Consider the following 57,671-nt stretch of genomic DNA (forward strand, 5'->3'; position numbering starts at 1 on the left):
CTGATCTGCTGCCGATCGGTCGGCGGGTGGCGTACTGGCGTGGGCGGCGCAAGCTGTCGCAGCAGGTGTTAGCCGATCGGCTGGGCAAGTCGAAGAGTTGGGTGGACAAGGTCGAGCGGGGTGTCCGGTCGCTGGACAAGGTGTCCACCCTCCGGGACATTGCCGCCGTCCTGCGGATCGACACGGCGGTGCTGCTCGGCCGGGATGACCGGCCGGCCGACGTGGCCGAGCGGGTCGAGGGTGTCGAGCGGGTCCGGGCGGCGCTGTCGACGTATGACATTGCTCTGGGTCGGTCGGTGGCGCGCTGTCCCGCGTTGCCGGCTGACCGGCTGGCGCGGGATGTCGCGCACGCGTGGATCACGTTCCAGCACGCCCGGTACCCGCTGGTGATCGAGCTGGTGCCGGATCTGTTGGCCGGTGCGCAGCGCACCTACGCCGTTGATCCCGTGGCGGGGCGGGTGCCGTTGGTGGGGGCGTATCGGGTGGCCGCATCGCTGCTGGTGAAGCTCGGTGAGGCCGAGTTGGGTTGGTTGGCCGCTGATCGGGCGATGGCTACCGCGACCGGCGATCCCGTGTTGGTGGCCGCCGCCACGGTGCAACTCGGCCAGGTGCTCCGGGCCTCGGGGCGGGCGCGGGCGGCCCTGTCGGCGGCGCTGGCCGCCGCGTACCGGATCGCCCCGCCGAACTCCGACGGCACGCGAGCAGCGGAACTGTCGTTGTGTGGGACGTTGCTCGTCCAGGCCGCCCTGGCGGCAGCCCGCGATGGGGACGACCGGGCCACCGCCGAGCTGATCGACGAGGCGGCAGGCATGGCCCGGCGTGTCGGGGACGGCCACGACCATCACCACACCGCGTTCGGGCCGACAGCGGTCGACCTGGCCCGGGTCGCCGCAGCCGTCGAGCTGGGCGACGCGAACGAGGCCGTCGCCTGGCACGAGAAGACGACCAAGCGGGACGCCTGGCGGTGGCTACCCGCCGAACACCGCGCCGCACACCTACTCGACGCCGCCCGCGCCTACCTCCACACCGACGACCCGACCAACGCCGGCCGGGCCCTGATCGAGGCCGACCGCACGGCACCGGCCGAGGTACGCCAGCGACCCGCCGCCCGGTCGGTGCTCGCCCAGGTCGCCCGCGACCCGTACGCCCCAGCGACGATCATCCAGCTCGCCGCCGCCCTCGGGGTGACCTGACCATGACCGCGCCGTTCCTGTCTCTGGCCCAGATCCGCAACCGGCTTATCCTCACCGCCCGAGCGATCCTCCGCGACCACGAACCCGAAGCCGACGCCCGCTGCCCGATCTGCCGGACACCGGACTGCCCGGTGGCCACCGCCGCCCGCAATGTCATCGACGCCGCCGAGGAAGTACAGCAGCGAAGTACAGCAACCCAACCAACCGAACCCGACCGAGAGGACCCCCAGCAGGCCGAATGACCTCGAACGACGCCCAATCCAACCGCCTCGCCGAGAGTTCACACCGAAGAGGCCACTGTCACCGGATCAGCCATGCCGACCCACCCTAGTGATGAGTTGTCGCGCCCGCACCCGTCACACCTACGACGGGACACGACGAGGCGGAAGGATGACGTGATGAGCGCGGACACGCGGCTGGAGGAACTGGGCGTGAGCGGCCTGGGCGAGGTCGACGAGCCGGCGTTCTCGGGGCTGGCGGAGCGGCACCGGCGGGAGCTGCACGTGCACTGCTACCGGATGCTCGGGTCGTTCGAGGACGCCGAGGACACCGTGCAGGAGACGTTCCTGCGTGCCTGGCGGCGGCGGGAGACCTTCGAGGGGCGGTCGACGTTCCGGGCCTGGCTGTACCGGATCGCCACCAACGCCTGCCTGGACCTGCTCGCCAAGTGCCGCCCGGAGCCTGCGACCGGCGGCGAGGTGCTGTGGCTGCAGCCCTACCCGGACCGGCTGCTCGACGAGCTGCCCGCGGGCGACGCGGACGAGCCGGAGACCGTCGCCGTCGCGCGGGAGACGATCGAGCTGGCGTACCTGGTCGCAGTCCAGCATCTCGCGCCGCGCCCGCGGGCCGTGCTGATCCTGCGGGACGTGCTCGGCTGGCCGGCGAAGGACGTCGCGGAGCTCCTCGGGGACTCCGTCAACTCCGTGAACAGCGCACTGCAGCGGGCCCGCGCCGGCATGCGGGAGCACCTGCCCGCCGAGCGGCAGGACTGGACCGGCGGTGAGGAGGACGCCGGGACGCGCGAGCTGGTGCGCCGCTTCACCGACGCCAGCGTGGCCACGGACATCGACGCGCTCGCCGCAATGCTGCGGGACGACGTCCGCTGCTCGATGCCGCCCGCGCCAGGCCTGGACGTCGGCCGCGACGCGGTGGTGAACAGCTGGGTCGAGGATGGATTCGATGGCATGAAGGGCCTGCGCGCGGTCCCCACCTCGGTGAACCGGCAGCCGGCCGTCGCCTTCTACCTGTGGCGGAAGCGGGAGGGCGCGTACCTGCCGCTGACGATCGACGTCCTGCGCGTCACCGGCGGCGCGATCACCGAGATCGTCATCTTCCACGACGACCAGTTCCCGCGGCTCGGGCTGCCGGAGCGACTGCCGGCCGACGGCACGGAGTAGTCCTGGTGTGGACGCTCGCGCTGCGCGGTGGCGCGGGTGTCGCGGTGGTCGCGGCCCAGCGGTGCGACGCGTTCGGCGTCGTCACCCGCGGGCGGGTGCAGCTGGAGTAGCGCGACGGCGAGCCCGGGCCGGTCCTCGGACGCGACGCCGGGTTCTGGCACACCCCCGTACGCCAGTTACCGAATGACGGAGGAACGACATGAACAGCACGAATGACACCGGGGTTGTCGCAGGCCCGGCATCGGGCCGGACCAGCCACACCCGCCGATTCCGCAGGCTCGCCGGCACCGGCTTCATCGCCACGCTCGCAGCGATGGTGGCCACCACCCTCGCCGCCGCGCTTGCCCAGGCCGTTGGCGTCGACTTCGAGATCCCCGACGGTGGCGAGACGATCCCGTTGTCCGGGTTCGCCGTGGTGACCGGCTTCTTCTCGGTCGTGGGCATCGTCATTGCCGTCGCTCTTCTTCGTTGGAGCGCTCGCCCTGCCGCACGATTCGGGTGGACGGCAGTGTCGCTGACCGCGATCTCGTTGGTCCCGCCCCTCCTCTCCGGGGCAAACACCGCCACCACCGCCGCCCTCCTCGGGCTACACCTCGTCCCTGCCACGGTGATGATCCCCACCCTGGCGCGGAGCCTCCGCACCCGGACCGATTGACGATCCCGCAACGGGACAACGCGCGGCGCAAGGGCGTGCGCGAAGAAGCACAGGGCACCGTGCGGGATGAAGACCGAACGCCATCCGCTTCGGCCGGGGCGCACCGTGTACCTACGCCTGCGGGGGGTTGCCACGCCGTAGCCGGCGGGGCAGGGAGCGCTGTTTGTGACGGGGGAGGTTGGAAAAGGCTCAGTACTTCATGACGCAGTAGACGACAGTCGGGTTCGTGAACCGGTACCAGCGATTCCATCTGCGGTCCCGCGTGCACCTGTTTCCGTTGGAGGCGCCGGGGACTATGTCAATGATGTGGACGGTGCCCTTGGCTTTGCATTTCGTCGCACCGACGACCCAGCCACTGCCCTTCGGGAACTTGTAACAGTAGTAGCGCACCAGGTGAAGTTCCAGACACAGCCGATAGCCGGCTTCGGTGATGTAGGCGGAATCAGGGTCAGCGCATTCGCCTTGGGAGTAGTCCATCGAGACCACCCGGTAGGTGCCACGGGTGCCGTTGCAGTTGCCGATGCCCTGAAAGCTGCCAGCCTCGCTGACTACGACGCACTGCCCGATCTTTGCCGGCGGCGGTGGTGGGGCCGCCTCGGTCGTGGGGACGATCTGGGGCGGCGAGTCCGTCGGCTCAACCTGCGGAAGTGCCCCAGTCGTCGCTATCGGCCAGGGCGAGGATCTGGCCGCGGACTGGCCCTGCGGGCCGCTCCTGGACTTGAAGATGGACACCCCGACCACTGCGGCCCCGCAGACTCCGAGCAGGCACAGTGCCAGCGCTGCGGCGACCACACCGATGATGAGAGGCGTGTTGCTCTTCGCTGGCGTCGGTGGTGGTGGTGCTGGCGGCTGCGGCGGTGCCGCCCCGGGGTTTGGTGGAGTCGCACCCGGTTGGTCGGGCATGCTCGGCGGCGGAGGCAACGTCACTAGCAGAGTGTCACATAGATCGGTTTCGGGTTTCCTCACGGATGTCTCAAGTAGTGGGTGACCTCGGTCGGCGGGGGCTTGGACGTCATGGAGGTGCTGCTGCGCGCCGCGGGGATCAGGGTGCTCCACCGGTCCGGGTCTGCCGCGCCGCTGCTGTCGGTCGCGGTGCCGTCGCGTGACGTCACGCCCGTGCCGCTGCCCGGCGAGTCGCTGCCACCGTGCCGCTCGCCTGCTCGTGCTCGCCCGCCAACTCCTCGACGCGGCCTCCCCGGTAGCTGGCATCAGGGCTAGACCAGTATGAGCAACCCGGCGGCTGGCCCTGCATGATGCTTGTGATCAGCGGAAATATGGTGATGATCGAGATGTCTGCCAGGTTCGAGGTGTGGCCTCGACGGCCCGCACTTGGCCGGTGAGGTCTTGACGTAGCCAGGGGCAGGATGGATTCTCGTTACTGGCATAGACCAATCCTCAGACCCGACCCGACCCGACCCGACCCGGGCTCCGGCCCCGATGGCCCGCTCCGCTCCCTGTCGACCCGGCGGACCGGCGGACCCTGTGCCGGTCAGCCCCTGCATGCCACACCATCGCGCTCCGAGCCGGCGCACGCCGGCACCAGCTACCGACCTGGACCAACAAGTGGAGGTCGCGTGTTCCTTTCACGCTCATCCCGCGGCTGTCGCCGCGCTGTCACATACGCCGCATCGGTCACGCTTGCCGTGGGCGTGCTGGCCCCCCTGCCCGCCAGCGCCGAGCGGCAGGCTCCTAGCCCCGCGGCTCGAGTCCTTCCGGTGCCGCAGCAGATCGACTCGCGGCCGGGAGCCGTGGTGCTACCCGACAACATCGATGTCGTCGTGGGCGAGGCCGCCGACCCGGCGGCACAGACGGCACTCGTGGAGTTGCTCTCCGCGCACGGCGTCACCGCCCGGCTCGTGCGGCACAGTGACCTGGCGGCACGCGCACCGATGATCATCCTGGGCGGACCGCGCGAGACGCCGGCGAGCATCGATGCGCTACGCGCCCTCGATGTCGCGGGTCCGGAGTCGCTGCCCGGCCAGGGGTACGTGTTGGCGGCCGGCCGCGACGATCATGGCCGGTCGCGGATCGTTCTCTCGGGTGTGGATGGCGCCGGCACCTTCTACGCGGTCCAGTCGCTCCGCCAACTGCTCGTACCCAAGGGCTCCCGGGTGTCCGTCGGCGGCGTGCAGATCCGCGACTGGCCGGGGTATCAGGTCCGTGGCGGTATGGAGTCCTTCTACGGACCGGTCTGGTCGCAGGACGACCGGCGCTCGCAGGTCGAGTTCCTGGCGCGGCACAAGATGAACCAGTTCTTCTACGGACCGGCGAACGACCTGCGCACCGGTTCGAACTGGGACTCGTTGTACGACGCGGCGGAACTGGCCCTGATGAGGGAGATCGTCGACCTGGCGAGGTCGCGTCATGTCGACTTCGTGTACCGGATCTCGCCGGAGGCGCCGATGGCGCCCAGTAGGGGGATCTGTCACGTGCGCGAAACCGATCGGGCCAAGCTGCTGGCGCGCTTCGAGCAGATGTGGGAGATCGGTGTCCGAAGCTACGTCATCGCCTGGGACGACGTGTCGGGCGACTTCGCCTGCCAGGAGGACCGGGACGCCTACCGTGGCGACCGGTCACCGCTCGCGGTAGCCCAGTCCGAGGTCACCAACTTCGTGCAGAAGGAGTTCATCGAGAAGCATCCCGGCGCCAGCCGCATGGTGACCGTGCCGACGGAGTACTGGGGCATGACGAAGACCCCGTACACGGACCGCTTCGACGAGTTGCTGAGCACCGAGGTCGACCTCTACTGGACCGGGCCGGCGGTGGTCTCGCCGAATATCACCGAAGCGGACCTCCAGGCTGCCCAGGACGTGTGGTCGCGGCACCGGATCATGATCTGGGACAACTACCCGGTCAACGACTACGCCACCAACCGGCTGCTGCTGGGCCCGCTGAAGAACCGCGCCGCCGGCATGGCGGACAAGACGATCGGCATCTCGTTCAACGAACTCGTCGGTTTCCAGGACGCCTCGCAGTTCGCCCTCGGCACCCAGGCCGACTACGCCTGGAACCCGGGGGCCTACGACGCGGAACGCTCATGGACACACACCCTGCGGATTCTCGGCGGCGACGCGTACGAGGAGCTGAGGCTCTTCGCCGAGAACAACCGGGCCAGCGTCCTGGACGCCACCGCCCGGCCGGAGTTCGCGGCGCTCATCAAGTCTCTCATCGCTGACTACCGGGCCGGCCGACCCGTGAACGCCCAGCTCGACCGGGTCGACCGTGAGCTGCGCCGCCTTGAGGAGCTTCCCGCCTCGCTACGGGCAAAGCTCGACAACCCGGTTCTGCTCAAGCAGATCGGGCCCTGGCTGGACCGCGTCGGCGTGACCGGCCAGGCGGGCCGGGCGGCCCTGCGAATTCTCCGGGCCCAGGACAAGGGCTCCAGCGAAGCCGCCTGGCTGGCCCGACGGGACCAGTCGAGCGCCCGCCTCGTCCTCGACCGCACCTGGCACCAGATCAGTCCCGGTCCGGTCGACGATCTTCTGAGCTTCGCGGCGTCCGAGAGTGACGCCTACATCGGTGACCACTGGTACGGGGACCTCGGGGCCCCCTCCGGTGCGCCGGCCGCCGCACCGGGTTCCGGGTTGGGCAATCTGACCGACCGGCGCGACGACACGGCCTACGTGGCCGCCGGCGAACCACAGGCCGGTGACGCGATCACGGTCCCGATCACCAAGCCGCACCGGCTGTCGGCGGTGACCGTGGTGCAGGACGCGACCGCGCCCGCGGACGGCATGATCCAGGCGCTCGTCGACGGCACCTGGGTGGACCTCGGACAACTCGCCGACGGATTCACCAAGGTGCGGGCCAAGGACCTCGCGGCCAGCGCGGTACGGATCCGGTGGACTCCTGGTAGCGTCGCGCCGCGCGTCTACGAGATCGTCCCGCACTACTCCGACGTGCTGCGCGGTCGAGTCTCGGTCGAACCGTCGGGCGCGCTCATCGCACCCGGGACGACCAGACGGTTCCAGGTCGCTCTCGAGGTGTTCGCCGAGGACCGGGTGCGGGGACGTGTCGTCGCCAGCGGCCCGGACGGCTGGACCGTCACCCCGGCGACGCAGGATCTCCGCGTGCGACCGGATGGTCGGACCATCGTCACGAGCGTGCCGGTTGCCGTTACCGTCCCGGCCGACGCGGCCCGGGGCCAGCACCAGGTGACGGTGACGTTCCACGACGACGCCGCGGCACCGGTGAGCCTGCCGCTGCCGATCATCGTGGGGGAGGGCAGCTATCCGGATTTCGTGACCCGGGCCAACCCGTCCGGCTACTGGAGGCTGGGCGACGCCGCCGATTCCAGGACAGCCGTCGACAGCTCCACCAGCGGGCAGAACGGAACCTATCTCGGCGCTTCGCCGGGTGCCGAGGGTGTGCTTGCCGGCGACGGCGCGGCCGACCTCTCGACCGGCTACGTCGACGTGCCGCGCGCCCCGCGTACGAACCTGACCGGCCCGTTCACGTTGGAAGCGTGGGTCAAGCTCGACACGCTCGTTCCGACGCCCGGACAGGCGATCATCGAGAGCTACACCGGGCCGGCCGTCAACGGGTTCGCGTTGAGGGCGAGCAACGGTGTCCTGGAGGCGTGGTCGCTCGGCGCTCCGGGGAAGGGGTACGGCGTCGTGTCCGGCCGCACCCGGCTGACGCCGAACAAGTGGCACCATGTCGCTGCCGTGTTCGACGGATCGCGGCTGACCGTGTACCTCGACGGCCTCGCGGACAACAGTGTCGCGACGACGGTGGCCCCGGGCAGCGGCACGGCGAGCGTCAAGCTCGGTGGCCGGGGCGACGACACGTCCCAGCGGCTGCAGGGCGACCTCGACGAGGCGGCGATCTATGACCGCGCGCTGACGGCGGCCGAGATCCAGGAGCACTACTTCGCCGGAAACGGGTAGCCAGACCCTCCGGATGCGCGTCAGCCGCCCTGCGGCGGGGGGCTGACGCGCATCTGGATGGCGTAGCGGTCCCCGCGGTAGAGCGACCGCCCGAACTCCACGACCTTGCCCATGTTGTCGACGGAAATGCGCTCTATCAGGAACGCCGGGCTGTCCTCGGCGACTTCGAGTCGCTTCGCCTCGGTGGCGGTCAGCCGCGCGATGGTGACGACCTGCCGGGCCGATTCGAGTCGCACACCGAAGGCGCGACCCAGGAGGTCGTAGAGCGAGTCGTCGCGCCCCAACACGTCGAGCAGGGTGGGGAACCGCGCTGCGGCGAGATTGGTCCGCTCCAATGCCATCGGGATTCCGTCCGCGGTACGGATCCGCTCGATGTAGTGGGTCGGCTCGCCCGGAGCGATGTCGAGGTTGGCGGCGACGGTGCGGGTGGCCGGGCGGGTACGACCGCGGTAGCTCTTGGCGCCCGGCGTCATGCCGCGCATTCGCATGTCCTCGCTGAAGGAGCGGAATATCTCCGAATGGGTCAGGGTCGGATGCTGCACGAAGGTGCCGCGTCCAGGGACCCGCCGGACCATTCCCTTCGTCTCCAGCGCGTCGATGGCGCCCCGGACGGTCATCCGAGCCACTCCGAACCGCTCGGCGAGGACCCGCTCGGAGGGGAGCAGCGCACCATCTCGTGAGTCCAGGACCAAGGCGGTGAGCACGTCGACGATGTGCTTGCCCTTGCCGCGGTTCTGCTCCGCCAGTAGCGACTCAAGCGCTCCGTCGCTCGGCTCGTGTCGCGTCCTTGGCACGAGTTCGTCTCCTTCCTGCGCGATTGACGCCATCGTACGGGCAACCGCGCCCACTTCGGGTGCGGTCGGCCTACCCGTTGACCGTTGGTCTATACCAGTATTACAGTCGAGCTCTCCGCCGGTCGGGTGGGGTGGCGACAACAACGATCGGAGATGTGGATGCCCAGGAAGTACGGTGTGTTGGGAGCGGCGGCGATGCTCGCCGTCACCCTCGCCGGGTGCGCACCAGACAGCGGCGACAGCGGCGGCGACGCCGTCAACCTGAAGGTCTGGGGATGGCGGCAGGAGGATGTCGCGGCCTACAACAAGATCTTCCAGAGCTATGAGGACGCCCACCCCGGTGTCACCGTGGAGTACGTCCCCTACAAGAACACCGAATACGACACAATTCTCAAGACAGGGCTCACCGACGCCAACGGCCCTGACGTGGCACAGCTCCGTTCCTATGGCCTCCTTCAGCCGCTGGTCGCCGCCAGCGGTCTGGTGCCCCTCGACGATCAGGTCAAGGAGTTGGCCGACTTTCCGAAACCGGTCCTCGACGGTGCCCGGGGCGAGAACGACGGAAAGGTCTACGGGGTGCCGTTCGCACTCCAGACCCTGCACGTGATCTACAACGAGAAGCTGTTCGCCGATCACGGCATCACGGCCCCCACCACCTGGGCGGACATGATCGCGGCGTTCGAGAAGCTCAAGGGCGCCAACGTCATCCCGCTGGCGAGCACGGTCACCGACACCTGGATGCTGCCGATCCAGCACGAGATCTTCGGGGCCACGACGTACGGCGGTACCGACTACCTGAACAAGATGCTCACCGGCGGGGCGAAGTTCACCGACGGCCCCTGGGTGAAGTCGCTCGAGACCTGGAAGGGCACCAACAAGTACTGGCCACCGCAGTCGTCCGGGGTGAGCTACGCCGACGCACAGGCACTCTTCACCTCCGGCCGCGCCGCGATGTTCCCCGGCGGGATCTGGGAGCTCGGCGTGTTCGAGAAGGCCAACCCCGACCTGAAGATGGGCATCTTCAACGTGCCGCCCGCGCCCGGCGCGGCGGTCGACAAGACGCTCGTTCCCGGCTACGTCGACGGTTCGTTCGGGGTCTCGGCGAAGTCCCCCAAGCGGGAGGCCGCGCTCAGCCTGGTGCGGTGGATGGCGTCGGAGGAGTTCGGCCGGGCGTACTCCAACGAACTGCGTCAGATCTCCGCCGTACCCAATGTCCAGCCCCAGGACAACCTCCTGGCCCAGGCTCTGCGGGCGTACCAGGAGAACCCGAGCCCGTACGTCACCTACGCGTACTTCTCCGGTGGGTCACCCACGGGCTGGGACCTCGCCTCGGCGGCCTTCTCCGACTATCTGCTCGGGCGACGTGACGCCGCTGGCGCGGCCGGACACATCCAGCGAGGGGTCGATCAGTGGTTCCGGCCCAAGAACTGACTGTCCGTCCTGCCCGGCGGCGACGCCGCCAGGCAGGACGGACCTCACCGGGGTGGATCACGGCATTCTGCCTACCGGCGTTCGCTCTCTACGGCCTCTTCGTCGTGGTACCCCTGGTCACCGCCTTCTACTACGGGCTGTTCCGCTGGGAGGGCACCCGCCAGGCGGGCTTCGTCGGGTTCGGCAACTACCGGGAGATCCTCACCCGCTATCCGTTGAGCGAGGAGATAACCGCCGCGCTGGGGCACAACGTGCTCTTCTTCGTCGGCACCATGGCGATCCAGAACACCATCGGGCTGGGCCTGGCCGTACTCCTCCATCGAAACCCGTGGGGAAAGCGGTTGTTCCAGACCCTCTTCTCGCTTCCCTACCTGATCAGCCCGCTGATCGTCGGCTATATCTGGTCGCTCCTGCTGAGCCCCACCTTCGGCCCGATCAACCACGTGCTCAGAGCTGTCGGCCTGGACTCATGGGCCCGCCCGTGGCTCGGTGAGCCGGACGTCGCGCTGCCGGTACTGATCCTGGTCAACGCCTGGCAGTGGATCGGGGGGCCGCTGCTCATCTTCGGCGCCGCCCTGGCCGGTGTCCCCCGCGAGTTGGAGGAGGCGGCCGCCATCGACGGCGCGTCAGCCGCCCGGACCTTCTGGAGCGTCCGGTTCCCCCTTCTGATTCCGGCTGTCGGGGTGATCACCGTGTTGACGTTCATCGGGTGCTTCAACATCTTCGACCTCGTCTACGCGCTGGGCGGATCCGACGGCGGACCCGGAGGCGCCATGGACGTGCTGGGCCTGCTCTACTACCGGACCGCCTTCCAGGGCGGCAGCAACGCGATCGGAGAGTCCTCGGCGTTGGCCATGCTGATCTTCGTGCTCATCTTCGGGATCTCCGTCGCCCTGGAACGGGCGCTGCGCCGCCGGGAGGTCGCCTAGATGAACGCCCTGACGACCACCCCCCGTACGACGCCGGGAACCGCCAGCCGGTCCTCGGGACCGGACGGTGCCCGCCAGCGTTCGCTCCCCCGCGGAATCGGTGTCCAGGTCATTCTGTGGGCGTACGCCGGAATCGCCTTCGGCCCGCTGCTGCTGGTGCTGATCGGTTCGTTCCGTTCCAACTCGGAGATCCTTCGCGCTCCGGTCGGGTTGCCCGGTTCGCTTGACATGAGCAACTACATCCGCGCCTGGGAGACCGCGTCGATCTCGACGTACCTGATCAACTCCCTGGCGGTGACGGGCGCTTCGGTGGTGCTGTGTGTCGGCGTGTCGGCGCTGGCCGCCTACGCCCTGGCCAGGTGGAGATTCCGGGGACGCGCTCTGCTGGCGGCGTTCTTCCTGTCGGGTCTGATGATTCCCGCGAAGCTCGGCCTGCTGCCGGTGTTCTACATGTTCCAGTCGATGGGCCTGATCGACAGCCGGATCGGGCTGGTGCTGCTCTACGCGGCGAGCGGCGTCCCGTTCTCCGTCTTCGTGATCATGGGCTTCATGCGGGGGTTCCCGGGGGAACTGGAGGAGGCCGCGAGGATCGACGGAGCACACGAGGGACGCCTGTTCGTGTCGATCGTGCTGCCGCTGATGCGTCCGGCGCTCGCGGTGGTCACCGTCTTCCAGTTCGCGCCGACCTGGAACGACTTCTTCTATCCGCTGGTTCTGATGCGCAGCGGCGACAAGTACACCATCCCCGTCGGGCTGACCCGGTTCTTCGGTGAGTTCGCCGCCGATCGCGGCACCCTGTTCGCCGGGCTCGTGATCGCTCTGGTCCCGCTGGCCGTGGTGTTCGCACTGGCGACCAAGCAGATCGTCGCCGGCCTGACCGCCGGGATGTCCCGATGACAGCTACGATCACCATCGACGGCGGGAAATCACAGCTCAGGATGCTGCTGAGCACTCCAGAGGGTCGCCAGTTCGGGGTCGGGCCCGGCTTCGTCTACCGGCCCGACGAGGACAGTGTCGCCCGGATCCTGGACTCCATCCGCGGCGCTGCGGACACCCTCACCCTCCCCGCCCAGGTGGCAGGGGTGCTCGCCGGGCTGACCGGCCTGCCGGGGGAGCACGCCGAGCGTCGACGCCTCGCCTTCGCCATCACGAGGCTCCTCGGCGGTCCCGCCGCGGTCGTGGAGGACAGCGTCCTCGCCCACGCAGGCGCCCTCGGCGGTGCCGGCGTGGTCCTGTGCGTGGGAACCGGGACGACAGTCCTGGCGGTGGCCGCCGACGGAAACTACGTCCGGCTCGACGGGTGGGGTCCACATCTCGGGGACCGCGGCAGCGCGTTCGCCATCGGGCTGGCCGGGATGCGCGCCGCGACCGCGTCGTACGACCGGGTCGGGCCGAGGACCACGCTGGTCGACCGCCTCGTCGCGGCGCTCGGGGGTGGCGACCTGGCGGCGCTCCAGCGGTACTACCGGGACCCCGCCATGATCCCCCGCACGGCGGCCTTCGCCCTCGATGTTCTCGACGAGGCCGCCCAGGCCGACCCGGTGGCGAACCGCATCTGCGCCACGGCCGCGACTGATCTCGCTGACGCGGTGGAGGCGGCGACCGCCCGACTCCGCCTCAGCGGGGCGGAACGCCAGGTGTCGTACAGCGGACGGCTGCTGGCCCCGGGGAACGTTCTCCACCGGGCACTGTCCGCAGAACTCGACGCCAGGGGGCTGCCGCTGGTCAGCCCCAGGGCCGAGCCGCTTGAGGGCGGCCCCACGCTACTGCGCGGCGCCGGTCCCTACGCCCGCCTGCTGGCGGACCAGAACCCGGGTGGAGACGCGTGAGGGTCGGACACGGGACGGCCCGTTTCGCGGTCGTGCCCGGAGAACCCATGGGTGGTTACATCGACCGATCCCAGGGCGTCCAGGGCGTGCTCGACCCGCTCGAGGTCCACGTGGTGACCTTTGCCGACGACGGCCACCGGTTCGCGCTGGTGGTCGCGGACCTGATCTGCGTGAATGTCGACGTCGTCGACCGGATCCGGACCGCCATGCGGGGCATCGGTGTGTCGTCCTGCTGGGTCGCCGCCACGCACACGCACGCGAGCCCCGAGGCGGGCTGTTACCCCGGTGGTGGGGCCACCCCACGGCCCGTCGGCGACCGGCTCGTGGCCGCGTCACTCGGGGCCGCGCGCCAGGCCATGGCAGCCGAGGGGGCAGCCAGGCTCGGCGCCACCCGCACCCTGGTTCCCGGGCTCGCGGGTCGCCGAAACCTCGCGGACCCGCCACCGATGGACATTCCCGTCGACACCATCGTGGTCAGCGCGGGTACCGACGTGGTCGGCCTGATAGTGATCTCCCCGGTCCACCCGACCGTCCTGCCCGCCGACAACAACCAGGTGAGCGCGGACCTGAGCGGCGGCATCCGCCGGGCACTGTCCGCACCCGGCAGATGGGTGGTCGTCGCCACCGGCGCCGCCGGCGACATCAGTACCCGGCACACCCGCCAGGGACACGGGCGGCCCGAAGCGGACCGGCTCGGTGCCCGGGTGGCCAACCGCGTGGAGCCGTCACCACCTGCCGGCCACCACCCAGCGGTACCGGTGGTACGGCCACCGGTCTCGCGGAACGTCCGGCTACGGCCCAAACAGCCGGCAGAGCTCGACGTGCCCGACCGCCCGACCCCGCAGGTCGGAGACGATCGGATCCGCCTGGTCCTGCAACAGGGGCTGCGGATCGCGGAGGAGCAGGCCGCCCGCCAGCGCACCGAACCATATGTGGTCGAGGTCGCGGCGGTCGATCTCGACGGGGTCACGGTCGTCGCCGTGCCCGGCGAGTTGTTCCTGGAGCTGGGCGAAGCGATCCGCTCCGCGGCGGCGGACCAGGCTTCCGACGTCGTCGTCCTCGGCTACGCGAACGGCTACCTCGGCTACCTACCCGCCCGCGACACACCACCTTGCTACGAAACCTATGCCAGCCCGGTCAGCGCCGGCAGCGGCGAGATTCTCGTCGAGGCTGCCGTCGAGGCTGCCGTCGAGGCCGCCCGCGACCGTGACCGTTCCAGGAGGAACAGTGCCTGAACCCGCCTACGCCAACATCGCCCGGACCGCACTCGAACAGATCCTCGCCACCCAGCTCGGTGCCATCGAGTCGGCGGCCACCCTCGTTGCCGACGCGATCGCCGCAGGTGGTGTCCTGCAGGCGTTCGGGACCGGCCACTCGCGGATCGTCACCCTCGAACTCGCGGCGCGGGCCGGCGGTCTCGCGCCCGTCAGCATGCTGGCGGTCAAGGATCTCGTGATGTTCGGCGGCGCCGACCCGGGACCGATCCTCGACCCGACGTACGAGCGCGAGTCCGGCCTGGCCGAGCGGATCTACGCGCTCGCCGCGCCCGCCACGCGGGACGCCTTCCTGATCGTCTCCAACTCCGGCATCAACGCCGCCGTGACCGAGATGGCGGCGCTGGCCCGTGAGCGGGCGCATCCGATCATCGCCATCACCTCACTCGCGCACACCCGCTCCGCCGGGGCACGTACGACCCGGGGAGCCCATCTCGCCGACCTGGCTGATGTGGTGATCGACAACCAGGCCCCGGCCGGGGACGCGGCACTGGAGATCACCCCAGAGGTACGGATCGGGGCGGTCTCGTCGTTCACCGGGGTGCTCATCGCGCAGCTCCTCACCGAACTGGTCTGCCGCCGGCTGCTGGAGCGCGGCATCAACCCGCCGGTACACGTGTCCGCGAATCTCGCCTCGGGCGACGCGCGCAATGCCGCCCTTCTGGAGCGGTACCGCGATCGGGTCCGCCCGATCGAACCCTGACAGCAACTGCGTGGTCACGGAGGGGCGGGCATGCCGGAGGACCTGCCGGCGACGCCCCCCACGTCGGCTCGGCTGCTCATCGGGGGGCCGCGAGCGCGCGGAGGCCCGTCAGGTCGAGAACCGCGATCCGGCGGTACCCGGTGCGGATCAGTCTCTTTGCCCGCAGGGTCCGCAACGCCCGCTGGGTCGTGTCCGTCGCTGCTCCGACCAGGGTCGCGAGTTCGGCGTGGTTCAGGTCGACCCCGATGACGAGTTCGTCGTCGTCGGCCCGGCCGCAGTGCGCCGCGATGTCGGCGAGCACCCGGGCGAGCCTGACGTGCACCGGATACGCGGCGAAGTCCACCCGACGGGTGTTCGCCCACCGTAGCCGCTCGCCCACGGTGGCCGTGACCTGTGCGGCCACCGTGGGATGGCAGCCGAGGTAGGCGAGGAAGTCCGCCTGCCTGATGACGGTGGACACCACGTCGCCGCACGCCGTCACGGTCGCGGTGCGACCCTGACCCGTCATGGCCCCGAACTCGCCGACGAGGTCGCCGGGCAGGCGGATCGCCAGCAGCCGCTCCGTCCCGTCCACGGCTGCGGTGACCTTGACGAAGCCGCGCCGGATCACCTCGACGTGGGTGTCCCGCGCCCCCTCGGTCAGCAGGCGCCGGCCGCCGGACACCGTTCGGGTGACGCCGAGGGCCAGCAGCTCCCGGCGTGTGCTGGAGGCGACCCGGTCCATGAACGACCCGGCGGACCAGGCTGCGTCGTCGTCCGGCGGTGCGGCAGACATGCGGTGTCCTCCCGATGTGTGGCGGGACAGATCCCGTCCTTTCCCGGAATACCGCTCGCCGGATGGGGATGCAATACCCGCATCGGACGGTCCGGCACGTCGAGGGGAGGGGACGTGGAGTCACATCGGGGGCGGTCCTGCCGCTGACAGCCTGTCGCACCTCAGCCCGCCGGTCACGGGACGCGCCCGACGACCGGCGGGCCGGCTGCGTGCGCCCGTCCGTCAGATGAGGGCGGGTGACGCAGGCCGGTGCGGCACGGATCGGAGGAGAGATGGCGACGACCGTCCGACCGTCCGGTCGAGCGGCCGGGCCCGCGGGCGCAGGCAGCCGGCGGGCGGCTGCGGGGCCGGGGTCACCGGCCGGCGGGCGGTGAGGCGGTGCGCCCCGACGATCCGACCAGCCCCGAACCCGCCCCGGTGCCTGGGAAGCTCTCGCCCGGGCAGCGGGAGAGCCTCCGGCGGCTCCTGGAGCGGGAGCTCATCGAGGCGTGGCGCGCCGCGAGGGCGGCGGGGGCGCCCCCGGCCGCCCTCGCGGCCCTGGTGACCGACCGGGCCCGGAGGCTCCGGCTACTGGTGGGCCGCACCGATGACGCGCAGCACCTCGTCGACGACGCGCCGGACGGCATCGGCGTCGGCGAGCAGGGTTGAGACCCACTCGTCGGGGCCCGGTGCGCCGTCGGGCGTCCGGTCGATCTCCTCGCTCCCGGTGCCCGTGCCGAAGACGGCGCCGAGGACCTCCACCACCGTGGCCACCGGGTCCGCTCCGGACCGCAGCCGTCGGCTGATCGCCGCCACGGCGGCGGACGCGAGGTCGGCCAACTGGGCCTCGGCGCGCTCCTGCGAGCCGACGGGCAGCAGCGGGCGGGGGTCCGCGACCCCGTCGCCCGGCGTGGCGAGGACCGGGGGGCGCTTGCCGCCGAGCGGACGCTCCACGTAGTCGGCGTACCAGCGCGGTCGCCGCCGCATGGCGGCCAGCACCCGGTCGACCTCCCGGGACACGGTCGGGCCGTCGCTGCCCGTCAGGTCGCCGGTCACCGACTCCCGCCGCTGCGCCCAACTGTCCAACGGCCAGAGCTGGGTGCCGGCGGTGGTGGCCACGCCGACCCAGGTGAGGATCTGCACGGCGAGGTCGGTCAGCCACGGGTCCCCGCCGAGCTCCGCGGCGAGCCACCCCGGCACCCGGGGGCGTTGCAGCGCGCCCCGCCGGCCGCGCCGGCGGCGGTGACCGTCGACGGTGGCGGCGGTGAGCCGGGCGGACACCCAGCGTTCCACGTCGATGATCGGCACCCTGGCGTTGGCGATCAGGTCGGTGACGACGGCCTCCACGTCGTCGTGGTAGCGGTCGAGGCAGTCGTCGGCGAGCATCTGGACCGCGCTCGCGCAGGCCCAGTGGCCCCGCCGGCGTTCGACCGGCCGGGTCACCCGGTTGAAGACGATCGGCCAGACGATGTCGTACGCGGCGCTGACGAGCCGGGCGCGGGCCGCGGGCGGCGCGGACGCCGCGCGGGCCGCCAGGTCCCCCCGGCGGGCCAGGTCGCGTAGCTCCCGCACCCCGGACCGTGGGCGAGCTGTCCCGCCCACCGCCACGGCATCGGCGGCGGCGCGTGGGGCTGGCAGTGCGGTCGTGCCATTCGCGTTCGTCATGACGCTCCTCCCGGAACAGGTACCGAGCTAGCGGGGTTGTGATCTGCAAATTGCAGATGGGTAAGGTTCTGCCGTTGATCGATACCAATGTGTCGGATGTGTGCACCGGGCGTTGCCCCCCGGCCGGTGGGGAGGCGGTTCGTGGACCATGGACGGCGCTCCCGGCCGGGTGGGGGCCGCCGCGACGTCCGGATTCGGCTGCGCCTGCCGGCCTTCCCGCCGCCCCGGCGTGTCCCCACGGGCGTCGGCGGTCCGATGTGGACACGACAGGTCGGCGGCCCGGGGCGTCGAACGGCCGGCGTGGCGGAACGCCTGCGGCGTCCGCCCGGGTGGCACCGACGATCTCCTCGCTCGAATACGACGTGACGCGCCCATACTCGTGCCGATTACCGATCGGCACTGGCCAGACGATTGCCAATCTGCTGGCCAGATAAGGGTCGTGAAATGGACAGCCGGAGCCGGACGGGCCACGCCGCCGGCCGCGGACCGGTAGCCTCCCCACCGTCCTGACGGACCACCGGCAGAGAGGAGACGACCCTGCGTCCCGGGAGCGAACCCCGTCCCTCGTACGAGGACGGGCTCCGGCAGGAACTGCTCGAGCTGCGTCGGGGGCCCGGCCTGCAGAGCAGCCCCCTGCTGCGTCGCCTGGGGCCGCGACTGGCCGACCTGTGCGACATCTCGCCGGCGGAGCCGGACCCGGTGGTACGCGCGAAGGTGCGGGCCACCCTGCTGGCCCTGTCCGCCGACATGCCCACCGACCTGCGTCGGGCCCTCGTGCTGGCGTACGCGCTCGATCCCGAGCACTCCTACCTGCGGCTGGACCGGCGGACGGACCAACTGGCCCGCGAGCTGTCGTGCCAGCAGCGCACGGCGCGCCGCCGGATCGACGAGGCGGTGGCCCGGCTGGTGCGCGCCGCCGTCGCGGACGCCCCGTCCGACACGGGTCCGTCCTGGCACCTGCACGGCATGCACGCGCTGCTACGGCTCGACACGCCGTCACCCGAGCTCTACGAGACGCGGGACGTCGTGGCGATCCGGCCGGTCGGGGAGATCACCGTGCAGTTCAGCCTGCCCAGGCGGCCGGGCGACGACCGCCCGGAGCACGACGTCGCCGTCGACGTTCTCTACGGAGCCCGGATCCGGGAGGTGACCCGGCACAACGAGGGGCAGTTCTTCCGGCTCGTCCTCACCCTGCCCCGGATCCTGGCACCCGGAGAGCGGCACGAGCTGTGCCTGCACTACCGCATTCCGGCGGGCCAGCCGATCCGGGAGCACTACGTCTTCCAGCCGTTGGCGCCGTGCGCCCGCTGCACCGTGCGGTTGCGGTTCCCGCCCGGGGGCGGCCCCGCGCTGGTCTGGCGCCTGGACGGCGTGCCGCCGCGTTCCGTGGACGACCGCGCGCCGGGCGGGGACCGGCTCCGCCCGGACGGCGTCGGCGAGGTGTGGTCGAGCTTCGACGGCCCGCAACAGGGCTACGCGTACGGCGTGGCCTGGGCCGCGGCCGCCGCCGCGGACGGCTGACGGGGCGGCCGGGCGGCGACGACGTGCGGCGGGACGGCGGCGCGGTCCGTCAGATAGGGACGTGGCGAGCTTTCCCACCCGGTCGCGGGCAGCCGGGTCCCATACCCGAGACGTGGTCCGGCGGCCCACGCCACCGCCGAACCCGGCCGAGGGGACGACCGCCCGGTGAACCCCTTCGCGCTGTTCGAGGACGACACGGACGAGCCGGACGAGGTCGAGTTCGTCACCGACACGCACCGGCGCCGGTTCGTTGCCCTGCTGATCGACACCTCACGCTCGATGGGCGCCACCCAGAGCAACGGGGTGGTGGCCATCGACGCGCTCAACCGGGAGTTGGCCCGCTGGCTGCCGACGGTGCGCGCCGAGGGCCGCGGTCCGCTCCGGGACGTCGAGTTCGTGGTCATCACCTTCGGCGCGGGCGGGGTGGGCGTGGTGTCCGGCGACGGCACGCCGTCGGCCGAGGACGGCGGAGCCTTCGTACCCGCGTCGCGGCTGGAGCTGGCGCCGCTGGTGGCCGGGGGCGCGACGCCCATGGTGGAGGCGGTGGAGTTGGCGCTGTCACTCGTGGAGCGGCGGCGGCAGCATGTGCAGACGGTGCACGCCCAGCAGACCGGCGGCCCCCGGCTGATCCTGGTCAGCGACGGCGCGCCGACCGACGCCGAGGGCAACCCTACGGACGGCTGGCGGTCGCTCGCCCGACGGCTGGAACAGTGGCGCTCGACCGGGCGGATGCGGCTGTTCGCGTTCGGCGTGCCGGGCGTCGACGACGAGGTGATGCGGGCACTCGCCACCGCCAGCGGCTACTTCCCACTGGCGGACCTCGACCTGAGGAAGCTGCTCGACCTGATCCTCGTGGCCACGTCCGAACACGTCGACTTCGATCAGGTGCGCAGCCAGGTGTACGGGGACGAGTTCCGGTGAGGACGCGGTGGTCGGTCCTGGCCGGAAGCGTCGCGGGCGGGGCGCACGCCCGCGCCGGGGTGAGCGGCCAGGACGCGTACGCGGTGCGGGAGATCGACGGGCTCCTGCTGCTCGTCGTCGCCGACGGGGCCGGCGGACGCCGCTGCGCCGCGGCCGGCGCGTCGTTGGTCGTCGCGCTGGCGACACAGGTGTTCGTCGCCCTCGTCCGGGACCGGCCGCCGGGGACCGCCGTCGCCTGGTCGGCCCTGCTGGACGCCGCGCGGGACCAGCTGTTCCGGCGGTTCCGGCGGGCGGCGCGGGCCCTGGCGCGGGCCGCCGGTGGGTTCCGTCCCGAGGATCTCGCCACGACGGTGACCGTGGTGGTCGCCCACCCGCCGTGGGTCGGCGTGCTCGCCGTCGGCGACGGTGTGGTCGTGGTCCGCACCGACGGCGACGACCTCGCCCTGCTGGCCGCCCCGCCGGACGTCGCCGGTCGGCCACCCGGCGCGACGGCGCTGCTGCCGACGGCACGGGCCGTGGCGGACACCCGCCGACTGGTCGCGCGGCTGCCCGATCTGACCGGGCTCGCCGTGTGCACCGACGGCCTGGACAGCCTCCTCGTCGAGTACGACGGGACCCGGCCCAGCAGGCCGGGTGCCGCCGCCTTCGGGCAGCTCTTCGCGCTGGCCGAGGTGGCCGACCCGGACCCGACGGCGCTGACCCGGCTGCTCTGCGGCCGGCGGGTCGGCGCGCTCACCGACGACGACCGGACCCTCGTGCTGGCGGTGCCCCGATGAGCCTCGACGTGTGGCTGATCGCCCCGGACGGCCGCCGGTCGGCCGCCACCCTGGGCGCGCCGGTCGGGTCGGCCGGCTCCCAGGGCCGGGTCTTCGGGCTGCGGGATCGGCCGGACACGGTGGTCAAGGTGCTGCACCGCGCGGACCGGGTGCACCTGGCCGACCGGCTGCGGATCATGCTCGCCGACCCGGCCGGATGGGCCGGGGGGTCCGGTCAGCCGCTGGTGGCCTGGCCGAGCGCCGCGGTGCACCGGCGCGACGACGGCCGGCTGCTCGGGTACGCCGCTCCCCGGCTCGCCCACCCGCGCTTCGTCCCGCTGCCGAGCCTGTTCAACCCGGCCGTCCGGGCCCGGATGCTGCCCGGCGCGACGTGGTCCTGGTGGCTGACCGTGGCGGAGGAGTTGGCACGTGTCGTGCACGTCGTGCACCAGCGCGGGCACGTGGTCGGCGACCTCGCACCGGCGAACGTCTTCGTCTCCGCGTCCGGGGGCGTCTGCCTCATCGACGCGGACGGCTGGCAGCTGCGCGACCCGGTGACCGGGGTGGACCTGACCTGCCCGTTCTCCCGGCCCGAGTACACGGCGCCCGAGCACCTGGCCGGGCCGTCGCGCAGCCGGGAGCCGGCCAGTGACCACTGGGCCCTGGCCGTGCTGGTGGCTCAGCTCACCTGCCTCGGCTTCCACCCCTTCGGGGGCGTGCCCCGCGAGACCGCGGGTCCGGTCGAGGAGGTCGACAACGTCCGGCTCCGCCGGTGCCGGCTGCTCGGCGCCGACGTCCGGGTGCCCGCCGCCGCCGTCCCGCCGGAGGCCCTGCCGGCGGTGCTACGCCGCCGGCTCGGCGATGCCCTCGACGCCGGGTACGCCGCGCCCGCCGCCCGTCCCGGCCCGCAGTCCTGGGCGGCGGCCCTCGCGTACGCCAGGGACAGCCTCGCGCCCTGCCCCGCCGTGGCGACCCACGTGTACCCGCGCGAGGCCCGGAACTGCCCCTGGTGCCGGATGGCCGAGGCCGGGGCACCCGACCCGTTCCCCGGAGGTCAGCGATGACGACGACGATCGGGATCAGCCGGGTCGCCGACCGCACCGCCGTGCTCGGTCCCGGTCTGCGCGCGGTCGTCTGGGTCCGGGGCTGCCCGCTGCGCTGCGCGGGTTGCGTCGCGCCCGAGGACCTGCCCTTCACCGGCGGGACCACCCGCACCGTCGACGACCTGGCCGGCTGGCTCGGCGGCCTGCCGCCGGAGACCACCGGCGTGACGTTCTCCGGCGGCGAGCCGATGGCGCAGGCGGCGGGGCTCAGCGCGCTGGTGGACCGGATCCGGGCCGACCGCGACTGGTCGGTGATGTCGTTCAGCGGGTACCCGATCGAGCACCTGCGCCGGCACGGCGACTCCGCCCAGCGGCGGCTGCTGGGGCAGCTCGACATCCTCGTGGACGGTCCCTACGTGGCGGCTCGCCACGCCGACCTGAGGTGGCGCGGCTCCGCGAACCAGCGGTTGCACTTCCTCACCGACCGGCACGCGCCGCCGGACCGGGACGTCTCGGCGGGGATCGAGCTGCACCTGACCGGCGACGGCGTCGAGTGGATCGGTGTTCCGCCGGTCGCCGACTTCCGCGCCGGGTTCGAGGCCGCCATGGCGGCCCGGGGAGTCGTGCTCGCGCCGTCCGACGGTGCCGTGCCGCCGCCCGGCGATCCCGCGCCGCCCGACGAGAGAGGCCGATGATGTCCGGAAGCCCGAAGTACACGACCGTCGCGCTCGACGCCGCCCGCCGGGCCCAGGTGGAGGCCGCCCGGCGGCGGCGCGAGGAGGAACGTCGGCGACGCCGGGAGGAAGCCCGCCGGCGGCGGCTCGACGCCGGCATCGCAGCCGCGACCGCGCGCAGGGACGCCCTGACGGCGCGGCTGCGCCACCTCGCCGACACGTCCCGGGCGCTGCCCCAGGGCGCCGAGGTGACCGCGGAGGCCGCCCGGGTCGCCGCGCTGCCCCGGCCCGCCGACGAGGCCGGGCTCACCCGGGCCGGCGGGGAACTGCGTCGCGCGGAGCGCCGCGCGGACGCGTTGACCGCCGCCGTGGCGGGGGAGCTGACCCGCCGGGAGCACGGCCTCGCCCTGGACCTCGTCCTCGAACCGCTCCGCGAGCTGGTCGACCGCGAACGCCTCGACCCGGCCGGGCACCGGGCCGTCGCGGCGCTGCGGGCCGAGGCGCAGGACCGTACCGGGGACACCCGGCGGTTCGCCGAGACCCACCGGCGGCTCGGCGAGGCCGTCGGGGCGCACCTGGAGACGGTCCGCGACCGGCAGGGCCACGTGCTGCGGCTGGCCACGGAGACCGACGAACTCGCCAGCCGGCTGACCGTCGTGCTGACCGACGCCGAGGTGGCGGGCGTCGCGGTGACCGAGGCGGCCGAGCTGCGCGCCGAGGTGGCCGACCTGCGCGGGGAACGGGACGCCGGGAACCTGAGCCGCTGGGAGCACCGGTTGGCCGGGCTGCGCCGCCGCGTCGAGGCCGTGACGGCCGACGTCGACGCCCGCCTCGACCGGCTGGAGCGGATGGCGGTCATCGTGGAGGCGGCCAGCGCCGCGCTGCCCGCCGCCGGCCTGCGGGTGGTGCCGGGCAGCCTGGCGGAGCGGGACGCGACGGTGGTCTTCGTCGCCCAGCGCGCCGACGGGTCGGCCATCGAGCTCACCGTGCACGCCGATGACGGCCGGGGCAACCGGCTGGAGTACCGCGGCGACGGGGTCGACACGGTCGTGGAGACCTCGCCGGACGGCGCGAGTTCCCGCTGCGACCTGACCGAGGAACTGCTCGAACGCTTCCACGTCCAGCTCGGCCGGCAGGGCGTGGCCGCCGACGGCCTGTACTGGGAGGGCAAACCCGGCAGGCCCAGGCCACCCGCCCGGCAGGCCCAGGAGCGCGCCGGCCACGACGACCGGAGCCGGCAGTGAGCGACGCCTCGGCCGGTCGGCCCACGGCCCGTCCGGCCGCGGCCTGGCTGGAGCGGGTCACCGCGGAGATCGCCCGGGGCCGGCACGTGATCATCCACGGCAACGTCCGTGACCTGGTCCGCTGGGACCGGTCGTTCCAGCCGTTGCGTAACTCGGTCGCCGGGCTGCTGTCGGTCTTCGGCTACCAGCTGACCGGCTACTACGACCTGATCGACGGGTTGAGCTTCGCGGGCCCGGACGACGAGCGGGAGTTCCAGCGGCTGACCGCCGCGGGCGGCGAGCGGCCCGCAGCGCCCGAGCCGCCAGCGTCGACCGGCCGGGCCGGCGCGGTCCGGAACCGGTTCGCCGCCGCGCTGCGCGACGCCCCGGCGCCGACGTTGAGCAACCCGTACGACGCGCTGGCCGCGATCCGCGCGGTGCTGCGGCAGGGCGCCACCTCGTCGGCGTTCATCGTCGACCTGGTCGATCTGATGCTCGCGCCGCCCGACCGCGGCGGGGACGCCGAGCGCCGCCTGTTGGGCACCATGGCAAAGGCGATGACCGAGGCGGCCCAGACCGGCCCGGTGCGCAATCTGCTCGTGCTGGTCGCCGACGACCTGGGCACCCTGCCGGCCTGGCTCTACCGGGACCGGCCGTACGTCCAGGTGATCGAGGCGGCGCTGCCGACCTTCGACGAGCGGCACGTGTACCTGCACCAGCAGGCCCGCCACTTCCACCAGGCGGCCGACGCCCGGCGGGCCTCCGACGACCTGAGGGTGCTGGCCAACCTCAGCGAGGGCATGGCGATCACCGAGCTGGACGGCCTGTGGCGGATGAGCAAGCTCCAGCGCATCCCGCTGGACGAGCCCCGGACGCTGATGAAACGCACCCTCTTCGGCCCCCGGCGCGACCCCTGGCGGCAGGTCCGGGACCGGCTCACCCGGTTCGCCCCCGCGGTCGAGGACCGGGTCGTCGGCCAGCCCGTCGCGGTCGAACGGGTCCGCCGGGCCCTGACGGCCGCCACCGTCGGCATCGACTTCGTGGCCGACCCGCACAGCTCCGAGTCGCGTCCCAAGGGCATCTTCTTCTTCGTCGGGCCCACCGGCGTCGGCAAGACGGAACTCGCCCGGGCCCTGAGCGAGTTCGTCTTCGACGACGAGACCGCGCTGGCCCGGTTCGACATGTCGACGTTCGCCGAGCCGCACTCCGCGGAACGGCTGACCGGAGCGCCGCCCGGGTACGTCGGCCACGAACGCGGCGGGGAGCTGACGAACCGGGTGAGCCAGCGCCCGTTCAGCGTGCTGCTCTTCGACGAGATCGAGAAGGCACACGCCTCGGTGTTCGACAAGTTCCTCCAGGTGCTCGACGACGGTCGGCTCACCGACGCGTTGGGCAACACCGCCTACTTCTCCGAGACGATCATCATCTTCACGTCGAACCTGGGGGCCGCCGAGACGTACGGCTGGCTGGACGGCGGTGAACTGCCCGACTACGACACGGTCACCGCGCACTTCGAACGCGCCGTGCGCGAGCACTTCACCACCAGGCTCGGGCGGCCTGAGCTGCTCGGCCGGCTGGGCGGCGGGATCACCGTCTTCGACATCCTGCGACCGGAGTTCGTCGATCGCATCGTCCGCAAGCTGCTGGCGCAGCTCACCGCCAGCGCCGGCCGGCAGGGCGTGCGGCTGACCGTCGACGAGGAGGCCGTCGTGCTGCGGGTGCAGGAGGTGATGCGCCGGCCGGAGGCGCTGCGGCTCGGGGTGCGCAGCATCCGCGACGTCCTGGACCGCCTGGTGCGGGACCCCCTGGTGGGGCACGTCTTCGACCATCCCGGGCAGGTGTCCCTGCACCTGTCGGTCGGGCCGCGCGGCACGGTCATCCGCGGCGCCTGAAACGGGTCGGTGCTACGCCCGTGCCCCGTCGCGCAGCGCCGTCAGGAGCGCGACGAAGGCGTCGACTCCCCACTGCCACGCCGCGCCGACCGCGTCGGTCAGGCCGGCGGCGAGCAGGCCGGCGACCAGCACGCCGACCAGGGCGACGAGGATCGCCAGCCGCGCGGCGCGGTGGGCCGGTGGGAGCTGCTGTGGTCCGCCGTCAGTCAAGGCCGCCCCATTCCCGCGTCAGGATCCAACTCGCCGGCCCGGCACCGCCCTCCCGGTCCTGACGTCGCCCGGAGACCAGGAAGTAGGCCACCTCACCGAAGTCGCGCTCGGCGGCCAGGACGAGGTTGCCGAGCCCGACGTCCACCAGCCACGCCCGCACCCCGTCCGGCCCCCCCGGGCCGGCCGACAGCTTCTCCAGCAGGTCCGCCTTGGACACGACGAAGACCAGCCGTCGCCGGCCGGTGCGGACCCCGTAGTCCTGCAAGCGCTGTACGGTGGCGTTGTACGCGTCCTCCGGGTCGTGGCTCGCCGGGTTGGCCGCGGCGAAGACGTCCGGTGCGCCCTCGGCGTGCTCGTCGCGCAGCCGCCGTACCGAGAACGGGTCGAGGACGTAGACCAGCGAGCGGGCGTGGTCGAGGTAGGCCAGCCGGGCGTTCTGTTCCCGGTCGACGAGGTCCTCGCCGGCCGCGTCGAACAGGTGCACCAGCGCGACGCGCGAGCGGCGGGCCAGCCGGAGCGTGACGGCGACGGGGGGGCTGCCGGCCTCCGTCTTCGCCGGTGACCCGCCGTCGCGCAGGAGCCGGTCGTACACCTCGTAGCGCTGCCGGTCGCGCTCGTCCGGCAGGGAGACCTCGGCGCCGGCGTCCTCGCCCGCGCGGTGCAGTCCCACCAGCGCCGACATGATCAGTTGGGTCTTGCCGGCCGACGCCGCGCCGAACACGGGCATCCGGACGTCCGTGACCACCCCGGCGCCCGGCAGCAGGGCCTCTCCGCAGCTCGGGCAGCGCGCCTCCAGTAGGCGGCTGGAGGCGGTGCGCAGGACGGTGGTCGGCAGCCGCCGACCGCAGCCGCACCGCCGCCAGAGCACGCCGAGCCGGCCGGGCCGCAGGTCCCGGTGCAGGTCGTCCCCGGCCAGCCGGTCGGCGACCGGGTGCGGCCCGAGGCACCGGTACGCGGGCACGGCCGCCAACTGGTAGCAGTGCCGGCAACTGGCCCGGGAGTTCGACATCGCCTGCCAGCCCGCGTCCGCCCCGCGCAGCAGGTGGACCACGGCCCCGCCGACCAGCCAACCCCCCGCCGCGACGACCGCCGTGACCAGCGCGACGCCCAGGACCCCGGCGGCGGCGCCCAGCGACACGCCGAGCTGGACCGCGACGACCGGCACGTACAGCGGCCACCAGGCCCGGTGGGCCCGCACCCACGGCAGCGGCCGGGTCCAGACGAGACCGGTGATCGCGAGGGCCCGGTCCGCCACGGCGCGGACGTCGAGCAGCACCTGGGCGGCGAAGTACTGCGGCCAGGCCCGGTCGCGGCGGACGAAGGCCGGCGCCACCCGCCCCGGCAGGCCGCCCCGGCGGACCTGATCGGGAGTGCGCACGCGGGCCCAGGACGCCCGGCCGAGCAGGACGACGCCGGCGAGTGCGAGCGCGACGGCCAGGCCGACGACCAGGGCGGCGGCAGCCCCGACGACGGCCAGCGGCATGGAGACGTAGATCACGCACACCGCGCAGACCCACGCGTAGATGAGGTATCCGACGTACCGCATCGGTCACCGGCGTCCGAACGGGTGGGTCATGCGGTAGCGGCGGCGCCGGTGCCGGTACGCCTCGACGTGTCGCTGCCAGCCGTCGCGCCAGGCGCTGTCGAGATGCGCGAAGTGCCGGCCGGCGCGGTCGATCTGCTCGTCCCGGGCCTGGGTCAGCCAGCGTCCGAGGGCTTGTTCGAGCTGCTCCGCCTGCGCGGCCGGAGGCGGGCCCGCGCCCGCGAGCAGGTAGTAGGACAGGACGGCGGGCGGCACGGCGTCCTCGTGGTGCAGCGTCTCGGCCAGCCGGGTGACGAGGGGCACCAGCAGGGTCGGGTGCCGGTCGAGCACCGCGTCCAGGGGCTGGAAGGCGACCAGCCGCGCCAGCACCGAGGCGACGTCGGCCTGCCGCATCTCCACGAGGCGGGGCGAGCACCCGCGCAGGCGCCGCAGCAGCGTCGCGGCGCGCTCACCGTCCGGGACCCGGCGCAACTCGGCGACGACGGCGGTCAGGGTGTCGTCGTCCGCCAGTTCCCCGCGCACCTGCGGGGTGGCCGTCATCAGCCCCTGGGCGAGCAGCGCCCGGCAGAGGTCGAGCAGCCGTGGGGTCGGCGGCGCGCTGCCGGTGACCTGCGCGACGAGCCGCCGGAACACCCACGCGCCCGGCCGGGCGCCCGCCGGCGCGAGGTCCCGCACCAGTTCCAGCTCGGCGGTCGTGGGCGGGGCCTGGCCCCACAACGCCCCCACCGTCCAGGAGAACCACCCGGGGTCGTGCCGGGCCTCGCGGAGGTGGCGCTCGACGACGGTGGCCCGGTTCTCGCCGCGCCGCACCGTCGCGCCCAGCACCGCCTCCGCCAGTTGCGGCGGCAACGTGCCGACGTGGGGGAGCAGCGGCTCCCGCCAGGTGTCGCCGATCTCGGCCTGGGCCGCCTCGCCGAGCAGGGCGCGTTCGCCCAGCAGGGCGATGAGCCGGTCGTGCAACATGCCGGCGCACGGCCAGCCGCGAGGGCGGACCGCCCGGGGATGGTCCGCCCAGTACCCGACGAACGGCTCGGCGGCGTCCTGGATGTCGTCCCACCGCACGTCGACCCGGAACCGGGTGGCCACCCGCAGCAGGGCGGCGAACCGCAGCGGCGGCACCCCCGAGGTGAGGGCCTCGGTGAGAATCTGCCGAGCCTGGTCGTCGTGGTCCGCGTTCCACTCGCCGTTCGGCAGCGCGGGCAGTGGCCGATCCGTCACCACGCCCCGGGTCCGCGCGGCCTCGACCTCGCTGATCATGAGAGCGAGCCGGACCTCGGCGGCCCGACCGGGCACGAGGCCGTCGCAGCCGACCTCGTCGAGCAGCACCAGCACCTCCTGCGGCCACCGCTCGGGGGTCTCGGCGAACAGGTCGGCGACGTCGACGCCGTACGCGCGGCGCATCCCCGCCGGCCCGGTGCGCAACCAGCCCACGATGGCCTCGGCGTGCCGGGGGTCCGGTCGGCGGTGCAGGATGGCGGCCAGCCCGAGCGCGGCGGCGGCCTCGTCCGGCTGCCCGCCGCCGCCGGTGATCCCGGACTCGGTCGCGACGTGCAGGGCGTCCACCACGTCCCGGGGGTCCTCCGTCAGGAACAGGTCCACCCAGCGGCGGGCGGCGGCGGTCGGCGCGACCGGGGTGTGCGCGTGCCGGCAGAGGTCGAACACCACGTAGCCGAGTTCGTTGTCGACCCGGCCGGCCGAGCCGGCGAACTCCGGCAGCACCGCGACGATCGGCAGCGCGGAACGCGCCGGGTCGGTCGAGAACACCTTGAACCCCAACTCCAGCGCCCGCTCACGCGGCACGAGGAGGGTACCCGCGACGATCCACGACACGACCGACGCCGCGTCGTCGCCGACGAAGAGCACCCGGCGCCGGCCGGGCTGCCCGGCCTCGCCGAGGGCGCAGACCAGGGCGAGCAGCGTCACCGGCCCGTCCGGCTGGGCGAGCACGAAGTCCCGCGCGTGGGCGGGGGAGAGGGCGGCCCCCACCCCGTCGGTGAGCTCCACCGGCGCGCTGCGGGTCGTCGGCGCCAGCTCGGTCGACCAGAACGGCGCGCGGAACAGCTGCGCCGGCCGCAGGTCGTCGTAGCTGGCGGGGTCGGTGGTGACGATGGCGTGGGTGAGCTGGTTGCCCTCCCGGGTGCCGTTGGCCTCGCGACCCAGGTAGACCCCCGACGCCGTGGCCAGGAGGCCGCCGGACCGGATGTGCGCGAACGAGGGCGGGTACTGCGCGACGGGCCGTCGGTCGGCCATCCACGGCGACGGCGGCTCGTAGAGCAGGTTGTTCCTGACCAGGTCCTCCCCCGCGGCGGCCTCGTCGGAGGACCGGGCCTGGAACTGCAACCCCGCGCCGCCCTTGAGCCCCTGCCCCGGGCGGCAGTCGGTGTAGACCAACGTCTCGAACCGACCTGTCATCGGGCGGTCCTGGTGCGCGGCACCACGTTGAACTCGCTGAGCAGCCACAGCAGCGGCTCGTCCACCCGGAACGGCTGGACCCCGCGCGCGTCGACCCTGTTCTCGTCGTAGTCCGGCTCGGCCCCGAGGGCCGAGACGGTGAAGTAGCGGAAGTTGCGGTAGTTGAGGGTGAGGTGGGTGTCGATGTCGTCCGCCCCCCATTCGTGCAGCAACGCGCGGACGTGCTCGTGGGTGACCCGCCCGGCCTGCTCGTCGTAGCGGGGACCGGGCACCGGACGGCGGACCAGGGGATGGTCCGGGCCCAGCACGTCGAAGAACGCGTCGATCTTCGCGAACGCCACCGCCACCGGGATCGTGATGTTCCGGCGGCCACCGAGCCGGTGGCTGATCCGCAGGTTCTCGGTCACCCGGCTGACCACGTCGACGGTGCTGGCGTGCGTGTCGACCGCCGACGCCGGCAGCCGGATCCGGTCCCGCGCCTGCGGGATCATGAACGGGTCGAGCAGCAGGATGAGGGCGTCGGCCGCGCCGAGGTAGCGCAGGTTGTCGACCGTGTCCTGGTCGATCAGGTCCTCCCCGGCGGTGTCGAAGAAGGACAGGAAGGTGGTCTCGTAGCCGGTGATCCCGCGGTTCTGTCGCCAGGCGAACACGATCGGCTCGCGCCGGCCGAACTCCGCCTGGCCGGTGCGCTGGTAGAGCCCGCCGTCGGGGAAGAGCTCGCCGGCCGGGTCGAGGAAGTCCCGGCCGCCGCCGGTCTCGGCCCGGAACTGGCTGTCGCCGACGAGCCGGACGTCGGCGCCGAAGCGCTGCCCCATGCCGTGTCGCAACTGGTACGACAGCACCTTGAGGTACACGCTCTTGCCGGTGTGCCGCGCGCCCGCCATGGCGATGAGCGGGCTGCGCCCCTCGCCGAACGTCGCCGGCAGCCGGCTGTGGCAGGTCGGGCAGACCTTCACCGCGGACTCGGCGCCGCAGTGCGGGCACGTCGAGGCGGTCACCGCCCGCAGGGCGCGACGGGGCCCCGGGAACGACGGCAGCACCAGTTCCTTGATGCCGATCTCCCGGTCCCTGGCCTCGTCCCACTGGGGCTTACAGGGGTCGTTGCCCGGCGACCGGCGCCCCGTGCACCGGAACCACGGCGCCCGCAGGTCGATCTTGGCGTAGCAGTACGGGCAGGAGGGGGTGGTCATGTCAGGACACCTTCATCTCGTGGATCGGGTCGGTGACCCGGGCCCCGCTGGGCTGGATCACGAAGCACCGCAGCCAGTACGGCCTGGCCAGGCCGGAGGGCATCGCGAAGGGCATCTGCCACGGCGCGTCCGGCTGGAGGCAGAGACCGGTCACCCGGGCCACCACGGTGCCCTGCTCCGGTCGTACCGGCATGGCCAGGCCGGACGCGGCCACGAGGATCAGCTCCACCCCCTCGCACGGCTGGTCGACGTCGACGCTCAGCAGCCGCTTGCGGCTGAAGGGCCCGCCGGTGCGCTGGAGGTGGTACCCGATCGCCACGGGAACGCGGTCGACCGGCACGGACTCGGGCACGGAGAACGTCTCCCCGGCCGGGCCGCGCTCGACCGTCCGGACGGAGACCCGGCCGCCGGCGGAGGGGACCGGGATGCGGCAGCCCGACTCGGTGAACTGCCCACGGGTCAGTCGCCGGACCACCGGCGGGCCGTGCGGCGCCGTGAACGTGACCTCCGCCAGGTTCACCGAGGACGGCCACACCCAGGCGACGTTGACCTCGTCCCCGGTGCGGCGGGCGACGAGCTGCCGGACCGGTTCGGTCACCCCGAGCAGGACCGGCTCGCCCACCACGGCGGTACCGGTCGCCGCGTCGACGGTGAACGGCACGTACACGAACCGCCCGCTCGGGACGGTCACCTCCAGCAGGGTCTCCGCCCCCTGCTCCAGCCGGTCGCTGACCAGCGCCTCGCCGTACCCCTCCAGCTCCTCGCGGCGGATCCGCGCTCCCGCCGACCACGACGGGGGCAGCTCCGACCTGCGGACCGACACCGTGCCACCGGTGGGGGTGAGCCAGGCGAGGTGGACGGTCGCGGTCTGCGCGTCGACCGCGGTGACGTGGGCCCGCAGCCGCTCCACGTGCGGCGGGGCCGTGTCGCGCAGCGCCGCGTGGGCCACCACGAGCGGCGAGGCGACCTCCTCGCCGTGTTCGTCGCGGTACACCGTGACGATGCCGTAGTACCGGTCGGTCCTGCCGTCGCCGGTGTCGTCCGAGAGGCCGGTGCGGCCCGCGGCCACCGGCTCCCCGTCCTGCGGGGAGACCGGCGGCCGGCCGAGGGTGCGCCGCACCCGCACGCCCGCCGCGGCCGGGTGCGCCCGCCAGGCGCAGGAGATCTCGTCGGGGCGCACCCACACCTGCACGGCCACCACGGGCGGCACCACCAGGGTCCGCACCGTCGCCGGTCGGGACCAGTCCCCGCCGGTGCTGGCGAAGACGCCGTAGTGCAGGGGCCGGGCGGGCGGCGGGGCCCCGTCCGTCGCTTCCGTCAGGGGGCCCTCGGCGACCACCTCGCCGTCCGCGGACGAGCGGGGCGGCCGGTCGGCGCGGACCACCCGGTAGCGCACCTCCGCCGCCGGGGTGGGCGGCGCCGTCCAGGTCAGGCGGACACCGGTATCCACGGCCCGCGCCGACAGGTCGCGCGGGGGCGGCGGCGCGAGCGCGCCCAGCCGGTCGGCGAGACCGTCGTCGTCACCGGCGATGCGCAGGGCCGAGCGCAGCAGCCGGGCCGCCTCCTCCTCGCGTTCCGTGCGGGCCGCCTCGTCGGCCGCCCGCCGTAGCGCCTCGACCTCGCCCAGCAGGGCGTCGACCTGACCGCGCAGCTCGTCGCGGTGCGGGTCGTCGGCCGGCAGCACCGCCAGGGCCTGCCGGGCCGCGAGAAGCCGCCCGTCGGCGACCAGGTCACGGATCCTGTCCGCCGGGCTGGCCTCGGGGTCCGCGTCGACCGGCAGGCTGGCGACCACCGACTGGGCGTCGCCCTGCGCCAACCCGGCGTCGGTGGCGATCGGCACCAGCATGCCGTCCGCGATTCCCCTGGCCCGTCCGGCCCGGAGCCGCTCGACGACCTGGAACACCGCGAGCGCCCGCAGGTCCACGCCGTCGCTGACGGCCCGCTCCAGCAGACCCAGGGCCTCCTTGCGGGTCCGGACCGCGGTGGTGTCGGCCAACCGGTTCGCCTCCTCAGCGCGGGCGCGCACCGTGGCCGCGTCGAGCGCCACCGCGTCCGGGCCGAGCAGCCGGAACGGCGCGCCGTCGGGGTGCACCACCTGGACGACGGTGGGCACGCCGATCAGGTCCTGGAGCCGGACCAGCGCGCGGTACGCCGTGCGTTCCATGCCGGAGCCGGTCGGCAGCTCGACCGGATCCACCACCGCCAGGCCGGCGCGCCGGACCGCCTCGTCGACCTGACCCGGGTCCAGGCCCGGCCAGTGCCCGGCGATCTCCTTGAGCTGGCCCTGGGTGATCCGGCCCAGCGCGCCGTACGCCCGGGCGAGGTCCCGGGCGAAGCGCTCGGACTCGGCGCGGGACCCGCGGTCGTGCTCCTCGATCCGCTCCCGCCACCACCGTGGCTCGAACATGTCCTCGCCGTGCTCGGCGCGCAGTTGCTCGTCCCGACTGAACAGCTGCGCGCAGACCCGGGCCCCCGCGTCGACGCCGCCGGAACGCTGGTTCCACAGCCGCCGGATCGTCGTCAGGTGCTCGCGGAGCTGTGTCGAGGACATGTCCGGGGTGACCGCGTAGTGCCGGGCCAGGTCCGTGGGCGACAGCCCGCCGGGCTGGTCGCGCAGCGGCATGATCACGTCCCGCAGGTACGCGCGCTGGTCGAACGCCATCAGCTCAGCCCCGCACCGTGAGCGCCGCGACGACCTCCCGGGCCTGGTGCACCTCGTCCTCGCTGAGCACGCTGACCTGGACCTCGATGGTGAGTTCCTGCCCGGAGCCCGGCTCCACCGCGTGCAGCCTCAGCTCTCCCCCCACGCTCACGCCCATGCTGATGGCGACGGGTGAGTGCCTCGGCAGCGGGGGCAGGCCGCCGATGACGCCCGCGCCCCTGTCCACCGGCTTGTTCGCCGCCAGGTCGGGGCTCTCGGCGGCGCCGGCCTGCTCGTAGATCTCGATCCGCACGGCGGTCTGGCCGTCCTCGATGGTGCGGGCGTCCAGCTCGCGGCCCTCGATGGGCAGCGCCTCGTTCGCGTGGATGAGGTGCTCGACGTACATCCTGTCCGGCTGCGACCGCCAGTCGGGCGCCGAGGTGTCCTGCAGCTTCACGCCGAAGGACTTCGGCAGGACGGTGACGATCCGCCTGCTGGCGCTGGCGGCCAGCGACTCCTCGTCCACCCCGAGCGCCAGCGCCAGCGCCGACGCCCGCTCCTGCTTCTCCTCGGCGGTCGGCGCCGCGCCCTGCCCGTCCCACGCCCACAGCGCCCGGCTGAGCGCGAAGCGGGCCGCGCCCTTGGCCACCGCCAGGTCGGGGTCGTGCAGGCGCGGCGTCCAACCCCACTTCTCGGTCAGTCGCCGGGCCACGGCCGGCATCTTGCTGGAGCCCCCGACCAGCAGCACCTCGTCGATGGCCGCCGCCGGCTCGGCGATCCCCAGCTTGTCGCCCAGCGTGTGCAGGGTGCGCTCGGTGTACTCGACGGTCCGGTCGAGCAGGTCCCGCGTGACCTCCTCGAACGTCTCCCGGGTGACCTCCACGGACGTGGACGCGCCCGCGTAGCGCATCGGTACCCGGCGCGACGTCACGGTCGACAGTTGCCGCTTGACCTCCTCCGCGGTCAGCGCGAGGTCCTGCATGAACTCCTCGTCCAGGGTCGGGTCGTCGGCCGGCCCGGCGTGGCCCACGAACTCGTCGACCAGGTACTGGACCAGGCGCGCGTCCCAGTCGGCGCCGCCGAGCTGCTGGTCGCCGTCGGTGCAGAGCACCTCGACGGTGTCCGCGTCGATCCGGATGACCGTGGTGTCGAAGGTGCCGCCGCCCAGGTCGTACACCAGCACCGTCCGGGTGGTCTCGCCGTCGAGGTCGTACTGCAGGGCGGCGGCGACCGGCTCGGGCACGACCTCGACGACGTCCAGGCCGGCGATCCTGCCGGCGTTGCGGGTGGCGTCCCGCTCCAGCAGGCCGAAGTACGCCGGCACGGTGATCACCACCTGGCGCACCGGACGCTTCGTGTAGTACTCGGCGTCCTGGGCAAGCTGCTTGAGGATCAGCGCGGAGATCGACTCAGGGGTGTACGTGGTGCCGTCGAACTCCCACTGCGCCTCCCTGCCCATGCTCCGCTTGACCCGTTCGACCACCCGGGACGGGTAGAGCCGGGACACGTTCTTGGCGGCCTCGCCCACCACCACCTCGCCGCTGCCCTCCTCGAAGTAGACGACCGACGGGGTGGTCTCGTTGTTGGTGATGACGTTGCGGACGACGGCGGGCCGGCCGGTCTCGTCGATGTACGACACGACCGAGTACGTCGTACCCAGGTCGATGCCGAAGAAGGTCAGGTTCTCGTCCGACATGGTGCTCCTGTCCGCTGGTCCGCTCGGGCTGTCACGGGTTGGGCGTGGGGTGGGTGGTGCTCGCGGGCTCCGGCCCGGTTGCGGCCGGGGCGGGATCCGGGTCGGGGAGCCAGCGGTGGACCCGGACCGCGGCGGGCACGACCGTGCGTCCGGCCTCGACGTCGTGATAGCCGTCCAGGACGACCTCGGCGACGGTCGCCTCCTGGCCGGGGTCGACGGCCGGCACCGTCCCGGTGGCCCGCTGCGTCGCCGGGTCGAACGCGGCGCCGGGCACCGGGGCCAGCACGGTGACACCACCCCGTTCGAGGGTCAGCTCAAGGCTGGCGGCATAGCTGCGCAGCATGTCCGCCGCCGCGGCGGCGTCGAACCCGGCGGGCAGTCCCGCGGCGGTGCGTAGCAGGTCGTGGCGCAGCCGCTGGAGGTCGGTCAGCAACGGGCGGAGCAGAAGCAGCCGTTCGCCGGCCCGCAGGCGCTGGTTCTCCTCGTGCAGCCGGTCGATGACCTGCTCGCGGGCCGCCGCGCGGTGGTGTTCGCGGGCGACCTCGGCCCGCAGCCCGGCGAGTTCGTCGCCCAGCCGCTGCGCCAGTTCGTCCAGCCGGTCCGGGCCCGTGGCGGGCTCCGGGGCGATCGCCTGCGGGCCCGTCGTCCCGACGGCGGGTTCCTCCTCGGCGGGACCCTGCGGTTCCTCGTGCACCCCGTGCTCCCTCCCTGGTCCCTTCCGCTGTCGCGGCGGGCGTCTCGGTCATGTCTGACGGACCGCGTCCGCCGGCGTCGGGCGGTCCCGTCCGTCAGGCACAGTCGACGGACGGCACGGGCGGAGGACGATCAGGTGGGCAGTGTTCGACGTACGGCCGCGGGTTTCCTGGCGACGCTCGCGGCGCTGGCCGCCGTGGGTCTGCCCGGCGGCCCGGTGACGGCGGCCCCGGCGACCGGCGACGAGGTGTACGCGGCGCTCGGCGTCAACCGGGTGGCGGGCGACTACGTGGTGCTGGTGGACGTGTCCCGTTCGATGCGCGAGGGCCGGCGGTACGAGCGGGTGAAGGCGTCGCTGCGGTCGTTCCTCGCCGCGCTCGCGCCGGACGACCGGATCGCCCTGGTGACCTTCGCCGACTCGGCGCGGGTGGTGCACGACGGCCCGGCCGGCCGCTCTCCCGACCAGGTCGTCGGCAAGCTGCCGCGCACCGCCGACGGGCGGCACACCGACATCGGCGCGGCGATCGAGACGAGCCTGCGGCTGTTGAACCGCCAGGGCACGCCGCAGATCGCCACGGTCGTCCTGCTCACCGACGGGCGGCACGACCCGCCGGCCGGCAGCGCGTACCCGTTCGAGCAGGGGTACGCGTGGAACCAGCTCGCCGGGGCCGGCCGGTCGTTGCGGAAGACCTCCCTGAACGCGTACGCCGTGCCCCTGGCGGGGTCGACCGGCGCGCCGCTGCTGGCCAGGGTCTACCCGGGCGCCCGGATTCTCGCACCCGCGTCGATCGACCGGCTGGGCGCGCAGCTTGAGCAGCCCAAGTCCGCAGCTCGCGCGGCGAAGGCCCGCAGCGTGCTCGGCGACGACGCGGCCCACGGCATCCAGGTGACCTGGCCCGCCGCCACCGGCCGGCTCGACGGCGGCCGGACCCGGCTGGAGGTCCGGCTCCGGTCGACCGCCACGAGAATCCCGCTGGTGGTCGATCACCTCGCCGTGCGCAGTGACCGGCCGGACCTCCGGGTCACGGTGCCGGCCGGCCCGGTCGAGCTGCCCCCTGGCGGCACCGCGACCGTGCCGGTGACCGTCGAGTGGGACCCCGGACCCCGCCGGGTGGCGCCACTGTCCGAGGTCACGGCGAGCACGACGCTGAGCCTCAGCGGTGACGTGGGTTCGCCGTGGGCGGACGTGCTGACCGGCGATCTCGGGCTGGCCTTCCCGCCGCGACTGGACGGCGGGGTGACGAGCGTGTCCCTCTCCGCCCAGCGCGGCAGCCTCGGGTGGTGGGTCGCCGGCGGCGTCCTGCTGCTGGCCCTGGCCGGGGTCGGGTGGTGGGGGCGCCGGCGGCGGCTGAGCCCGCCCCTGGCCGGGACGCTGCGGGTACGCGCACCCGGCGGAGAGGAGCGCGAGCTGCCGCTGGCGGGCCGTCGGGCCGCGCTCACCGCCGGATCGGCGGGGCTGCCCGGGTACGGCGAGGTGACCGCGTCGCGTTCCTCCGCCGCGTCCGCCGAGATCCGCCTGGTGATCCGCTACTCCCCGGACGGCTCGGCCGCCGGCCGGCAGGCCGGCACCTGCGGCCCGGGCGAGACCGTGGAGCTGGGCGGTGCGGCGTTCACCTGGCGGCCCGCCGCGCCCGGGCGACGCGGCGGGGTGGCGAGCGTCTCGGGGACGGCACGGTGACCGGCGTGGACGCCCGGCGCGAGGACGCGGTCGACGAGTTGCGGGAAGCCGACCTGCTCGCCCACGGTGAACTGGTCCCGGCCGGGGAGCGGGCCCCGGACGGGGGGTTGGCCGCCGCCCCGATCCCGGTGCGCTGCGGGCGGCCCCTGCTGTACCCCGTGCCCGTCGGGGACCTGCCGGTGTACCTGCGCCGCCGGGCCGAGGCGACGGGCGGGTCGTACGTCGGGGCCCTGTTCGCCTTCGACCTCGACGCCCTGCCGAGGGGGCAGCGGTACACGGCCGCGTGGTTCGAGGTGACGCTGGCCGACCTGCGGGCGCTGGCCGCGCGGCTGGACGGCGACGGCGGTGCCCTCGGCCTGACCTACCTCGCCGACGACGCCGAGCCGGCGTCGGCGACCGCGACACACGTCGTGGCGGCGACCCGGACCCGCCCGGGCTGGCTGCGCAGGCTGGCGAGCCGGGCGGGAACGCCCCGCGCCCACGTCTTCGGGATCCACCGTCACGAGTTCGGCTGGGCGTACGAGGACCCGCGCGGCGAGCTGCTGGTGCCCCGTGCCCACGGCATGCACGCGCTGCTGGAGTTGCCCGCCGGGACGACCCGGGTCGCCGGGACCCTCGACGTCCGGGTGCGGGTCGCCGGTGGCCGGGAGCGGTACGGCGCGGGCCTGCGCGAGTCGGTGCGGTTCGACGAGACGCTGTCCCCGGGCTGCCCCGTGGACGGCGCGGCGGTCCGGCTGTGCATGGCCGCCGACGTGTCCGGCTACAGCAGGCGCAGCACCACCGCCGCGGAGCAGGTCCAGCGGGACCTGGTCGCACTGCTGTCCCGGGTGCGGCGGGCGGCCGGGGTGCCGGACTCCGACGTCGCCCCCCAACCGCAGGGCGACGGCCAGTTCACCGTGCTGCCGGTCGGCATCGACGAGGCCGTGGTGATCTCCCGTCTGGTGCGCGGCCTGGAACGGCACCTGCGGGAGCTGAACACCGGCCGGGCACCGGCGGACCGGCTGCGGCTGCGGGTCGCGCTGCACCGGGGGCTGGTCAAGGCGGCTGCCAACGGCTGGGTCGGCGTGGCGGCCGTCGCGGTGCACCGCATCCTGGACAGCCCGCCCCTACGCGAGGCGTTGGCCGCCCGGCCGGCGGTCGACTTCGTCCTCGGCCTGCCCGACGTGCTGTTCCAGGACGTCATCGCGCACGCGACCCAACCGCCCCTGCCGGCGGATTTCGCCCCGGTCACGGTGGACCTGCCGGCCAAGGACTTCGTCGAACACGGCTGGTTGTACGTCGGCCCGGGGGCGGCCGGATGAGCACCCTGTACGCCCTGCTGGTCGGCATCGACAGGTACCGCTCACCGGCGGTGCCGGACCTGCGCGGGTGCCGGACCGACATCGACGACGCCCTGGCCTACCTACAGAGCCGCACGGCCCCCGGGGTCGACCTCGACGCGCTCGTGCTGTCCGACGGGCAGGCCACCCGGGCGGCGGTGATCGGGGCGCTGCGGTCCCACCTCGGTCGGGCCCGCTCCGCGGACACCGCCCTGTTCTGGTTCAGCGGTCACGGGTCGCAGGCTCCCGCCCCGCGGTGGTGGTACGCCGAACCGTCCCACCTGGTGCAGACCCTGGTCTGCGCGGACAGCCGGCACGGCGGCGTGCCCGACCTGCTGGACAAGGAGCTGTCGATCCTGCTCGACGACGTCGCCCGCCGGGCGGGACACGTGGCCGTGGTGCTCGACAGCTGCCACTCCGCGGGCGCCACCCGGGAACTTGAGGACCGGGAACCGGGCGCGCGGGCCCGCGCGGTGGAGCCGATGCCGGCTCCGCCGGCGCGGGAGCTGCTGCCGGAGCTGACGGGCGGCGAGCCCGCCTCGCCGCCCGCGCCGGAGCACGTCGTCCTGGCCGCCAGCCGGTCGCACGAGGCGGCCCAGGAGATGGACCTGGGTGGCCGCCGGCGAGGGCTGTTCAGCTGGGCGCTGCTGCGCGCCCTCGGCCGGCTCGGCCCGACGGCGACGTACCGGGACCTGCTGATCGCCGCGCAGGCCGAGGTGGAGCGGAACGCGTACCGGCAGGTGCCGCAGCTCGTTCCGCCCGGTCGCGGCATCGCCGACCGGCCCTTCCTCGGTGGCCGCCTCGCGCCGCCGCCGTCCGGCCTGGTGTTGCGGTATGCCCGCGACGGGTGGGAGGTCAATGCCGGGAGCTGCCACGGTCTGCCCCCGGCCCCCGACGCCACGGCGGGCGCGGTCCGCGTCGCCGTCGTCGGCGGGCCACCGGCGCGGGAGGCCGAGGTCGTCCAGCTGCTCGCCGAACGGAGCCTGGTGGAGCCGGTGGGGTGGCGGCCCGAGCCGGACAGGCAGTACCGGGTGGTGCTCAGCCGGGTGCCGCTGCCGGCGACCACCGTGGCGGTGGGCGGCGTGGATCAGGACCGGGCCACCGCCGCCGCCCTGCTTGCCGCGCTCGGCACGGCCGGGCCGGACGGCGGGCCGTCACCGCACCTGCGTCCGGTCGACCCGGCGGGCACCGAGACGGTCCCGGAACTGCGGGTACGGACGCCGAGCCCGGGCGTGGTTCGGGTGGAGGACCAGCATGGCGTCCGGTTGACCGGGGACCTGACCGGCGTCGTCGGCGGCGGGGCGCGGCGGGCCGTCCGGGCGCTGGAGCACATCGCCCGGTGGCGGCAGCTGCGCGACCTCACCAACCCGGTGACCGGGTTGGCAGGCGCGGTGGCCGTCGAGGTTGTCGCGGCGCGACCGGGGGAGACGATCGCGCCGCTCACCCGCCCGCCGGTCGAGGCGGACGCGGACGGCGTGGTCAGGCTCCGCTACGAGCCCGGCCCGGCCGGGTGGGTGCCGCCCACCGTCTTCGTCCGGCTGCACAACCGCAGCGACCGGCGGCTGTTCTGCGTCCTGCTGGACCTGACCGAGCGGTTCCGGGCCCACGCGAACCTGTTTCCGGGCGATTACGTCGCCCTGGGCGGGCGCACGGCGGCCCTGCGGGGACGCCGGGTGGTGGCGTCCCTGCCGGCCGGCTCCGTGGTCGAACCGGGGAGGCGGGCGCGGGACTGGCTGAAGTTGGTGGTGGCGGAGGAGCAGTTCAGCGCGGAGCCGTTCGAGATGCCGGCGCTGGACGACCCGCGCGGCGCGGCCCGGGGGCCGCTCGCCGTCCAGGGCTTCCTCGGTCGCGCCGTCCAGCACCGCGACCTGGTGGCGTCCGCCGAGGACGGCGCGTACGACTGGGCGACCGTCACCGTCCCTCTCGTGATCGAGGTGCCCGGACCCGGGGACTGAGCCGGCGGCGCCGGCCGGCTCAGAGCCCGTGGTAGACCATGGCGCTGCGGTACTCCGGGTCGGCGAGGGCCGGGCCGGTGACGTCCATGGGGGCCGGTGTCAGCCCGGCCGGCGTCCTGCGGTCCGGGGACGCCAGCCACCGGCGCACCGCGCGGACCGCTGCGGCCGGCCGTAGCCCGCCGCGGACCAGCCCGGTGTGCAGGACGGCCAGCATCAGCGTGGCGACCGGGCGGGGCACCGGCCGGGCCCAGCCCACCACTCCGGTGAAGCCGGCAGCCAGGAACGCCTCGGCGAGCGGCCCGGACCCGTCGCCGGCGGGCGGCAGGATGACCAGGCCGCCCTCGGTCGCGGTACGCGTCGTCCGCCCGGTGATCGCGGCGGGGTCCAGGTCGGCCGGCCCGGCCAGCTCCAGCGCCCCGGTGACGCTGACGCCGCAGGTCAGGTGCAGCATCGACGCGTCGAGGCGGCGGCGTACCTCCTCCGGCGTGCCGGGGCCGTCGCTGCCTCCGTCGGCGCGGCCCAGGACGACCGCCCGGGGGTAGAGGCGGCGGCACAGGCGCACCAGGCCGGCCTCGTCGTGACCGCCCCGGGGGTCCACCACGAGCACCGGGGCCTCGGTGACCCGGAGTGGGACCCGCCCGGCCAGCTCGCCCGCCTGCCGGGCGGAGGCGACGTGGGAGATCACGGCGTCGTCGTCGGGCAGGGGCTCGGCGCCGACGACCACGACCCGGGGCGGCAGGGCCCCGTCGGGGCGGCCGTCGCGGAACCTGCCGTCGTCGGTGTGCAGCAGCAGGCGCGTCCCGTTCGGCCGGGACCAGGCCAGCGCCTGGACCCGGACGCCGTGCAGCGCCCGCGCCACCGGGACGAACCGGTCGTGGAGGGCGTCGCCGACCCGCCCCTCGGGGTTGCGCCCGTCGAGGAGCCTCGCCAGGTCGACGGCGAGCGGAACGGCGCCGGACGGGTCGGCGGGCAGGGCGTCCGCGGCGGTCGACAACGTCACGGCGGCGGCCCGGACGTCGTCGTCGACGTCCCCCCACCCGTCGTCGGCGTCGTCGCGCCCGCGCAGGTACAGCGCCACGGCCAGCACGGTCCGGTCGGCGGCGGTGGCGGCGGCGCCCGCCGCGTGGGTGACGGAGGTGGCCAGTCCCACCAGGTCGTCGACCAGCCCGGCCGGTGGCGGCGGCGCGTCCGGGCGCAGCAGGGCCGCGAGGGCGGCGTGCGGGTCGCCGCCGCCCGCCACCCGCTCCCGCAGGGCACGCCGCAGCGCCGCCAGGTCGACGGGCGCCGCCGACCGCCGGGCGCGGTCGCCGGCGCTGGGCACCGGCTCCGGCCCGTGCAGGACCGTGACGGGGAAGTCCAGCGGGTCCACGGTGGCCGTCGCCCGAGCGCCGGGGAGGTTCGGCAGCCGCGGCATCCTGCCGGCTTCCACCCCGTCCGCCATCCGTCGCTGCACCTCCTGCATCGTGGCCATCGCCCGCATCACCGGCCCGAAGTCGATCGAGGTGCCGGTGAGGAGGCCGGCGTCGAGCCCGCCGAGCAGGTCCCGTACCGTCTCGGCGCACGTCAGCATGGCCCGCGCTCCCTCGGCGATCTCCGCACCGAGCAGGTCAGCGGCCAGCACCTGCTGAAAACAGTCGATCGCCCGTTCCGCCTCCGCGCGGGCTGGCCGGTGGTCCGCTCCCGCCAGCAGGGTCGACGTTTCGAGCGACTGCAACCCGCGGACGACCGCGGCCAGGTAGAGCTGGCCCAGGTTCAGCCGCGCGACGCACGTGAACACGGGTGGCAGGTTGGTCGCCGCGACCCCTTCCTCCAGCAGCCCGATCGCCCGCTGCCGGTCGCTCTCCGGCCCGCCGTGCATGGCCTGCCGGGTGCCGAGGAACCAGCCCAGATGGCTGGCGACCTGTGCCCGCATCGGGTCGCCGGGCCGGAGATGGCCGTACGCCTCGGCCAGGCAGTCGATCGCCTCGTCGAGCGCGGGCAGGCCGACCGGCTGCCCGGGCCCGGCACGCCAGTACCGGTCGGCGAGGATCTGGAAGAGCTCGAGCAGCGGGCGCGTGCGTGCGGTTCCGGTCAGCCGGGTCAGCCGGGCCCTCAGCTCCTTCTCGGTGTCCTCTGCCACGGTCTCCCTCTCCTGCACGGAGCCACCATCCGGCGGCTCACCATCCCCAGTGGACGAAGCCGGCCCAGGCAGCGACATGGGCGAGCTCCTCGTGGTGCAACTGCTGGCGTAGCCGCGCCGGCATGCGGTCCGGGAACGACCGGTCGGGGTCGAGCATCCAGATCTGCGCCCGCCGCAGCGCCTCCCACACGGGCAGCCCCTCGGCCATCACGTGGTGGTGGAACATGTACATCAGCACCGAGGTGGCCCGGTCGGGGATCGCCCACTGGGTCGACAGCACCGACCGGACCCCGCCGGCGAGGAACGCGGTGCCCAGGCTGTACGCCTCGTCGTACCCGTTGATCGCCAGGCCGGTGCGGCAGGCGGCGAGCACGATCAGGCAGATGTCGCGTTCCGGGGACCGTGCCGTCAGCTCGACCAGTTCCTCGGCGGTCAACCGTCCGCCGCCGTCGAGCAGCAGGTAGGAGGTGGCGGACTCCGGGTCGGTGTTGATGACGCCGTGGCAGGCGAGGTGCAGCACGGCGCCGGAGCCCGGGCCGGTGCTGGTCAGCCAGTCCCGGACCTCGTCGACGCTGCCGGGCCCGGATCTGCTCGTCGAGCCGTCCACCCGCCGGCCGACGTACCTTCCGCCGGGGTAGAAGGACCGGTGGATGGCGTACGCCTCGGCCCGGGCAGCGGCCAGGTCCGGCGCCACCCCACCGGTGTCCGGGTCCCCCACCACCAGGCCGACCGGCGCGGGCGGCACGGGGGCGAGGGCGGCCGAGTGGCAGAGCATGCGCGCGGACGCGGCCTGCGAGAACGCGACCAGTTGCACCGCGTAGGTGCCGTCCGACCGGCGGGCTGCCTGCCACGGGAACCGGGCGAGTTCCCCCATCGGCACCAGGACCACCCGTGGCGGCCGGCCGGCGTCGGGGCGGGCGAGCGTGGGCAGGTACCGCTCCACCAGCGGGCCGATCGCCGCCCGCCAGGCCCAGTCGCACATCGAGTCGAGGCTGGCGGCGAAGTCGGTCGGGTCGTCGAGGGCGGTCAGGTCCCGGCCCGGGTCCGCGATGACCGCGTCCCGCCGGGCCAGGGCCGTGAGGTACCGCTCGACGTCGAGGTCGTTGCGGACGTGCAGGTTCGGCAGGGCGATGTAACCGGTCGGTCCCCGCTGCGGCGCGATGACCGCGAAGCCCGGCACCGGCCTGTTCCCCGGCACCAGGTAGACGAGCGCGTCGGCGTCGAGGGCGGCCAGGGCGGTGCGGATCTCGTCGAGACCCGGCGCGTCCAGCAGCGCCGCGCCGCCACCCGGGGCGGCGAGCACGCTCAGCACCTCGTGGCGCAGGCCGGTCGGGAGGCTCTCCGCCGAGCCGGACGCCGCAGCCTCCCGCCAGCGGCGCGCGAGGTCGGGCCGGTCGGCGTCGTCGAGGCGGCGGGGGATGTTGCCGACCTCGGTGGCCGCGTGGAGGGCGAGTCCCCGGCCGGCGTCGAGGGCCCGGATGGCGTTGTCCGGGTCGTTGAACATGAGGCACTGCCGGGCGACTTCGACCGCGTCCCGTGCCGCCCGGCGCGCGGCGAGGTTCGCGGCCGGCAGGTCGGACTGGAGCAACACCTTCCAGGCGTGTTCCTGGAGCCCCTCCAGGGCCGCCTTGTGCGGGTCCGGCACGGCTCCGCGCCGCCGCCGGGTGTACGACAGCATCTCGTTGATGGCCGCCCACATCGGGTGCGCCGGCCCGCCGGCCAGCGTTCGCGCCTGTTCGAGCAGCCCGTCCGCCTCCTCGACGTCCCGGGTGGAGCTGGTGAGGTCGCCGCGGTGGTACAGGGCGACCGCGAGCCCCAGCAGATGGCCCGCGCGCTTGGGGCTGTCGGGGTCGGCGAGGGCCACCGCTGTGCGGAGATGTTCGATGCCCTGCTCGACGCGGGCCAGGTCGGCCCCCCAGCCGGAGTAGACGGCCGCGCCGCCGACGCCCCCGTGGTACGACGCCCGGCCCTCCGCGCCGAGTTCCGGCCGCAGCGTCAGGTCTGTCATGGCGGTGAGTTGCTCGTCGGTGAGGGCGGGTGCCGGGGCGTTCGGGTCATCGCGGTACATTCCGGCCAGCGGACCGAAGAAAGTCGTAACCTCCTCGAAGGCGTCCCGCAGCGGGTCGTCCGGTGGCAGGTGCTCGACGGCCTGCCGGAGCTGGTCGATGGACGGCCGCAGGTCCTCGTCCCGATGGCTCGCCCCGATGACGTCCACGATTCCGGCGAAGGCGTCCCCGAGGTGCGCCATGGCGGGGATGCTGGCCAGTTGGTCCCGGAGCCGGCGCGCCTCGTCCGGGAAGCGCCGCAGCACGGCCTCGTCGCCGTTGTCGAGAGCCCGCAGGTACGTGAGCATGGTCCGGACCGAGCCGAGTAGCGGCGCGGTCGCCGGGGTGTCGTCACCGCCGACCTGGTCGAGGAGGGTGCCCAGCTCCGTGAGCATCGCCCGGTCGTCCACCACCTCTCCGTCGGCGCCGGCCCGCAGCAGCGCGATGGAGCGGGCGGCCGCGCGCACCTGTGGCCAGTCCGCCGTGTCGGGCGGGTGTCGTTCGGCGATCTCCAGCAGGCCGGCGATCTGCCGGATCCGGTCCCGGTCCGTAGGCGAGACGGACCTCAGGACCGCGGGCAGCAGGTCGGCCGCCAGGACGCCCCGGACGGCCAGCCCGGCGGGGAGCCGGTGCAGGTCGGCGATCGCCGCGTCCAGGTCACCCCGCCCGAAGGCCGCCCGGCTGATGGCGACACACCGTTCGGTGATGCCGGCCGCCTCGTCCACGGTTCCCCCTCGCCACGCTCCGCCCCGACTACCGGACCTGACGGACGGCAGGCGTCGGACGGGCTCCCGGACGGAGTCGAATCCGTCCGGGAGCCCGCTCGGTGCCATCTCGGTGGTGGGGCGGAATCACCGGTTGCTGACCGGCTGCCGGCCGGTCAGGAGAACTTGATCGAACCCGCCCGGTTGCCCCACCCGTCACCGATGTTGGCGAGTTTGGGCGACTGGTCGATCCAGGTCGACGAGGCGCCGGTGAAATTGATTCCGTCGAAGAGCTTGACGTCGCACTGGTGGTAGGTGTGCACCGAGCTGATCTTGTTGTTCAGGTCGCCCACCGCGGTGCTGCGCAGGTCGTCCCACTGCCACTCGGCGTCGTAGGTCGGCGTGCACTCCCGGGCCTGGCTCCAGGCCAGCACCGTGCCGGTGTAGTCCGCCCCGGTGTAGGTACGGGCGATGACCAGACTGGCCTGGGCACCGACCGCGCGCAGCGCCCGGTCCTCGCTGCTCGCGCAGGTCATCGCCCCGGTGTCGAGGTTGACCGCGCAGTTGCGCTGCGGCGCCGCGGCAGCCGGTGCGGCGAACACGCCGAGCAGGCCCAGGGTGCCGAGGGCCGTACCGGTCGCGGTGACCATTCGTGCCTTCATCGTCTTTCTCCTTCGTCTCGGAACGGGTGCGGATCGTCGGACGACGTCCCGTTTCCATTGCTAGTCGCCGGTCCGGTTGACCAGGACGCCCACGGGCCTGGGTCAATCAACTCCGGACAATGCGTGTCCACCGGCGGCCACCCGACAGCCGCCTGGCCAGGCTGGACAGCGTTGGTAACGATGAATCGGATTGCTCGGAGAGCTGGGTGAAGGGGAGTTGAGTGGCTCGTCAGGAGAGACCCGTCGATCCGACCGCCGGCCCGGTGCAGGCCCTCGCCTACGAATTGCGCAAGCTCCGCGCCGAGGCGGGCAACCCCACCTACCGTCAGCTCGCCAGATCCGCCGGCTACGGCGCGACGACCCTGTCGGAGGCGGCCGGCGGAGCCCGTCTGCCGACCCTGGAGGTGCTGCTGGCCTACGTGGGCGCGTGTGGGGGCGACCCCGACGAGTGGCGGCGGCGCTGGCACGAGGCGGCGGCGCGGGCGCGCCCGACGGAGCCCGTTCGGCAGGCGGCCGGGGAACGGGCCGGCCACCCGGAAGAGGGCGGCGGCGCGGGCGAGTCGGGCCCGGACCGGCCGGCGGTTGCACCGTCCGCCGGGCGGCAGCCCGGGAGCGGGACGCCCCGGCCGCGCCGGAGGTGGGTCGTACCCGTCGTTGCCGTCGCCGCCGCGATCGGCACCGTCGTCACGGTGGTCGGCCTGCCGGACGACGGCCCGACGGGACCCGGCGCGGCGCGCTGTCCCGCCGTGCCGGACGGGACCGCCTTCACCGCGGTGACCTACGGGGGCGGCGCCCACGTGCGCGCCGGGGCCGCCCGGGACGCGTCCGTGCTGACCACCATCCCGCCGGACTGCACGGTCGGGTTCACCGGCTTCTGCGTGGGCGAGAAGGTCTACGACAACACCGGCGGCATGCCGGACGTGCGCTGGTTCAAGGTGGCCGGCGGCGGGGTCGTCTCCTCCGCGGTGTTGCACGGCAACCCGCCGCGTGACCTGCGGGCGTCGGACTGTCGCCAGGGGCGTCCGACCTCGACCGGCCTCGAACTGTCCGTCGTCACCGGGGCGGGCCGCTCCGGGGCCGTGACGTTGCGGGCCACCGGAAGGGACCTGTACGTCGTGGGCTTCACCACCTCCGCGGGCGACCCGGCGTCGCCCGGCGAGCGCACCTGGCGACAGGTCGCCCTGGCCGACGTGCGGGACCCGGCCGTCGGGGCGAGCGCCCGGCTCGACGCGCTGCCCGGCCCCTCGGCCCGTGGGCCGGTCGTCCTGGTCGCGGCTGCCTGCCTGGGCGGGGACAGCCCGACCGGCCTGGTGCGGGCCCGTCAGGTTCGGCCGGAGGATCCGCGCGAGGCGGTGCCGGTGACGCTCGACCAGCGGCAGCAGGCCGAGGCGGCCCGGTCCGCCTGCCGCTACCCCAGCCGGGGGTGAGGGGCGGCGGGCGTCACCGGGCTGTCACCGGCGGCCCACAGTTCCTGGCACACCGTGACGCTGGGGTGACGCAAGGCCCCGCAGACTCCATTCGCACAGGGCCGGCGAAGGAGACCTCATGATCGGAATGCGGCGGGTGCCCGGAGGCATGGGATGACGGGCGTACGCACGGTGCTCGCGATGCGCACCAGGGAAGGCTGCGAGGAGCGGTTCGAGGCCGAGTGGCTCTCGGCCGCCGAGCAGATCCGCACGCTCGACGGGTGCCTGCGTCAGGACCTGGTCCGCGACGCCGAGGACCCGCGCAGCTATCTGATCATCAGCGACTGGGCGGACCGGGACCGGTTGGACGCCTTCGGCCGCAGCGAGCAACGGGACCGGCTGCTGCGCGTGGTCCGTGAGCTTCGCGAGTCCGCGCAACGGCACACGTACCAGGTCCTGCACGTTCTGCGCAGCGATCCCGAGGAGTCGCGATGACCGAGAACCTCGTCCCCGCGGCGGAGCTCTACACCGACGAGTTCGCCGCCGACCCCTATCCCGCCTACGCCCGGCTGCGGGCGGACAAGCCCGTCTGCCCGGTCAGCTCGCCGCGGTTCGACTCGTACCTGATCAGCAGGTTCGACGACGCCCGGACGGCACTGACCGACCCGAGGCTGTCCAAGGACCTCTACGGCCCCGGCCAGCACTACCTGCGGATCTTCGGGCCGAACTCGGAGGGGTTGAACAAGAACATGCTCAACTCGGATCCGCCGGAGCACACCAGGCTGCGGCGGATCGTGTCGCAGGCGTTCGCGCCGCGCCGGATCGAGGCGCTGCGCCCCCGCGTGGCGGAGATCGTGGACACGCTGCTCGACCGGATCGTTCCGCGGGGCGGGTGCGATCTGATGCGCGACTTCGCCATTCCGTTGCCGATGCTGGTGATCAGCGACCTGCTCGGGATCCCCGAGTCCGACCACGAGCGGGTCCTCGACTGGACACAGGTGATCAGGACGTCCGGGTCCGCCAACCGCAGCCCCGAGAAGGACCGGGCCGCCGTGCAGGAGGCCCAGCTACGCCTGCACGACTACCTCGCCGACCTGGTGCAGGCCAAGCGCGCGCGCCCCGCCGACGACATGATCAGCGCGCTGATCGACGCCTGCGACCGCGACGGGGAGCTGTCCGAGCAGGAACTGGTCACCACCACCTTCCTGCTGCTGTTCGCCGGGCACCAGACCACCGCGGACTTCATCGGCAACGCGACGGTGGCCCTGCTCACCCACCCGGACCAGCTCGAACTGCTGCGGGCCAGCCCGGAGCTGCTGCCGTCGGCGATCGAGGAGCTGCTCCGGTTCGACGGCCCGCTACCGGTGGCCAGCCCTCGGATCGCCACCGAGGACGTCGAGTACCAGGGCGTGTGCATCCCGCGCGGGTCGGTCGTCGGCGTGGTGATCAACGCGGCGAACCACGACCCGGAGCACTTCGCCGACCCGGACCGGCTGGACCTCCGCCGCGAGCGCGCCCCGCACATCGGCTTCGGCTACGGCGTGCACTACTGCCTGGGAGTCTCGCTGGCCCGGATGGAGGCGCAGATCGGCATCGGGACGCTGCTGCGCCGGCTGCCGGGGCTGCGGCTCGGGGTGCCGGTCGCCGAGCTGCGCCGGTTGCCGGCGGCGTCGCCGTTCCGTGGCCTGCTGGAGTTGCCGGTCCGGTTCGCCGCCTGACGTGCCCGGCGCGCCGGTCCGCCCGACCGGACCGTGCCCGGTCCCACCTCCACCCGGCCACCGTCCACCGGCCATCCGGTCACCGTCCACGGGGTTCACCGTCCACCGGGTCACCCGTCCACCCGGTCCACGTCCATCCACCTGAGGAGCAGCCATGATTTACCGGTCCGTGATCGTCTGCCACATCGTTCCCGGCAGCGAGGGCATCGTCGGCGACGTCTTCGGCTACTACGACAAGACGACCCGACCGCAGGATCTCGGGGTGATCGGCCGCACCCTGCTGTCGCTGGACGACCTGTACATCCACGTGATCGAGCGCAACGTGGACCCGAAGGCGTCGCTGGGCAAGGCCCGGGGGCTGCCCGCGTTCCAGCAGATCGCCGAGGCCATCGCCCCGTACGTGACGCCGTACCCGAGGAACTGGCAGAACCCGTCCGACTCCGTCGCCAAGGAGTTCTACAGCTGGGTACCGGCCGAGGGCTCGGTGCCCGCGTCGGAGTCGCCCGACGGGAACCTGACCGTCATCGTCGCCCGGATCAAGCCCGGGGCGGAACCCAACGTCGCCCGCGTCTTCGCCGAGTCCGACGCGGGGTCGCTGCCGGTCGAGCTGGGCGTCACGGGGCGCTGGCTGTACTCGATCGACGACGTCTACCTGCACCTGCTGGAGCGCACCGACGCGGCGTTCGCCGATGCCATGCGGGAGAGCCACGCCAAGCCGGCCTTCGCCAAGATCATGGAGGACCTGAGCACGTTCATCACCCCGTACAGCCCGGAGACCTGGCGCGGCCCGGAGGACGCGGTGGCCAAGGAGTTCTACCGCTGGCGGGCCGAGGACTGAGACCGCGACCCGGGTGGCGTCCTGGCGTCGGCCCGGACGCCGACGCCACGGCGCGCCGGCCGAGCGGTGATCGCCGGCACGGCCTTGAAGAGTGGTTGGTTACTCACCAGTAAAGGGGGCGTGGCGGGGTCGGGTGCGCCGTGCCGGTCAGGGTCGCAGGCCCGCCGACAGCGTCCTGGCCCACGGCGCGTCGACCTGCTCGGCGCCCATGGTCACCACCGCGTTGCACAACGCGCCCCGGGCGAAGAGCTCCTGCACCTGCGCCTGGCTGCCGCCGGAGACGCTACGGGCGTACTCGACCAGGCGGGCGTAGCCCCGCTGGACGGCCTGGCGGATCTCCGGCACCGAGACCGCCGCGCACTGGGCGTGCAGCTGCACCAGCAGCAGCTCCTGGTCCCGGATCAGCAGGACGTACGCGCCGGCCATGGCGGACAGGACGGCCTCGGGCGAGCTGCCCTCGGCCGTCGCCGCGCCCTCGCTCAGGCTCTCCCGGAACCGTTCGAAGCAGCGCTCGACGACCGCGGCGAACAGCGACTCCTTGTCCGGGAACAGCCGGTACAGGTACGCCTGGGAGATGCCGGCACGCTTGGCGACCTCGACGGTGGTGGTGCCGAAGTAACCCCGGGCCGCGAACGCCCCGATGGCCGTGGAGAGGACGTCCTCCCGCCGGTCCTCGGCGGTGGAGAGCGTCCTGGGGCGGGTGGTCGGTGACATGTGAGTAGCCAACCACACTCATCGTGCCCCGGCAAGCGGGTGCCGGTTCAGGGCCGTACGCAGTCCGTCGCCCCGTGCTGCCAGGAGTGGTCGTAGCGGCCGGCGACCTTCGTGACGAACTCGGTGACCGCCCGCTCGTCGAGGGTGTCGAGCCGCTGGAGCCGTTGCCAGCCGCTGAGCCCGATGCCGTGGTCCAGGGCGGGGTAGGGCGCCACCACCACGTCGCGGGGATACCGGCGACCGAGGCGTTCCAGGGCGCGGACGTCGGCCGGGGAGACGTCCGGGGCGTACTGGACCAGGACGTGCCCGTGCTCCAGCGCGTGCACCTGCAACTCCTCCAGCACCGGCTCGCGGTAGATGCCGGGGGTGACCACGCGGGGGGAGTGCGGGCCGGAGGTCGGCGGCACCGTCCGGTACGCCGCGTGCGGCGCCCCCTCGTACGCTATGTGCCGGTTGCCCTCGAACGGCGCCGGCGTGCCGGGCACCCGGTCGCAGGAGAGGGCCTCGGTGTCGTCGGCCAGCCCGAGGACCACGCCGAGGCCGAGGCTCGACATGGTCAGCACGCTGAGGGTGGTGACCACGACGCTGACCAGCGTCCCGAGCCAGCGGCGGCTCACGCGGCGGCCCTCCTCGCCCGGACCCGGTTGCGGACGACCACCCCGAGCGGCAGCAGCACGTTGAGCGAGGTGAACAGCAGCAGCGCGATCCCCTCCCACCAGTAGGGGCTGGCGAACGGCGCGCCGACCAGCACGCCCGCCGCCCAGCCGAGGGTGACCTTCGCGCTCGGCCACAGGAAGTGCACGACGAACCAGGCCATCCAGACCAGCCCGGCGACGTAGAGCAGCCGGTACCAGCGGGACACCCGCAGGTCCCGGGCGTGCGCGTCGCGCAGGATCGCCGCCTCCCCGTCGTCGAGCCGGCGGACCAGGCGCTTGAGCGACAGCCGGGTGATCTGGTGCAGGTTCCGGCAGCCGGTCGCGGTGGCCATCACCAGGTACATGTCGGTGCGCAGGTAGGCCAGCGTCTGGAAGGCCAGCTTCACCGCCTGGCTGAACACCACCATGGCGAGGAACCGGACCATCCCCGGGGGCAGGTCGATCCAGCCGCGCGACCAGGCGAACCGGGGCGCGACCGCGCCGAACAGCAGCACGCAGTCGATCGCCATGCCGGCGAGGAACGGGCCGTAGCGACGCTCGGGCGGCAGCGCCCACAGCCCCGACAGGTCGGTCTCCAGCACCGGGAAGATTCCGCGCCGCTCGACGCGCAGCCGCGACGGCACGCCGACGGCGGCCCCGGCGAGGGCGTGCCAGACCTCGTGCACGATCGTCAGGACGATCACCACCACGTTGGTGATCAGCAGGCTGAGCACGATGTCGGGGAAGATGAAGGTGTCCTCGTACGTGGGCAACAGCGACGGCTCGGCGGCGAACATCGCCACCGTCGCGACGAGGCAGCCGACGTACCCCGTCCAGGCGGCCCGGCCGAACAGCGGCCGGACCACCCGGGCCGGGATCCGCGAGACCGACCAGTGCCGGGCGGTGGCCGGCGCGGCCTCCCCGGCGGTACGCCCGTCGATGATGCCCGCGTCGAGCAGCACCTCGACGAAGTCGAGGGCGTCGACCGCCTCCCCGGTCTCGCGTTCCACCTCGTCGGCGGCCTCGGCGACGGTCCGGCCGGCGGCGAGCAGCCGCACCAGCCGGGCCCCGACCTCGGGTACGACCACGAAGTTGCCGGTGGCCGGGTCGCCGACGACGTACTCGTCGGTGTCCTCCTCGCGGACGACGAGGTGGGCGACCCGGGGCCGGCTGTCGGCGTCGAGGGTGATCACCGCTCCTCCCCGACCCAGCCGCAGGTCCCGCACTTGTGCCCCGGAGTCGGGTTCACCACGTAGTGGTAGGTCAGGTCGGTCAGGCTCAGGTGGTACATCCGGCCGAGCGTGCTGGCGGGGATGCCGCCGAGGTGGTGCACCGCGTCCAGGGCGGCCAGGTGGCCGGTGAGGTTGGCCGACGGGGCGATCACCGCGTGCCCGGTGAACCCGAACAACTCCTCCGGCTCGGCGCCGTGCCGCTCGCGGAGCCGGTCGCCGACGCTCGGCAGACATGCCTGGCAGCAGGTGCGGCCCGGGACGAACAGGCCGACGACGGCCATCGGGCCGGCGTACTGGGCGATCATCCACGGGGTACCGGTGCGCAGGGCGGCGGCGTTCGTCCAGTCGCGGATGGTGTGCAGGGGTTGGTCGGCGCAGAGCACCAGCAGGTCGCGCCCGCGCATCAGCGTCATTGCCGACTCGGTGGAGTCGACCCGGGTCTGCTCGCCGGTGACCGTCACGTAGGAGTTCATCCGGCGGAGGCGGTCGACCGCGACGGCGAGCTTCGGCGCGCCGATGTCGTCCTCGGTGTAGAGGAGCTGACGGGTCAGGTTGCCGGGCTCGACCACGTCGAAGTCGACGCAGTGCACGGCCCCGACCCCGGCGGCGACGAGGGATGCCGCGACGGCCGAGCCGGTGCCGCCCAGTCCGACCACGACCACGCGGCTCGCCTTCAGCCGGGCCTGGACGTCGAAGCGGGACGGGCGCGGGGTGAGGTCGACCCACGCGTGGTAGGTCAACGCCCGCTCGTAGCGGTCGATCTCGGCGGGGCTCAGGGTGGGCGGGGGCGGCGCGGCGGCGTCCTCGACGTATCCGGCGTCGATGATCGTCCGCATCGCGTCGGTCGTCTCGTCGGCGGTCAGGTCGGGTCGTTCGGTGAGCAGGGCGTCGACGATCTCCGCCCGGGTGCGGGTGCCGTCCATCAGGCGTAACAGCGACCAGAGAAAGCCGTCCTCGTCGTCGATCTCCGCCCCGATACCCATTTGTCGACCGCCGATGCTGATGAGCGTCGGAGTCAGTCGCAATGGTTTGTGAATGCCCTTGATCCGTGGTCGCAGCATGCCCGGAAACTCCTCCGCCAGGCCGGCCGGGACGCGAGGTGCCGCGCCCCGGCCGGATGTCCGATCAGCCGCAGAGGTCGTTGCGGCAGCCCGGTTCGATGATGGCGACGGTGGTCTCGAGCTTCTCAAGCTTGCGCACGAGGACCTTGGCCGGCTTGCGCTTCGTCTCGATCTTCTTGTCCATGGGCGGCCTCCAACGAATTGAGAGGGACTGACGCGGCGATCCCGCTCGCGTCGCCATCATTAGAGCACCCGCAAAAACCTTTGACAATATTTAACTGCGTCGAACTAATGTGATCGAACTGGGCTCAAACGGAGGTCTGCCGCCGCGTTCGGCGAATAGTCAGCTAAAGGCCCCGCGGCTGTCGGTGTCGGCGGTAATTCATGGTTTCCGGACAGGTCGTCCAGGTGGGACGAATGGAATTATGGGTGGTTGGCGGTCGGCAAAGGGTGAATGGCAGAATTGGTCCACTGGAGCCCTTTTGCGGTGGATGCTGTGGACGGGGCGGCTGGTCGACGGGATTCCCAGCGGCGGCCCGAGTCCCTGCCGAAATCCGACGCGGTTGTCCGATCACGGGCAGCTACCAGGGCGTATTGATGACTACCATCAGTGGTGTCGCTCGTCCCGGGCCGGCTCGACGGCCGGCTACCTCGGGGAAGGTGTGCGCGATGCCGACAGAACCCGCCCGCAGCCCTTCGCTGAGCCTCACGCGGTCCAGGCTGATCACCGCGCTGGACGTCCGGCCCCGTTCCCTCGGCCTGGTCGTCGCCCCCGCCGGGTCCGGCAAGACCACCCTGCTCGCCCAGTACGCGGCCACCGGGCCCGGGTCCGTGGGCTGGCTGCGCGTCGTGCCGTCCGACGCGGACCCGGCGCGGGCGCTGCGCCGGGTGGAGGCGACGCTGCCCGACGGCGGTGCCGGCCTGCTGGTCGTCGACGACCTGCACCTGGTCGAGGGAACGCCGGGGGAGTCCGTGCTGCTGGACCGGGCCCTCGCCCTGGTGCGCGAGGGCGTCCGGGTGCTGGTCGGCACCCGCCGCATGCCGCCGCTGATCCTGACCCGGCACGAGTTCTCCGACAGCGTCGTCGTCGACGCCGAGCAGCTTCGGTTCCGCACCTGGGAGGTGGAGCGGCTGCTGCGCGACGTCTACCGGGAGCCGCTGCCGGCCGACGACGTGGCGGCCCTGGCCCGGCGGCTCGGCGGCTGGGCGGCCGGCCTGAAGCTCTACTACCTGTCCACCCGCAGCCAGCCGCTGGCCGACCGGCGCCGCGCGGTGGCCTCGCTGGGCGTGCGCTCGGCGCTGTCCCGGGACTACCTCACCCGTACCGTGCTGGCGGAACTCGCCCCCGACCTGCGCCGGTTCCTCGTCCACACCTGCGTGTTCGAGGTGCTCACGGCCCAGCGGTGCGACCGGCTGCTCGGCGGCGGCGACGGGCAGGCCGCGCTGGAGGAGCTGGAGCGCCGGCAGGCGTTCACCGTCTCCCACGACGGTGGCCGGAGTTTCGCGTACCACGAGGTGCTGCGCGCCCACCTGATCGCGGCGCTCGCCGAGGAGTTGGGGGAGCATGCGGCGCGGGCCTGGCACGCCCGCGCCGGCCGGCTGCTCGCCGCGGAGGGCGCGGTGCTGGAGGCGGCCCGGTGCTTCGCCCGCGCCCAGCAGTGGCCCGACGTGCACCGGCTGCTCGACACCGCCGGGGGCGACGTCGCCGTGCGGGGCCTCGACCCGTGGTCGGACGTGCTGCCCGCCTGGTTCATCGCCGAGGACCCGTGGCTGGTGCTCGCCGACGCCCGGCACCGGATCAACGAGGGCCAGCTCGCGGCGGCGGTGCCGCTGTTGCGCCGGGCCGAGGAGATGTTCGACGGCGAGCCGGCCCGGGCGCGGTGCCGCTCCCTGCGCGCCGACGTGACGGCCTGGCTGCCCGACGGCCCGCACTGGCGCGGGCACTGGTCCGGCTGGCTGCGCACGGCCACCCGGCGGCACCCGATGGTGGTCGTCGGCGAGGCGGAACGGCTGACCGGGGCGGCCGACCCGCTGGTGCGGGCGGGCGCGCTGCTGCTGGCCGGGCACGCCGGCGAGGCGGCGCGCGTGCTGGACCGGTGGACACCGTCCGACGCCGGCATGGTCGGGCTGGCCTGCCGGCTGCTGCGCGCCGCCGTCGCGCTGGCCGGCGGGGACCCGCAGGCGCCCGCCGCGGTCGCCGCCGTCGGCCTGGACGCCGACCGGTCCGGCCTGCCCTGGCTGGCCCGGCTGGCCCGGGCGGTGCCCGCGCTGTCCGGGGCGGAGGCCGACCTCAAGGAGGCCGCCGCCGTCGTCGAGGAGTGCGACCGGCTCGGGGACCGGTGGGGCGCCCTGCTCGCGGCCGGCTGCGCCGCGCTGGCCCGCTCCCTGCGCGGCGGGCCGGAGCCGGAGGAGGCCGGCCGGCTGCTCGACCGGGCGCGGGAGGTGGACAGCGGGGTGCTGGCCGCCTGGGCGCAGTCCCTGCTCGCGCTGGCCGCCGTGCGCGGCCGGCTGCCCGACGCCGATGTGGAGGTCCGTCGCGCGGAGAGCACCGCCCGGGCCGCCGGAGTGCCGGGGGCGCGGGTGCTCGCCCTCGCCGCGGGGGTGCCCGCCGGCCCCGGCCGGGCGGTGGGCCTGTCCGCCGTCCACGCCGCCGCCGAGCACGCCGGGCTGCCCCGTCCGGTGGTGACCGCCTGGGTCACCCCCGAGCGCGGTGCCGCACCGGCCGTGCCGGACACCGCCCCGCTGACCGTACGCTGCTTCGGCGGCTTCCGGATCTGCCTGGACGGCGAGCCGCTGAACTGGTCGCCACTGCGCCCCCGGGCCCGCGCCTTGGCCCGGATGCTCGCCATGCACGCCGGCCGGGCCGTGCACCGCGACCGGCTCCTCGACGCGCTCTGGCCCGACACCGACCCGGCCACCGCCACCCGCACCCTGCACGTCGCCCTGTCCAGCCTGCGCCGGTTCCTCGACACCCACCTGCCCACCGGCGACGGGGAGAGCCTGCTGCACCGCGACGGGGACGCGTACCTGCTGGCGCTGCCCCCGGGGAGCTGGTGCGACGTCACGGAGTTCCGGCTCGCGCTGGAACGGGCGTCCAGCCCCGGGGCGACCCGGGACCCGCGCGCGCTCGCCGACCTGCGGGTCGCGGTGGCCGCGTACACCGGCGAACTGCTGCCCGAGGACGGCCCGGCGGAGTGGGTGGTGGCCGAGCGGGAGACGCTGCGCCGGCAGGCCGCGGACGCGGCGGCCCAGCTCGCCGAGGCCGCCCTGCGCGCCGCCGGCGCCGACGGGGCGGTCGCGACGGCGGCCCGGTGCGTCGAGATCGACCCGTGCCACGACGCTGGCTGGCGGCTGCTGATCGCGGCGCACGACCGGGCCGGCAACGCCGCCGCCGCCGAGCACGCCCGCCGCCGGTACGCCGACGTGCTCGTCTCCCTCGGCCTCGACCCGGCACCCGCGGAGACCGCGCCAGCGGGAACCACCGTCAGCGTCGACCGAAGAATTCCGCCTCCCCGATCGCCACGGCCGGATCCAACCCGGGCCCGTACGTCGAGCGGACCACCAGCCTGATCCGCACCACGTTCGCCGCCTCGACGGGGAACTGCTGCTCCCCGGGCTCGTCGCGCAGCTCGATGTCGGTCTTCTCCTGCTTGCCGTC

At 73.7% G+C, this 57,671-nt stretch carries 45 protein-coding genes (1 of these 45 running past the window's edge); 26 read left to right on the forward strand and 19 right to left on the reverse strand.

The annotated features are described in order from the left end of the window. The 4 genes from C5N14_RS26885 to C5N14_RS26900 all read left to right on the forward strand — a co-directional run. Positions 1–1,193, forward strand: a 1,193-nt coding sequence (locus C5N14_RS26885) for a helix-turn-helix domain-containing protein (RefSeq protein ID WP_371685912.1), incomplete at its 5' end; no start/stop codon positions are given. A gap of 2 nt (positions 1,194–1,195) precedes the next feature. Further along, a complete protein-coding gene (locus tag C5N14_RS26890; protein ID WP_117671982.1) occupies positions 1,196–1,435 on the forward strand; it encodes a hypothetical protein in 240 nt (79 codons plus the stop codon). Between the two features lie 153 nt (positions 1,436–1,588). Continuing rightward, complete coding sequence (locus C5N14_RS26895; RefSeq protein ID WP_371685913.1) at positions 1,589–2,590, forward strand: RNA polymerase subunit sigma-70; 1,002 nt, start codon at positions 1,589–1,591, stop codon at positions 2,588–2,590. Between the two features lie 199 nt (positions 2,591–2,789). Then, a complete protein-coding gene (locus C5N14_RS26900) occupies positions 2,790–3,245 on the forward strand; it encodes a DUF6069 family protein (RefSeq protein ID WP_207892879.1) in 456 nt (151 codons plus the stop codon). Positions 3,246–3,434: 189 nt separating this feature from the next. Here the strand turns inward: C5N14_RS26900 and C5N14_RS26905 are convergent, their stop codons facing one another. After that, positions 3,435–4,037, reverse strand: coding sequence for a hypothetical protein (locus C5N14_RS26905; RefSeq protein ID WP_117671986.1), 603 nt, complete (start codon positions 4,035–4,037; stop codon positions 3,435–3,437). Positions 4,038–4,960: 923 nt separating this feature from the next. Between C5N14_RS26905 and C5N14_RS26910 the strand changes: the two genes are divergently transcribed. Further along, entirely contained in the window at positions 4,961–8,134 is a 3,174-nt protein-coding gene (locus C5N14_RS26910; RefSeq protein ID WP_165878232.1) for a beta-N-acetylglucosaminidase domain-containing protein, read from the forward strand. 20 nt (positions 8,135–8,154) lie between these two features. On the opposite strand, the gene C5N14_RS26915 is transcribed toward C5N14_RS26910, so the two are convergent. After that, on the reverse strand, positions 8,155–8,961 hold the full coding sequence (locus tag C5N14_RS26915) for a GntR family transcriptional regulator (RefSeq protein ID WP_117671990.1): 807 nt from the start codon (positions 8,959–8,961) through the stop codon (positions 8,155–8,157). 126 nt (positions 8,962–9,087) lie between these two features. On the opposite strand from C5N14_RS26915, the gene C5N14_RS26920 reads away from it, so the two are divergent. From C5N14_RS26920 to C5N14_RS26945, 6 genes are all read left to right on the forward strand, one after another. Beyond that, the gene (locus C5N14_RS26920; RefSeq protein ID WP_165878233.1) at positions 9,088–10,359 is read left to right on the forward strand and encodes an ABC transporter substrate-binding protein; all 1,272 of its coding nucleotides are present in this window, start codon (positions 9,088–9,090) and stop codon (positions 10,357–10,359) included. Between the two features lie 104 nt (positions 10,360–10,463). Further along, a complete protein-coding gene (locus C5N14_RS26925; RefSeq protein ID WP_243640072.1) occupies positions 10,464–11,288 on the forward strand; it encodes a carbohydrate ABC transporter permease in 825 nt (274 codons plus the stop codon). Beyond that, positions 11,289–12,185 (forward strand): carbohydrate ABC transporter permease, encoded by an 897-nt coding sequence (locus C5N14_RS26930; protein ID WP_117671994.1) that lies wholly within the window; start codon positions 11,289–11,291, stop codon positions 12,183–12,185. After that, positions 12,182–13,117 carry a BadF/BadG/BcrA/BcrD ATPase family protein gene (locus tag C5N14_RS26935; protein ID WP_117671996.1) on the forward strand — a complete coding sequence of 312 codons (936 nt, stop codon included), beginning with the start codon at positions 12,182–12,184 and terminating at the stop codon, positions 13,115–13,117. Before C5N14_RS26930 ends, C5N14_RS26935 begins: the two co-directional genes overlap by 4 nt. Positions 13,118–13,164: 47 nt before the next feature. Further along, positions 13,165–14,352, forward strand: a complete 1,188-nt coding sequence (locus C5N14_RS31855; RefSeq protein WP_128763668.1) for a hypothetical protein — start codon at positions 13,165–13,167, stop codon at positions 14,350–14,352. Next, positions 14,345–15,094, forward strand: coding sequence for a sugar isomerase domain-containing protein (locus tag C5N14_RS26945; protein ID WP_207892880.1), 750 nt, complete (start codon positions 14,345–14,347; stop codon positions 15,092–15,094). Before C5N14_RS31855 ends, C5N14_RS26945 begins: the two co-directional genes overlap by 8 nt. A 76-nt stretch (positions 15,095–15,170) precedes the next feature. On the opposite strand, the gene C5N14_RS26950 is transcribed toward C5N14_RS26945, so the two are convergent. Together C5N14_RS26950 and C5N14_RS26960 are read right to left on the reverse strand one after the other, a co-directional pair. Next, positions 15,171–15,869: a Crp/Fnr family transcriptional regulator gene (locus C5N14_RS26950; protein ID WP_117672002.1), complete on the reverse strand. Its 699-nt coding sequence runs from the start codon at positions 15,867–15,869 to the stop codon at positions 15,171–15,173. 567 nt (positions 15,870–16,436) lie between these two features. Continuing rightward, complete coding sequence (locus tag C5N14_RS26960) at positions 16,437–17,513, reverse strand: hypothetical protein (RefSeq protein WP_207892881.1); 1,077 nt, start codon at positions 17,511–17,513, stop codon at positions 16,437–16,439. Positions 17,514–18,212: 699 nt separating this feature from the next. On the opposite strand from C5N14_RS26960, the gene C5N14_RS26965 reads away from it, so the two are divergent. The 7 genes from C5N14_RS26965 (at position 18,213) to C5N14_RS33435 (ending at position 25,542) form a co-directional block, all read left to right on the forward strand. Further along, the gene (locus C5N14_RS26965) at positions 18,213–19,034 is read left to right on the forward strand and encodes a hypothetical protein (RefSeq protein ID WP_117672008.1); all 822 of its coding nucleotides are present in this window, start codon (positions 18,213–18,215) and stop codon (positions 19,032–19,034) included. 165 nt (positions 19,035–19,199) lie between these two features. After that, complete coding sequence (locus C5N14_RS32410) at positions 19,200–19,955, forward strand: hypothetical protein (RefSeq protein WP_165878234.1); 756 nt, start codon at positions 19,200–19,202, stop codon at positions 19,953–19,955. Then, the gene (locus C5N14_RS26970; protein WP_165878235.1) at positions 19,952–20,731 is read left to right on the forward strand and encodes a protein phosphatase 2C domain-containing protein; all 780 of its coding nucleotides are present in this window, start codon (positions 19,952–19,954) and stop codon (positions 20,729–20,731) included. The genes C5N14_RS32410 and C5N14_RS26970 overlap by 4 nt, the downstream gene beginning before the upstream one ends. Continuing rightward, positions 20,728–21,774, forward strand: coding sequence for a hypothetical protein (locus C5N14_RS26975; RefSeq protein WP_117672010.1), 1,047 nt, complete (start codon positions 20,728–20,730; stop codon positions 21,772–21,774). Before C5N14_RS26970 ends, C5N14_RS26975 begins: the two co-directional genes overlap by 4 nt. Beyond that, positions 21,771–22,448: a 4Fe-4S single cluster domain-containing protein gene (locus tag C5N14_RS26980; RefSeq protein WP_117672012.1), complete on the forward strand. Its 678-nt coding sequence runs from the start codon at positions 21,771–21,773 to the stop codon at positions 22,446–22,448. The genes C5N14_RS26975 and C5N14_RS26980 overlap by 4 nt, the downstream gene beginning before the upstream one ends. Continuing rightward, positions 22,448–23,671: a hypothetical protein gene (locus tag C5N14_RS26985; RefSeq protein WP_117672014.1), complete on the forward strand. Its 1,224-nt coding sequence runs from the start codon at positions 22,448–22,450 to the stop codon at positions 23,669–23,671. The genes C5N14_RS26980 and C5N14_RS26985 overlap by 1 nt, the downstream gene beginning before the upstream one ends. Further along, entirely contained in the window at positions 23,668–25,542 is a 1,875-nt protein-coding gene (locus C5N14_RS33435; protein WP_117672016.1) for an AAA family ATPase, read from the forward strand. The genes C5N14_RS26985 and C5N14_RS33435 overlap by 4 nt, the downstream gene beginning before the upstream one ends. A 12-nt stretch (positions 25,543–25,554) precedes the next feature. Here the strand turns inward: C5N14_RS33435 and C5N14_RS26995 are convergent, their stop codons facing one another. From C5N14_RS26995 to grpE, 7 genes are read right to left on the reverse strand one after another with little or no spacing between them, the layout of a single operon-like run. Then, complete coding sequence (locus tag C5N14_RS26995) at positions 25,555–25,752, reverse strand: hypothetical protein (RefSeq protein ID WP_117672018.1); 198 nt, start codon at positions 25,750–25,752, stop codon at positions 25,555–25,557. Further along, positions 25,745–27,298, reverse strand: coding sequence for a hypothetical protein (locus C5N14_RS34010; RefSeq protein ID WP_117672019.1), 1,554 nt, complete (start codon positions 27,296–27,298; stop codon positions 25,745–25,747). Before C5N14_RS34010 ends, C5N14_RS26995 begins: the two co-directional genes overlap by 8 nt. A 3-nt stretch (positions 27,299–27,301) precedes the next feature. Continuing rightward, positions 27,302–29,707: a GTPase-associated protein 1-related protein gene (locus tag C5N14_RS27005; RefSeq protein WP_117672021.1), complete on the reverse strand. Its 2,406-nt coding sequence runs from the start codon at positions 29,705–29,707 to the stop codon at positions 27,302–27,304. Continuing rightward, positions 29,704–30,897 (reverse strand): hypothetical protein, encoded by a 1,194-nt coding sequence (locus C5N14_RS27010; RefSeq protein WP_207892882.1) that lies wholly within the window; start codon positions 30,895–30,897, stop codon positions 29,704–29,706. Before C5N14_RS27010 ends, C5N14_RS27005 begins: the two co-directional genes overlap by 4 nt. A gap of 1 nt (position 30,898) precedes the next feature. Next, complete coding sequence (locus C5N14_RS27015) at positions 30,899–33,559, reverse strand: fibronectin type III domain-containing protein (RefSeq protein ID WP_117672023.1); 2,661 nt, start codon at positions 33,557–33,559, stop codon at positions 30,899–30,901. Positions 33,560–33,563: 4 nt separating this feature from the next. Then, positions 33,564–35,234, reverse strand: coding sequence for an Hsp70 family protein (locus tag C5N14_RS27020; protein WP_117672025.1), 1,671 nt, complete (start codon positions 35,232–35,234; stop codon positions 33,564–33,566). Between the two features lie 31 nt (positions 35,235–35,265). Next, positions 35,266–35,928 (reverse strand): nucleotide exchange factor GrpE, encoded by a 663-nt coding sequence (gene grpE / locus C5N14_RS27025; protein ID WP_117672027.1) that lies wholly within the window; start codon positions 35,926–35,928, stop codon positions 35,266–35,268. Positions 35,929–36,063: 135 nt separating this feature from the next. Between grpE and C5N14_RS27030 the strand changes: the two genes are divergently transcribed. Genes C5N14_RS27030 through C5N14_RS27040 form a run of 3 tightly spaced genes read left to right on the forward strand, consistent with a single transcriptional unit; the run spans position 36,064 to position 40,879 of the window. Beyond that, a complete protein-coding gene (locus C5N14_RS27030) occupies positions 36,064–37,605 on the forward strand; it encodes a vWA domain-containing protein (RefSeq protein ID WP_117672028.1) in 1,542 nt (513 codons plus the stop codon). Next, complete coding sequence (locus C5N14_RS27035) at positions 37,602–38,906, forward strand: hypothetical protein (protein ID WP_117672030.1); 1,305 nt, start codon at positions 37,602–37,604, stop codon at positions 38,904–38,906. Before C5N14_RS27030 ends, C5N14_RS27035 begins: the two co-directional genes overlap by 4 nt. Continuing rightward, positions 38,903–40,879 carry a caspase family protein gene (locus C5N14_RS27040; protein ID WP_117672032.1) on the forward strand — a complete coding sequence of 659 codons (1,977 nt, stop codon included), beginning with the start codon at positions 38,903–38,905 and terminating at the stop codon, positions 40,877–40,879. The genes C5N14_RS27035 and C5N14_RS27040 overlap by 4 nt, the downstream gene beginning before the upstream one ends. Before the next feature lie 19 nt (positions 40,880–40,898). Here C5N14_RS27040 and C5N14_RS27045 read toward each other — a convergent pair whose 3' ends face one another. The 3 genes from C5N14_RS27045 to C5N14_RS27055 all read right to left on the reverse strand — a co-directional run bounded on the left by C5N14_RS27045 (position 40,899) and on the right by C5N14_RS27055 (position 46,409). Then, positions 40,899–43,016 carry a hypothetical protein gene (locus tag C5N14_RS27045; RefSeq protein WP_117672034.1) on the reverse strand — a complete coding sequence of 706 codons (2,118 nt, stop codon included), beginning with the start codon at positions 43,014–43,016 and terminating at the stop codon, positions 40,899–40,901. Positions 43,017–43,035: 19 nt separating this feature from the next. Next, on the reverse strand, positions 43,036–45,768 hold the full coding sequence (locus C5N14_RS27050) for a CHAT domain-containing protein (protein WP_117672037.1): 2,733 nt from the start codon (positions 45,766–45,768) through the stop codon (positions 43,036–43,038). Positions 45,769–45,923: 155 nt separating this feature from the next. After that, entirely contained in the window at positions 45,924–46,409 is a 486-nt protein-coding gene (locus tag C5N14_RS27055; protein WP_128763670.1) for a peptidase inhibitor family I36 protein, read from the reverse strand. A 221-nt stretch (positions 46,410–46,630) separates the two neighbouring features. On the opposite strand from C5N14_RS27055, the gene C5N14_RS33445 reads away from it, so the two are divergent. The 4 genes from C5N14_RS33445 (at position 46,631) to C5N14_RS27075 (ending at position 50,371) form a co-directional block, all read left to right on the forward strand. Beyond that, positions 46,631–47,836 (forward strand): helix-turn-helix transcriptional regulator, encoded by a 1,206-nt coding sequence (locus C5N14_RS33445; protein WP_243640074.1) that lies wholly within the window; start codon positions 46,631–46,633, stop codon positions 47,834–47,836. Between the two features lie 153 nt (positions 47,837–47,989). Continuing rightward, positions 47,990–48,310 carry a putative quinol monooxygenase gene (locus C5N14_RS27065; RefSeq protein ID WP_117672041.1) on the forward strand — a complete coding sequence of 107 codons (321 nt, stop codon included), beginning with the start codon at positions 47,990–47,992 and terminating at the stop codon, positions 48,308–48,310. After that, complete coding sequence (locus tag C5N14_RS27070; RefSeq protein WP_117672043.1) at positions 48,307–49,533, forward strand: cytochrome P450; 1,227 nt, start codon at positions 48,307–48,309, stop codon at positions 49,531–49,533. The genes C5N14_RS27065 and C5N14_RS27070 overlap by 4 nt, the downstream gene beginning before the upstream one ends. 154 nt (positions 49,534–49,687) lie before the next feature. Beyond that, on the forward strand, positions 49,688–50,371 hold the full coding sequence (locus tag C5N14_RS27075; RefSeq protein ID WP_117672045.1) for a TcmI family type II polyketide cyclase: 684 nt from the start codon (positions 49,688–49,690) through the stop codon (positions 50,369–50,371). A gap of 147 nt (positions 50,372–50,518) precedes the next feature. On the opposite strand, the gene C5N14_RS27080 is transcribed toward C5N14_RS27075, so the two are convergent. Genes C5N14_RS27080 through C5N14_RS27095 form a run of 4 tightly spaced genes read right to left on the reverse strand, consistent with a single transcriptional unit; the run spans position 50,519 to position 53,935 of the window. Further along, positions 50,519–51,085, reverse strand: coding sequence for a TetR/AcrR family transcriptional regulator (locus C5N14_RS27080; protein ID WP_117672047.1), 567 nt, complete (start codon positions 51,083–51,085; stop codon positions 50,519–50,521). Positions 51,086–51,132: 47 nt separating this feature from the next. Then, positions 51,133–51,702, reverse strand: a complete 570-nt coding sequence (locus C5N14_RS27085) for a DUF3105 domain-containing protein (protein WP_117672049.1) — start codon at positions 51,700–51,702, stop codon at positions 51,133–51,135. Next, positions 51,699–52,913 (reverse strand): PqqD family protein, encoded by a 1,215-nt coding sequence (locus C5N14_RS27090; protein WP_128763671.1) that lies wholly within the window; start codon positions 52,911–52,913, stop codon positions 51,699–51,701. Before C5N14_RS27090 ends, C5N14_RS27085 begins: the two co-directional genes overlap by 4 nt. After that, positions 52,910–53,935 carry a ThiF family adenylyltransferase gene (locus C5N14_RS27095; protein WP_165878236.1) on the reverse strand — a complete coding sequence of 342 codons (1,026 nt, stop codon included), beginning with the start codon at positions 53,933–53,935 and terminating at the stop codon, positions 52,910–52,912. The genes C5N14_RS27090 and C5N14_RS27095 overlap by 4 nt, the downstream gene beginning before the upstream one ends. Positions 53,936–54,682: 747 nt before the next feature. On the opposite strand from C5N14_RS27095, the gene C5N14_RS27100 reads away from it, so the two are divergent. Next, positions 54,683–57,583, forward strand: coding sequence for a BTAD domain-containing putative transcriptional regulator (locus C5N14_RS27100; protein WP_165878237.1), 2,901 nt, complete (start codon positions 54,683–54,685; stop codon positions 57,581–57,583). Here C5N14_RS27100 and C5N14_RS27105 read toward each other — a convergent pair. After that, on the reverse strand, positions 57,498–57,671 hold the end of the coding sequence (locus tag C5N14_RS27105; RefSeq protein WP_117672056.1) for a zinc ribbon domain-containing protein. The gene runs 999 nt beyond the window's last position; only the last 174 of its 1,173 coding nucleotides appear in the window; its start codon lies off the right edge, out of view; its stop codon occupies positions 57,498–57,500. The two genes, C5N14_RS27100 and C5N14_RS27105, sit on opposite strands and share 86 nt — an antisense overlap.

Origin of the sequence: Micromonospora sp. MW-13, from assembly GCF_003434305.1 — a bacterium.
GTDB lineage: Bacteria > Actinomycetota > Actinomycetes > Mycobacteriales > Micromonosporaceae > Micromonospora.

Coding starts and splice junctions, on each gene's coding strand:
- C5N14_RS26890 (WP_117671982.1), top strand. CDS start 1,196: ATGACCGCGCCGTTCCTGTCTCTGGCCCAGATCCGCAACCGGCTTATC.
- C5N14_RS26900 (WP_207892879.1), top strand. CDS start 2,790: ATGAACAGCACGAATGACACCGGGGTTGTCGCAGGCCCGGCATCGGGC.
- C5N14_RS26915 (WP_117671990.1), bottom strand. CDS start 8,961: ATGGCGTCAATCGCGCAGGAAGGAGACGAACTCGTGCCAAGGACGCGA.
- C5N14_RS26920 (WP_165878233.1), top strand. CDS start 9,088: ATGCCCAGGAAGTACGGTGTGTTGGGAGCGGCGGCGATGCTCGCCGTC.
- C5N14_RS26930 (WP_117671994.1), top strand. CDS start 11,289: ATGAACGCCCTGACGACCACCCCCCGTACGACGCCGGGAACCGCCAGC.
- C5N14_RS26935 (WP_117671996.1), top strand. CDS start 12,182: ATGACAGCTACGATCACCATCGACGGCGGGAAATCACAGCTCAGGATG.
- C5N14_RS31855 (WP_128763668.1), top strand. CDS start 13,165: ATGGGTGGTTACATCGACCGATCCCAGGGCGTCCAGGGCGTGCTCGAC.
- C5N14_RS26950 (WP_117672002.1), bottom strand. CDS start 15,869: ATGTCTGCCGCACCGCCGGACGACGACGCAGCCTGGTCCGCCGGGTCG.
- C5N14_RS26960 (WP_207892881.1), bottom strand. CDS start 17,513: ATGACGAACGCGAATGGCACGACCGCACTGCCAGCCCCACGCGCCGCC.
- C5N14_RS26975 (WP_117672010.1), top strand. CDS start 20,728: ATGAGCCTCGACGTGTGGCTGATCGCCCCGGACGGCCGCCGGTCGGCC.
- C5N14_RS26980 (WP_117672012.1), top strand. CDS start 21,771: ATGACGACGACGATCGGGATCAGCCGGGTCGCCGACCGCACCGCCGTG.
- C5N14_RS26985 (WP_117672014.1), top strand. CDS start 22,448: ATGTCCGGAAGCCCGAAGTACACGACCGTCGCGCTCGACGCCGCCCGC.
- C5N14_RS34010 (WP_117672019.1), bottom strand. CDS start 27,298: ATGCGGTACGTCGGATACCTCATCTACGCGTGGGTCTGCGCGGTGTGC.
- C5N14_RS27005 (WP_117672021.1), bottom strand. CDS start 29,707: ATGACAGGTCGGTTCGAGACGTTGGTCTACACCGACTGCCGCCCGGGG.
- C5N14_RS27010 (WP_207892882.1), bottom strand. CDS start 30,897: ATGACCACCCCCTCCTGCCCGTACTGCTACGCCAAGATCGACCTGCGG.
- C5N14_RS27015 (WP_117672023.1), bottom strand. CDS start 33,559: ATGGCGTTCGACCAGCGCGCGTACCTGCGGGACGTGATCATGCCGCTG.
- C5N14_RS27020 (WP_117672025.1), bottom strand. CDS start 35,234: ATGTCGGACGAGAACCTGACCTTCTTCGGCATCGACCTGGGTACGACG.
- C5N14_RS27040 (WP_117672032.1), top strand. CDS start 38,903: ATGAGCACCCTGTACGCCCTGCTGGTCGGCATCGACAGGTACCGCTCA.
- C5N14_RS27055 (WP_128763670.1), bottom strand. CDS start 46,409: ATGAAGGCACGAATGGTCACCGCGACCGGTACGGCCCTCGGCACCCTG.
- C5N14_RS27065 (WP_117672041.1), top strand. CDS start 47,990: ATGACGGGCGTACGCACGGTGCTCGCGATGCGCACCAGGGAAGGCTGC.
- C5N14_RS27070 (WP_117672043.1), top strand. CDS start 48,307: ATGACCGAGAACCTCGTCCCCGCGGCGGAGCTCTACACCGACGAGTTC.
- C5N14_RS27075 (WP_117672045.1), top strand. CDS start 49,688: ATGATTTACCGGTCCGTGATCGTCTGCCACATCGTTCCCGGCAGCGAG.
- C5N14_RS27080 (WP_117672047.1), bottom strand. CDS start 51,085: ATGTCACCGACCACCCGCCCCAGGACGCTCTCCACCGCCGAGGACCGG.
- C5N14_RS27095 (WP_165878236.1), bottom strand. CDS start 53,935: ATGGGTATCGGGGCGGAGATCGACGACGAGGACGGCTTTCTCTGGTCG.
- C5N14_RS27100 (WP_165878237.1), top strand. CDS start 54,683: ATGCCGACAGAACCCGCCCGCAGCCCTTCGCTGAGCCTCACGCGGTCC.